46 protein-coding genes, 12 tRNA genes and 1 rRNA gene (1 of these 59 running past the window's edge) are annotated in these 57,671 nt (G+C 44.0%); 11 read left to right on the top strand and 48 right to left on the bottom strand.

Going from position 1 to position 57,671, the window contains the following annotated elements; genetic code table 11:
- The 6 genes from JFU01_RS06425 to ytpR all read right to left on the bottom strand — a co-directional run.
- Nucleotides 1-1,086: the 5' portion of a bifunctional folylpolyglutamate synthase/dihydrofolate synthase gene (locus tag JFU01_RS06425; RefSeq protein ID WP_195856298.1), read on the bottom strand. The gene continues 216 nt to the left of window position 1, outside the view; only the first 1,086 of its 1,302 coding nucleotides appear in the window; its start codon is at nt 1,084-1,086; the stop codon falls past the left edge of the window.
- A 405-nt stretch (nt 1,087-1,491) separates the two neighbouring features.
- Nucleotides 1,492-2,493 (bottom strand): nucleoid-associated protein, encoded by a 1,002-nt coding sequence (locus JFU01_RS06420; protein WP_195856297.1) that lies wholly within the window; start codon nt 2,491-2,493, stop codon nt 1,492-1,494.
- A 60-nt stretch (nt 2,494-2,553) separates the two neighbouring features.
- Entirely contained in the window at nt 2,554-3,441 is an 888-nt protein-coding gene (locus JFU01_RS06415; protein ID WP_269775743.1) for a UTP--glucose-1-phosphate uridylyltransferase, read from the bottom strand.
- Nucleotides 3,431-4,789: a UDP-N-acetylmuramate--L-alanine ligase gene (murC, locus tag JFU01_RS06410; protein ID WP_195856295.1), complete on the bottom strand. Its 1,359-nt coding sequence runs from the start codon at nt 4,787-4,789 to the stop codon at nt 3,431-3,433. Before murC ends, JFU01_RS06415 begins: the two co-directional genes overlap by 11 nt.
- A 3-nt stretch (nt 4,790-4,792) precedes the next feature.
- Nucleotides 4,793-5,509 carry a hypothetical protein gene (locus tag JFU01_RS06405; protein ID WP_195856294.1) on the bottom strand — a complete coding sequence of 239 codons (717 nt, stop codon included), beginning with the start codon at nt 5,507-5,509 and terminating at the stop codon, nt 4,793-4,795.
- A 54-nt stretch (nt 5,510-5,563) separates the two neighbouring features.
- Nucleotides 5,564-6,190, bottom strand: a complete 627-nt coding sequence (ytpR, locus tag JFU01_RS06400; RefSeq protein ID WP_041705916.1) for a YtpR family tRNA-binding protein — start codon at nt 6,188-6,190, stop codon at nt 5,564-5,566.
- Between the two features lie 227 nt (nt 6,191-6,417).
- Between ytpR and JFU01_RS06395 the strand changes: the two genes are divergently transcribed.
- The gene (locus JFU01_RS06395) at nt 6,418-6,804 is read left to right on the top strand and encodes a hypothetical protein (RefSeq protein ID WP_195854322.1); all 387 of its coding nucleotides are present in this window, start codon (nt 6,418-6,420) and stop codon (nt 6,802-6,804) included.
- Between the two features lie 91 nt (nt 6,805-6,895).
- On the opposite strand, the gene trmB is transcribed toward JFU01_RS06395, so the two are convergent.
- The 4 genes from trmB to JFU01_RS06375 form a co-directional block, all read right to left on the bottom strand.
- A complete protein-coding gene (gene trmB / locus JFU01_RS06390) occupies nt 6,896-7,543 on the bottom strand; it encodes a tRNA (guanosine(46)-N7)-methyltransferase TrmB (RefSeq protein WP_195856293.1) in 648 nt (215 codons plus the stop codon).
- A gap of 104 nt (nt 7,544-7,647) precedes the next feature.
- Nucleotides 7,648-8,481, bottom strand: coding sequence for a phosphotransferase family protein (locus JFU01_RS06385; RefSeq protein ID WP_060778583.1), 834 nt, complete (start codon nt 8,479-8,481; stop codon nt 7,648-7,650).
- Nucleotides 8,482-8,558: 77 nt separating this feature from the next.
- The gene (locus JFU01_RS06380; protein WP_195856292.1) at nt 8,559-9,794 is read right to left on the bottom strand and encodes an ABC transporter permease; all 1,236 of its coding nucleotides are present in this window, start codon (nt 9,792-9,794) and stop codon (nt 8,559-8,561) included.
- The gene (locus JFU01_RS06375; RefSeq protein ID WP_195856291.1) at nt 9,784-10,524 is read right to left on the bottom strand and encodes an ABC transporter ATP-binding protein; all 741 of its coding nucleotides are present in this window, start codon (nt 10,522-10,524) and stop codon (nt 9,784-9,786) included. Before JFU01_RS06375 ends, JFU01_RS06380 begins: the two co-directional genes overlap by 11 nt.
- 184 nt (nt 10,525-10,708) lie before the next feature.
- Between JFU01_RS06375 and JFU01_RS06370 the strand changes: the two genes are divergently transcribed.
- The 3 genes from JFU01_RS06370 (at nt 10,709) to JFU01_RS06360 (ending at nt 12,685) form a co-directional block, all read left to right on the top strand.
- Nucleotides 10,709-11,137, top strand: coding sequence for an HIT family protein (locus tag JFU01_RS06370; protein WP_111821982.1), 429 nt, complete (start codon nt 10,709-10,711; stop codon nt 11,135-11,137).
- Between the two features lie 3 nt (nt 11,138-11,140).
- Entirely contained in the window at nt 11,141-11,527 is a 387-nt protein-coding gene (locus JFU01_RS06365) for a YtxH domain-containing protein (RefSeq protein ID WP_198434209.1), read from the top strand.
- 135 nt (nt 11,528-11,662) lie between these two features.
- The gene (locus tag JFU01_RS06360) at nt 11,663-12,685 is read left to right on the top strand and encodes a peptidylprolyl isomerase (RefSeq protein ID WP_195856289.1); all 1,023 of its coding nucleotides are present in this window, start codon (nt 11,663-11,665) and stop codon (nt 12,683-12,685) included.
- A gap of 57 nt (nt 12,686-12,742) precedes the next feature.
- On the opposite strand, the gene JFU01_RS06355 is transcribed toward JFU01_RS06360, so the two are convergent.
- From JFU01_RS06355 to trmL, 7 genes are all read right to left on the bottom strand, one after another.
- Nucleotides 12,743-13,567: a glycosyltransferase family 8 protein gene (locus JFU01_RS06355; protein WP_195856288.1), complete on the bottom strand. Its 825-nt coding sequence runs from the start codon at nt 13,565-13,567 to the stop codon at nt 12,743-12,745.
- A gap of 670 nt (nt 13,568-14,237) precedes the next feature.
- Complete coding sequence (locus JFU01_RS06350; RefSeq protein ID WP_195856287.1) at nt 14,238-15,203, bottom strand: 3'-5' exoribonuclease YhaM family protein; 966 nt, start codon at nt 15,201-15,203, stop codon at nt 14,238-14,240.
- Between the two features lie 20 nt (nt 15,204-15,223).
- Nucleotides 15,224-17,989: an ATP-binding protein gene (locus JFU01_RS06345; protein WP_195856286.1), complete on the bottom strand. Its 2,766-nt coding sequence runs from the start codon at nt 17,987-17,989 to the stop codon at nt 15,224-15,226.
- Nucleotides 17,990-18,013: 24 nt separating this feature from the next.
- Nucleotides 18,014-19,258 carry a metallophosphoesterase family protein gene (locus JFU01_RS06340; RefSeq protein WP_195856285.1) on the bottom strand — a complete coding sequence of 415 codons (1,245 nt, stop codon included), beginning with the start codon at nt 19,256-19,258 and terminating at the stop codon, nt 18,014-18,016.
- A gap of 174 nt (nt 19,259-19,432) precedes the next feature.
- Entirely contained in the window at nt 19,433-19,819 is a 387-nt protein-coding gene (locus JFU01_RS06335; protein ID WP_013669338.1) for a YlbF family regulator, read from the bottom strand.
- Nucleotides 19,820-19,918: 99 nt separating this feature from the next.
- Entirely contained in the window at nt 19,919-22,000 is a 2,082-nt protein-coding gene (locus JFU01_RS06330; protein ID WP_195856284.1) for a transglycosylase domain-containing protein, read from the bottom strand.
- A gap of 95 nt (nt 22,001-22,095) precedes the next feature.
- Nucleotides 22,096-22,629: a tRNA (uridine(34)/cytosine(34)/5-carboxymethylaminomethyluridine(34)-2'-O)-methyltransferase TrmL gene (gene trmL, locus JFU01_RS06325; RefSeq protein ID WP_195856283.1), complete on the bottom strand. Its 534-nt coding sequence runs from the start codon at nt 22,627-22,629 to the stop codon at nt 22,096-22,098.
- A 189-nt stretch (nt 22,630-22,818) separates the two neighbouring features.
- Between trmL and JFU01_RS06320 the strand changes: the two genes are divergently transcribed.
- Nucleotides 22,819-23,400, top strand: coding sequence for a xanthine phosphoribosyltransferase (locus tag JFU01_RS06320; RefSeq protein WP_111821991.1), 582 nt, complete (start codon nt 22,819-22,821; stop codon nt 23,398-23,400).
- A gap of 82 nt (nt 23,401-23,482) precedes the next feature.
- Here the strand turns inward: JFU01_RS06320 and JFU01_RS06315 are convergent, their stop codons facing one another.
- The 3 genes from JFU01_RS06315 to JFU01_RS06305 all read right to left on the bottom strand — a co-directional run bounded on the left by JFU01_RS06315 (nt 23,483) and on the right by JFU01_RS06305 (nt 27,497).
- Nucleotides 23,483-24,442 carry a 2-hydroxyacid dehydrogenase gene (locus JFU01_RS06315; protein WP_195856282.1) on the bottom strand — a complete coding sequence of 320 codons (960 nt, stop codon included), beginning with the start codon at nt 24,440-24,442 and terminating at the stop codon, nt 23,483-23,485.
- 35 nt (nt 24,443-24,477) lie between these two features.
- A complete protein-coding gene (locus tag JFU01_RS06310) occupies nt 24,478-25,221 on the bottom strand; it encodes a hypothetical protein (RefSeq protein WP_060778597.1) in 744 nt (247 codons plus the stop codon).
- A 317-nt stretch (nt 25,222-25,538) separates the two neighbouring features.
- The gene (locus JFU01_RS06305; RefSeq protein WP_195856281.1) at nt 25,539-27,497 is read right to left on the bottom strand and encodes a sucrose-specific PTS transporter subunit IIBC; all 1,959 of its coding nucleotides are present in this window, start codon (nt 27,495-27,497) and stop codon (nt 25,539-25,541) included.
- Between the two features lie 222 nt (nt 27,498-27,719).
- On the opposite strand from JFU01_RS06305, the gene JFU01_RS06300 reads away from it, so the two are divergent.
- Entirely contained in the window at nt 27,720-29,213 is a 1,494-nt protein-coding gene (locus tag JFU01_RS06300) for a sucrose-6-phosphate hydrolase (protein ID WP_195856280.1), read from the top strand.
- Between the two features lie 13 nt (nt 29,214-29,226).
- Complete coding sequence (locus JFU01_RS06295; RefSeq protein WP_195856279.1) at nt 29,227-30,207, top strand: LacI family DNA-binding transcriptional regulator; 981 nt, start codon at nt 29,227-29,229, stop codon at nt 30,205-30,207.
- Nucleotides 30,208-30,259: 52 nt separating this feature from the next.
- On the opposite strand, the gene JFU01_RS06290 is transcribed toward JFU01_RS06295, so the two are convergent.
- A complete protein-coding gene (locus JFU01_RS06290; RefSeq protein ID WP_195856278.1) occupies nt 30,260-31,027 on the bottom strand; it encodes a DUF4931 domain-containing protein in 768 nt (255 codons plus the stop codon).
- Nucleotides 31,028-31,249: 222 nt separating this feature from the next.
- On the opposite strand from JFU01_RS06290, the gene JFU01_RS06285 reads away from it, so the two are divergent.
- On the top strand, nt 31,250-31,723 hold the full coding sequence (locus tag JFU01_RS06285; protein WP_195856277.1) for a nuclear transport factor 2 family protein: 474 nt from the start codon (nt 31,250-31,252) through the stop codon (nt 31,721-31,723).
- Nucleotides 31,724-31,910: 187 nt separating this feature from the next.
- Here JFU01_RS06285 and JFU01_RS08950 read toward each other — a convergent pair whose 3' ends face one another.
- The 13 genes from JFU01_RS08950 to JFU01_RS06220 all read right to left on the bottom strand — a co-directional run bounded on the left by JFU01_RS08950 (nt 31,911) and on the right by JFU01_RS06220 (nt 51,591).
- On the bottom strand, nt 31,911-38,435 hold the full coding sequence (locus JFU01_RS08950; protein ID WP_198434208.1) for a collagen-flanked surface repeat-containing protein: 6,525 nt from the start codon (nt 38,433-38,435) through the stop codon (nt 31,911-31,913).
- A gap of 51 nt (nt 38,436-38,486) precedes the next feature.
- Complete coding sequence (locus JFU01_RS06275) at nt 38,487-39,677, bottom strand: YSIRK-type signal peptide-containing protein (protein WP_195856275.1); 1,191 nt, start codon at nt 39,675-39,677, stop codon at nt 38,487-38,489.
- A 497-nt stretch (nt 39,678-40,174) separates the two neighbouring features.
- Complete coding sequence (locus tag JFU01_RS06270) at nt 40,175-41,137, bottom strand: nucleoside hydrolase (RefSeq protein WP_195856274.1); 963 nt, start codon at nt 41,135-41,137, stop codon at nt 40,175-40,177.
- A complete protein-coding gene (locus JFU01_RS06265) occupies nt 41,118-41,798 on the bottom strand; it encodes a DUF1868 domain-containing protein (protein ID WP_195856273.1) in 681 nt (226 codons plus the stop codon). Before JFU01_RS06265 ends, JFU01_RS06270 begins: the two co-directional genes overlap by 20 nt.
- A gap of 13 nt (nt 41,799-41,811) precedes the next feature.
- Nucleotides 41,812-42,618 (bottom strand): hypothetical protein, encoded by an 807-nt coding sequence (locus JFU01_RS06260; RefSeq protein WP_195856272.1) that lies wholly within the window; start codon nt 42,616-42,618, stop codon nt 41,812-41,814.
- Between the two features lie 70 nt (nt 42,619-42,688).
- Nucleotides 42,689-43,996: an ABC transporter substrate-binding protein gene (locus JFU01_RS06255; protein ID WP_195856271.1), complete on the bottom strand. Its 1,308-nt coding sequence runs from the start codon at nt 43,994-43,996 to the stop codon at nt 42,689-42,691.
- 31 nt (nt 43,997-44,027) lie between these two features.
- Nucleotides 44,028-45,203, bottom strand: a complete 1,176-nt coding sequence (locus tag JFU01_RS06250; protein WP_198434207.1) for an ABC transporter ATP-binding protein — start codon at nt 45,201-45,203, stop codon at nt 44,028-44,030.
- Nucleotides 45,204-45,235: 32 nt separating this feature from the next.
- The gene (locus tag JFU01_RS06245; protein WP_195856269.1) at nt 45,236-46,069 is read right to left on the bottom strand and encodes a carbohydrate ABC transporter permease; all 834 of its coding nucleotides are present in this window, start codon (nt 46,067-46,069) and stop codon (nt 45,236-45,238) included.
- On the bottom strand, nt 46,059-46,934 hold the full coding sequence (locus tag JFU01_RS06240) for a carbohydrate ABC transporter permease (RefSeq protein ID WP_064292961.1): 876 nt from the start codon (nt 46,932-46,934) through the stop codon (nt 46,059-46,061). Before JFU01_RS06240 ends, JFU01_RS06245 begins: the two co-directional genes overlap by 11 nt.
- Before the next feature lie 30 nt (nt 46,935-46,964).
- Nucleotides 46,965-48,257 (bottom strand): ABC transporter substrate-binding protein, encoded by a 1,293-nt coding sequence (locus JFU01_RS06235; protein WP_195856268.1) that lies wholly within the window; start codon nt 48,255-48,257, stop codon nt 46,965-46,967.
- A 77-nt stretch (nt 48,258-48,334) separates the two neighbouring features.
- Nucleotides 48,335-49,627 carry an ABC transporter substrate-binding protein gene (locus JFU01_RS06230; protein ID WP_195856267.1) on the bottom strand — a complete coding sequence of 431 codons (1,293 nt, stop codon included), beginning with the start codon at nt 49,625-49,627 and terminating at the stop codon, nt 48,335-48,337.
- Between the two features lie 38 nt (nt 49,628-49,665).
- The gene (locus tag JFU01_RS06225) at nt 49,666-50,448 is read right to left on the bottom strand and encodes a metallophosphoesterase family protein (protein ID WP_181566125.1); all 783 of its coding nucleotides are present in this window, start codon (nt 50,446-50,448) and stop codon (nt 49,666-49,668) included.
- Between the two features lie 570 nt (nt 50,449-51,018).
- Nucleotides 51,019-51,591: a YdcF family protein gene (locus tag JFU01_RS06220; protein WP_195856266.1), complete on the bottom strand. Its 573-nt coding sequence runs from the start codon at nt 51,589-51,591 to the stop codon at nt 51,019-51,021.
- Between the two features lie 319 nt (nt 51,592-51,910).
- Between JFU01_RS06220 and JFU01_RS06215 the strand changes: the two genes are divergently transcribed.
- Nucleotides 51,911-53,536, top strand: a complete 1,626-nt coding sequence (locus tag JFU01_RS06215; protein ID WP_195856265.1) for an aryl-sulfate sulfotransferase — start codon at nt 51,911-51,913, stop codon at nt 53,534-53,536.
- A 77-nt stretch (nt 53,537-53,613) separates the two neighbouring features.
- Here JFU01_RS06215 and JFU01_RS06210 read toward each other — a convergent pair whose 3' ends face one another.
- On the bottom strand, nt 53,614-54,942 hold the full coding sequence (locus tag JFU01_RS06210; protein WP_195856264.1) for an FMN-binding protein: 1,329 nt from the start codon (nt 54,940-54,942) through the stop codon (nt 53,614-53,616).
- A gap of 156 nt (nt 54,943-55,098) precedes the next feature.
- Here JFU01_RS06210 and JFU01_RS06205 point away from each other — a divergent pair, with 156 nt between their 5' ends.
- Together JFU01_RS06205 and JFU01_RS06200 are read left to right on the top strand one after the other, a co-directional pair.
- A complete protein-coding gene (locus JFU01_RS06205; protein ID WP_082888666.1) occupies nt 55,099-55,686 on the top strand; it encodes a chromate transporter in 588 nt (195 codons plus the stop codon).
- A gap of 2 nt (nt 55,687-55,688) precedes the next feature.
- On the top strand, nt 55,689-56,255 hold the full coding sequence (locus tag JFU01_RS06200) for a chromate transporter (RefSeq protein ID WP_195856263.1): 567 nt from the start codon (nt 55,689-55,691) through the stop codon (nt 56,253-56,255).
- A 172-nt stretch (nt 56,256-56,427) separates the two neighbouring features.
- Here the strand turns inward: JFU01_RS06200 and JFU01_RS06195 are convergent.
- The 13 genes from JFU01_RS06195 to rrf form a co-directional block, all read right to left on the bottom strand.
- Nucleotides 56,428-56,511: transfer RNA gene (locus JFU01_RS06195), tRNA-Leu, on the bottom strand.
- Between the two features lie 11 nt (nt 56,512-56,522).
- A tRNA-Cys gene (locus tag JFU01_RS06190) sits at nt 56,523-56,593 on the bottom strand.
- A 74-nt stretch (nt 56,594-56,667) separates the two neighbouring features.
- A tRNA-Gln gene (locus JFU01_RS06185) sits at nt 56,668-56,739 on the bottom strand.
- Nucleotides 56,740-56,746: 7 nt separating this feature from the next.
- A tRNA-His gene (locus JFU01_RS06180) sits at nt 56,747-56,819 on the bottom strand.
- 27 nt (nt 56,820-56,846) lie between these two features.
- Nucleotides 56,847-56,917: transfer RNA gene (locus tag JFU01_RS06175), tRNA-Trp, on the bottom strand.
- A gap of 29 nt (nt 56,918-56,946) precedes the next feature.
- Nucleotides 56,947-57,027, bottom strand: a tRNA-Tyr gene (locus JFU01_RS06170).
- Nucleotides 57,028-57,034: 7 nt separating this feature from the next.
- Nucleotides 57,035-57,107, bottom strand: a tRNA-Phe gene (locus tag JFU01_RS06165).
- Nucleotides 57,108-57,119: 12 nt separating this feature from the next.
- A tRNA-Asp gene (locus JFU01_RS06160) sits at nt 57,120-57,192 on the bottom strand.
- A 13-nt stretch (nt 57,193-57,205) separates the two neighbouring features.
- Nucleotides 57,206-57,278, bottom strand: a tRNA-Val gene (locus tag JFU01_RS06155).
- 21 nt (nt 57,279-57,299) lie between these two features.
- Nucleotides 57,300-57,371, bottom strand: a tRNA-Glu gene (locus JFU01_RS06150).
- Nucleotides 57,372-57,389: 18 nt separating this feature from the next.
- Nucleotides 57,390-57,476, bottom strand: a tRNA-Ser gene (locus tag JFU01_RS06145).
- Nucleotides 57,477-57,510: 34 nt separating this feature from the next.
- Nucleotides 57,511-57,584 (bottom strand) — tRNA-Asn (locus JFU01_RS06140).
- Between the two features lie 13 nt (nt 57,585-57,597).
- Nucleotides 57,598-57,671: ribosomal RNA gene (rrf, locus tag JFU01_RS09015) — 5S ribosomal RNA — on the bottom strand; the annotation flags it as partial.

Raw genomic sequence — 57,671 nt, 5'->3', positions numbered from 1 at the left:
GGCCCGGTCTGAATCAGGGGTAATGGTGACAATCTCATCAAATAAGTGAACAACCTCTCCTAACATCCGGTAAACATCCTTGTCCCTGAGCATGCCGGTAATGCCTAGTCGGGGAATATTAGGGAAATAATCCTCAACGGCATGACGCATGGCCCGGACCCCATCTAAATTATGGCTGCCATCAATAATAATTTCTGGATCTTGGTGGACCCATTCAAAACGTCCTGGCCAAGAAACTGTCTGTAAAGCTTCTTTTATCTGCTTGAGCTCTACATTAAAACCAGCTCGTTTAATTTCAGCTAAAGCTTCAATCGCCAAGCAGGCATTCAACACTTGGTGTTTACCCAATAAGTTAAGGTGATAATTTTCTCCCTTATAAGTAAAAACTTGTTGGCGGTTTTCCGGGTGAATATCCTCAATACTTTCTGTATCAATCGTCTTCAAAGGAGCCCCTTGACGTTCAGCAGTCGCACTTAAAACTTCAATCGCCTCTTTCGGATAGGGATAAACCACCACCGGAGTGTAGTACTTAATAATCCCCGCTTTTTCCTTGGCAATTTCTGAAATGGTATGGCCCAGAATATTTTCATGGTCTAAGGCAATCTTAGTAATCACACTGACTAAGGGACTCTTTACCAGGTTGGTGGCATCCAAGCGACCGCCTAAGCCCACTTCTAGAACAATAATATCGCAACCTTCATGGAAAAAGATCAACCAAGCCATGGCGGTAAATAACTCAAACTCGCTGCATTGAATCTTAGTGCCGGCAAGTTTTTCCTTCATGTAGTCTTTCATGGCTCGCAGCTTTTCATCAGCGATATTCTCCCCGTTAATCCGGATACGCTCATTAAAACTCACTAAGGATGGTGAGGTATACAAACCTACCTTATAACCAGCTAATTGGAGGGTTCTAGCTATCATTGAGGCGGTTGAGCCCTTGCCATTGGTGCCTGCGATATGGACAGTAGGCAATTTGTCTTGGGGATTATCAAAGACCGCCATGAGGTCACGAATATGGTCTAATCCCAGGGTCCACTTGCCTCGCTCTAAGACCGGTAAATCTTTTTCAAATTCTTCATAATCCATCTAATTTGGGTCATCCTTTCACATATCCAGGTCAATGATTAAACTGCCCACTCTATCTGAGTTATAGGAGCAGTCAAAAGTCTGCTTTCTCTTATAGTATACTAAGTTTTTTCGCGCTGGGATAGCCTTAGCTTTATTTTGTCAGCGCGCACTCTCCTCCAAATGTGTTCTGGGGTGCAAGGCATGCATCCACTTCACTAAAGGACATCGATTTCTCTTTGAGAATTCGCTTGTCCTTTAGCTCCAGTGATCTTGCCTTTTGATGCACCCGTCACACTCTATTCAAACGTGCTCCGGCTGCAGATCGACCTCCACTTCACTAAAGTGCAAGAAATTCTTTTCAAGAATTTTTGCTCTTTAGCTCCAGTGTTATCGATCTTTAGTGCAGCCGTCGCACTCTATTCCTTAAAACATGTTTTTTATGGATTCGATGTTTTTGATGGTGACACTGATTGTTCCGTCGGGGTTATTGCTTAATTCAATGACGTCGGGATCGTAGAACAAGTCGAGCGGAATGGTGATTTCAATGCCATTATCCAGTTTCAATTTTTGCCTTTGGAGTTTTGTAGGAATGCTTTCGACTTCTTGCATCATTTCACTGTCAAAGGGGAAAGTTTGGGTTTCTTCCAGATAGGATTGCTTCTTGGCCAGGTTATCTTCGTAGAGATAGTCAGCAATCCGCTCATTGGAGAAGCCTTCCTCCCCACTCATTTCATGGTAGAGGATATCTTTAGCCTTGGCGAGGGATTGGTATACCGGTTCATCATAAGTGTGAGCCGTCTTTTCAACGGCTTTCTTGATAGCTTGGATACTTTCCTTGGCACTGGGCTTGGTCGGCACCTTGAGGTACAATTCACTAAAATAATTGACCTTTTCCCCTAGACTTTCAATTTCATGCTTCTTTTCCACCAGGTCATACTGGCCACTGGCTAAATTAACCACGATGCCTTCATCAATGGCCTGTTTGGCTGATGGCAGGATATTTTTATGAATAATGAGATCATTTTGAACATTGTCTTCATTATAGACCAAGTTATGGGTATAGGATTCATTGTGATTAAGTTTAAAAGCTGCCAGGTAATCTTCGCCTTGGTCATCAGAAAAACGCAGCCAGAGTAAGTCAGCCGCAGGAATATCAGGGTTTAATTGGATAAATTGAAACCATTGACTGGCCAATGCTTGGCTATTGGGAATAAAGTCTGCTGCAGCCGCTTGAAATTGCTGGTATTTTTCATTGTCAGCCGGAAAAGTTCCCCGCTTCTTCTTATCGGTAACCCAGACCTTGTCAATTAAGGCATTCATGTATTTAAATAAATGATTGCTATCAACGGCTAAGGGAAGTTCAGACATGACTCCCTGATTAATGTTTTGATCATAGATATGTAAGATCGCTTCTTTGATAATCAAAAATCTGCTCTCCTCCAATGAAAAAGTCTCCCTCAGCTAGTTGAAGGAGACTAGATGACTTTATTTTTCCGCTTTTAAGCGGGGGATGATTTCTTGCTTTAAATAATCATTGAGGCCTTGACTGGTTTCAACATGGTGTAGGGCATACTGGATGCTTGCCTCGATAAGTCCTAAGGGTTCTCCCACTTCATACCATTGGCCATGGAAGTGGGTGGATAAAACGGGATGGTCCTTAGCCAGTAAATTTAAAGCATCGGTGAGTTCAATTTCACCAGATTGCGGGTTAACGCCAACCGCTTCAATCGCTGAAAAAATATCAGGGGTTAAGACATAACGGCCACAGATGGCCATAGCGGGGTCATAATCAGGTTCTGTGGGTTTCTCCACTAGACCGCTTATATCATAGACATCTCCCGACCGCGCACTGGCTTCATCAACAATCCCATAATGCTTAGCTTCCTGGTTGGAGACTGCTTGGGTTAAGATTGCTGTTGCTTGGTAACGGTCAGCAATTTCCATGACCTGCTTAGAAGCGGGCTTATCAGAAACCATAATATTGTCCCCCAGGGTTAACAGAAAAGGTTCGTCTCCCACAAAGGACTTGGCTTGTAGGATGGCGTCGCCAAGCCCTTTTGGATAGTGTTGACGTTTGAACTGGATATTATGTAAGGTGCTGGATTGGACCATTTCCAATAAGTCTTCCTTACCCTTTTCAGTAAGGTTTTGTTCTAATTCGTAATTAGAGTCGAAATGGTCTTCGATAGAGCGCTTGTTACGCCCAGTAACAATGAGAATTTCCTCAATTCCACTGGCCAGCACTTCTTCAACAATAAATTGGATGACTGGCTTATCCATCAAAGGAAGCATTTCTTTAGCAGTCGCTTTGGTAATGGGAAGAAAACGTGTCCCCAAACCCGCTGCCGGGATTACTGCCTTCTTAATGGTCATCATCTGACAACTCCTTATCTGTGTGCCCATTCTCTAACAAGGCGGCTTCATAGGCCTTGGCATATTTAGGAACATCACCAGCCCCCATAAAGAGAATAACCGCATCTTTATAGGCGAGTAATGAGGTCATATCGCCCAGATCAAGAGCCGCATGCGGAACCGTTAAACGATCCAGAACATCTTGGCTGGATACTTGGTGGTGGTCGGTTTCCCGTGCTGAAGCAAAAATATCACAAACAAAGGCCGCATCGGACTTATCTAAAGCCTCAGCAAATTGGTCCAGTAGAGCCAGGGTCCGCGAATAGGTATGCGGTTGGAAGACACTAATCACGGCTTTATCTGGATATTGTTGACGGGCAGCATCAATGGTCGCTTTGATTTCTGAAGGATGGTGGGCATAGTCATCAACAATCACCATATCTTCAACAAAACGTTCATTAAAGCGACGTTTCACGCCCTTAAAGCTGGTCAAGGCTTCTTGAACATCCTCTGGAGCAAAACCTTCTAAATAACAGAAACCAATCACTGCCAGGCTATTCAAGATGCTGTGTTGGCCAAAGGTATGGATAGAAAAGTTGCCATAATGCTTGCCTTGGACCCAGACATCAAAGTGTGAGCCCTTGGTGTTACGAACGATATCCTTGGCTACAATATCAAAATCATCATTGTCAATGCCGTAATACCAAACGTCAACCTCATCCTTCAATTTTTGTAAGTAAGGATCGTCTCCATAGGCAATCACTTTATTCTTAACTTGGTGGGCAAATTTTCGGTTAGCAGCAAAGACTTCTTCAATATTATGGTAAAAATCGGGATGGTCGAAGTCGATATTCGTAAAGATGGCATAATCAGGTTCATAAGCTAAGAAATGTTCCCGGTATTCGTCGGCTTCTAAGACAAAGTATTCGCCGTCTTCCACCCCTTTACCGGTTCCGTCTCCAATCAGATAGGAGGTGGTCTTTAAACTGCCCAGGACATGGGCCATGAGACCGGTGGTTGAAGTTTTTCCGTGGGAACCGGTGATAGCAACACTAGTATATTTCTTAATGAGTTCACCTAGGAAATAATGGTAGCGGGTAACGGTCAGGCCTAATTCCTTGGCCCGGACAACTTCAGGGTGGTCATCCTTAAAGGCGTTCCCACAAATCACCGTCATCCCTTCATGGATATTGTCAGGATCAAAAGGTAAAACGGTAATGCCCGCTTCCTTCAACCCTTCCTCAGTAAAGAAATGATCAGTGACATCAGAACCCTGGACCTGGTAGCCAGATCCTTTAAGAACGCGTGCGAGAGCACTCATGCCTGTGCCTTTGATTCCGGTAAAATGATAGGTCAATTCTTTATCCATGTCTTATTTGTCTCCGTTTCCATCTTGATGCTTTTTGAAAGGGGGTTGGTCCTTAGCTAGGCCATCATCTTGTCCTAGAAAAGAATTCCCTTTGAGGGGCCTTTCCTCAGCCATAATTGACTGTAAACCCCGGTTTAAATGCTTCTTAGGTCTTGCTTTGCTTTTGTTCGAGTTAGGCTGATTTGTAGAAGCCGAATCGCGTTTTTGGCTAGTCCTTGGCGACGCCGTTTTCTTACTTGAGTTTTGAGAAGGCAGTTCTGCTTTTGTCCCTTTGTCTTGAGCAGGGTTGCTGGACTGGCTATTCAACCAGGTTGAGGGCAACTCAGTCGGTTTAAAGGGCTTTTTACTCTGGTACATTTGAAATTCTTTAATTTCACGCCGTAAGCGAGCCTGCTTTTCTCTTTTATCCTCACGAATGGAGTTTTGCTTGTAATGGTAGGGACTGTTTTGCCGCTGGTCATTAATTTCTTTGCGACGTCGCATAGCCTCTGAACGATCAGGACGAACAGAGGCTCGGTTAGCTTGATAAGGTGAGCTATTAATTACCATCTGATCATCGTCAATATGGAAGCTGACCGGGGCTTCTTTGCCTAAGCGCTGGTCATTATTTTCCTGGTAATTGCTATAGTCACGGCTTAGATAGTTAGGGAAATCAAGGACAGAGTGCTTAGGCTTAATCCGCTGCGTATTCTCTTTACGATAAAAAGGGACAAAGGCCATATCCTCTCATTCCTTTCTTGATAAAATATTTCAGTGAACCTGTCAATGACTCCTTTAATTCAATTGCTCTTTGATTGACTCAAAAGGAGTCCCTGGGGTCAATTCATCGTCAAGCACTAAGATGCCTTGACGTTCATGGTCAGGATCTAGGCCTAATTCATAGGCGGAACAAATCATGCCATTACTTTTCACTCCGCGCAATTCTCCCGGCCAGATAATCTGTCCATTGGGCATGACTGCCCCACTCAGGGCAACGACTACGGTCTGGCCTTGGTCAATATTACTTGCCCCACAAACAATTTGTTGAACGCCTGCCGGACCCACTTGGGTTTGGGTAACATGCAGGTGGTCAGAATTTTCATGATCGACACACTCCAGTACCTTTCCTACCACAATCCGGGGTTCGTTTGAAATTTTGATGGTTTCAAAACCTTGTTCATAGAATAATTGGTTAATTTGCTCAATTTGAGCGTCTTCTAAGAGAACGTGTCCTGTCCCCTTTATTTCCATATAAGTCGAAATATTATTGATATTATAACCAATGGTTTCTTTATTTTCCTTGTTATAAATACGTGTCACATCGGACAACGTTTCAGTTTCTATTAGTTCACGAGGAAGATCTGCTGACGTCAACATCAACACATCGCCTACTCCTCGAGGATTGTAGAAACTAAGCCACATAATTAACTTCTCCTTTATATTGCTTGCCCGATTTATATCATTGAGCAAGTCATTAAATCTTTACAAAGTATCGTGTAAATTATAAACTGAAACCGTTAAAAAGGCAATTCAAGCCTAATTCCAAAATATATCCCTCTCCCTAGACTCCTGCAAGAAAAGCTTAAGCGTGTTATAATTAAAAGAAATATTGTGCTTTATCCAATAAACAAAGGAGTTTGACATTCACTATGGTAAAAAAAGCCCTAATTAATCAGTTGAAACATAGCGTTTTTCCCAATGATCAAAAGCAAAACTATGCCCTGGCCGGCAGCCTCTTTGCCTGCGGTTTAGTCATTGGTGGCGTTGCTGCGGCTTTGATTTATGACCAAGTCCAAGCCCATAAGGCTAAAGATGGCATGGAAGTTTTAGAAGCCGTTAAGGACCACTTTAAAAAAGACGGCGACATCGAAGGCTCTTGGATTGAACTCCAACCGGTCCATGTTAACCGTTTTGGCCAAGAACAAAAGCTCTACTACGGCGGTATCTCCCGCTTAGAAAATAATAAGGTCGTTCAATATGAATTCTATGCCGACGCAATTACAGGGAATATTGTTGATATTTTTGCTATTGACTAATTCAACATGCTTAAGAAAAACCAAGCCGGAAGTGCTCAAAGTGAAGAGACTACCCGCTTGGTTTTTCTTTTTATCAATAGGATTTGTTCCTCTATCCCTCAACTCTAAAATGAGCAATTAAGCGGTAAATACGCTGCCCTTTTTGAGAGAACTTGGCCTCATACTCGGTCATGATATTATCGGTTACCCCACTATTGTGGAGGTCCAAAGAGACATCATCTAAGACCATTCCGTAATGGGAGAGCGAAGTTAAGGAGTACTCAAAAAGTCCTTGGTTATCCGTCTTGAAAATCAAGCGGCCGTCTGGCTTTAAGATATGCTGGTATTGCTTGAGAAAGTTCTCATGGGTCAAGCGGCGTTTAGCATGGCGTTTTTTGGGCCAAGGATCGGAAAAGTTTAAGTAAATTTCACTAACTTCATCTTGGACAAACATGTCGCTAACATGGTTACCATCTCCGCGGATAAAACGCAGGTTGCTTAATTCAGTCTCCATGGCTTTCTGTAGAGCCATGACTAAGACATCAGAAATCATTTCAATGCCGATAAAATTAATCTCAGGATAGTTCTTAGCCATTTCAATCAGAAATTGGCCCTTTCCGGTACCCACTTCCACATGGATAGGATGGTCATTGGCAAATATTTCATGCCAGTGGCCTTTTTTGTCGTAAGGGTCAGTAATCACCCATTCAGGGTGTTGGGCGATCAGGTCTTTTGCCCAGGGTTTGTGACGTACACGCATAGTCTTCCTCCTTAGTGGTGTTTCCTAACTTAGAAAAAGGTTGTGACCCTTGCCACAACCTTTTTTAATTGACAAATGTTTTTAAACCAATGCTGATCATTTTCCTAGTCAATAGACCAGGAAGTGATGGTTTTTTCTTGGTTACTGCTTTTAAAATAGCGGTTTTCATAGATGTGTCTGAGCAATAAAATACTTTCATTAATGTGATAGATGCGTTTTTTCTGATAGTCTGCCTTAATTAAAAAGAGTAAGTTCATTAATGAATACCATTCAATTCGTAAATAGGTTTCTTCACTCACATGCAAGTTATACAAATCAAACCAGTGGTCCCAATCTTCCAAGGGAATATATTGGACTAAGAGCTGGGTAATGTCAAAAATGGGGTCAGCAATGCAGACCTTCTCCCAGTCTACTAAGTATAAGCGATGGTCTTCTGACAAAATAAAATTACGGCGGTTGAGGTCGCTATGGCAGACAGTACGCCGAGCGTTTTGCACAAAAGACAAGGTGTCATAGAGGTAATCCTTAACACTATTAATATAGGTTAGGGAGTCCAGATCCTCACTAAGATTGTTTTCAAATTCGTGTAAGAAATCTTCTGGTTTATAGGTTTTTCCACCAATCTTCACCAACATATTATAGAGATTGTCAGAGTGGTGGTAGCGTGACATTAACTTAGTCACGATGCCTTGCTGGATTTCTTGGGCTGACAGGGTGTGTCCATAAAGCCATTCTTGGGCGGAGTAGACGTCACCGCTAGCAGTTCTTTTGGTCCAGATCAAGCGGGGGGTAATCCCCTCCATGGACAAGGCAGCTAAAAAAGGAGAAGAATTTCGCTTCAGAAATATCCGCTCTTGATTATGTGTTCCCATAAAAGCTTGGCCAGTATCGCCACCTATTGGGTGCAAGGTCCATTCTTTATCGAATTGGAACTCCATAACTTCTCCTCCCTTTCTCCCGATTATATTTAAACAGTATCTCTTATTTTAGTCAGAAATTAGAGGATCGTCAATAATTATCTATGTAATTTTTCCAAGAGACGATTTTTTCCTCGTAAGCGACGGGGTAAATAGACCCGGGTGAAAAGGATAGTCATTAATCCCGCTAAAACCAAGAAAATCACACTGTCCTGCCAGGATTTGCTCATTAGGAAAGTCATCGTAAGCAAAGCCGTCTGCAAGCCTATCGGCAGGTATAAAAAGCGACGAAAAGCTGGCAAAGCTTGCCCCTGGTCTAAGGGGTAGATTTTCATTAAGGGATGCTTATAATAGCGACGATAGAGCGGTAAAATTTGAAAATGACTGGCATAAAGCATTAAAAGCCCTAAACAGTAGGTCAGCGGGTGACTAGGTAAGAAATAAACCAAGAGAGTCGCTAAGACAGTGAGCCTGAACCATAAATTGAAATAATCTTGACTCCGACAAAAGGCCCTTTGGTAGAGGAAATAATAGGGATTGTTCTTGCTAGTCTTAAGCAGTGGATCTAAATATTTCCGCCGTTTAACTGCCCTTTGACCCGTAGGTACATCCACAAACAGGCTCAAAACCTGGTTAACCCTTTCTTGGCGTTGGCTTTCCTCACTTGCAATCTTTAACCAATCCCATTGCTTTTCACCCTGCCAGTTTTTACTGGTCAGATAATAGATGACGATCATCACAAAAACAAAAGCCAGGGCCAAAAAGCTCTTTCCACGTACAGCAAAATACAACTGACAAAAGCTATAAGCTGCAGTCAAAATCATCAAGAGCCTGCGTTTGCTGGAACTGTAAAAATGAAAATTTTCTAAGACTGACCGTAACTGGAGAGCCTTCAAGCCGACCATTACCACAAAGATAGCAAGGACCTGGTCCCCTGACAAGCCTTGGTGAATCAGTAAGAAGGGATAAGATACCCCCACAAATAAGGCATAGATCCCCGTCGGCAGGAGTAAGCTATAGGCTATGGCCTGGCTAAAGTAAGCTTTAAAGTCCCTTTCCCGAGCCAGTAAAAAGACCGTATCCGCCTTTTGAATGAAGCTAGCTATCTGTCCTATCCCCATCACTAAGGCCGTGGCGATGACTAGCCAGATCCATTGGTAAGGCGGGTTGAAAGTCGTTAAAGTCTTTAGCCACTGGCTATATTGAAAGGCCAAGGCCGCTAAAATAAAGGCCAAAGCCAGAATAAAGTGGTCATTAAAAATATATTTAAAATAACGGAAAATTCGTTTTTGCTGACTTTGACGGCGTTTGGGATAGAGCTCTTTAAAGGTCATGGCTCTGCCCTCTTACTAAGTCAACATAGAGTTCATCCAAGCTAGCATCTGCCTTATTGAAGCGCTGACGGATCTCCAGCAAAGTCCCTTGGGCTTTAATTTCTCCCTCATGGAGAAAGATAAAGCGGTCACAGTAGTGCTCAGCGCTGGAAAGGATATGGGTTGACATTAAAATTGCTGCCCCGGCTTGGCGTTTCTTTAATAACAATTGGGTAAAGTCATCGATCCCCAGTGGGTCTAAGCCGACAAAGGGTTCATCAATAATGTATAGCATGGTATCCACTAACATGGCACAAACAATCATGACCTTTTGCTTCATGCCCTTAGAAAAATGGATGGGTAACCAGTCCAAACGTTCGGTTAAACGAAAACGTTCTAAGAGTGGCTCGGCATTAGCCATGGCTTGGTCAGGGTCAATATGGTAGGCCAAGGCAATCAGTTGGATATGCTCGCGCAGGGTGAGCTCTGGATAGAGGATCGGTTGTTCGGGTATATAGCTAAGGGCTTGGCGGTAGGCCTGGTTATCCTCAGCCAGTGAATGGCCATTCACCAATAACTCCCCCGCGCTCGGCTTGAGCAGACCTAAAATATGCTTAATAGTGGTTGATTTACCAGCCCCATTCAAGCCAATCAAACCGACAATTTCACCAGCTTGAACGGAAAAATTTAAATCGTGGAGGACCGTAAAATTACTATAACCCCCACTTAAATGTTCTACAGATAGTGTCATCTTTCAATTCCTTTGCTATTGATAATCTAATCTTAAGACCTCATTTTACACCTAGTTTAGCAAATATCCAGAATTTTTTCGATCAGGGGCGGCCGAAAAAATCCCCGTAGAAAAATTGTGACTTACCTAGGCTTGTGATAAACTTAAGCTAAATGAATAAGTCAATTAGAGAGGACGATATATCATGGAAGATTGCATTTTCTGTAAAATCGCAAACCGGGAAATCCCCACTAATCTAGTCTATGAAGACGAAGTAGTCACTGCTTTCTTAGATAATTCTCAAGTTACCAAGGGGCACACCCTACTCGTTCCTAAAAAACATCTGAAAGATATCTTTGACTACGATGTCAAGGATGCTGGAGCGATTTTTAGACGGATTCCTATTATTGTCGAAGCCATTAAGAAAGCCTTCCCAGACGTACAAGGAATTAACATCTTAAATAACAACGGTGAAATTGCCTATCAATCGGTCTTCCATTCTCACATTCACATCATTCCTCGCTACCAAAAAGAGGAAGGTTTTGCTGTCAAATTTACCAATAACGGTGACAATTATAGTGATGAAGACTTAGCCAAAATTGCTAAAACCATTAACGAAAATATTGAGGTGTAGTCGATGTTGAAAGCATTTTTAAAAGGTTTGGGCTTGGGCGCCCTCCTTGCGGGTTCTTATGCCCTCTTGAAAACGCCCCATTCTGGCGAAACCAACCGCCGCATTCTAAAAGACTATAGTAAACGTTTATCAGGCGCAGCTACCGATCTTACGGGGTCCTTAGCTGAAACCCAAGTAGCCATTAGCGATTTGGCTAATCAAGGCATGCAGACCCTTGGCTCAGCCCGGGACGACATTCAACTAGCAATCCGTGACTTCCAACGCACCGCCGTCCCCCAAATGAATCGTATCCAAGAACAAGTCGCCCAATTACAGGCCGATGTGGATAATTCTGCTCTCTTAAATGGGGAAACAGATAGTGATGAAACGGCCGATAAAGAAGACGAATAATCCGAAGATAGTAAGAGAAAAGAAGTTTAAGAATCTTTGAAGGTTCTTAGACTTCTTTTCATTAGCATTGAGTTAGAATAAGAGCTGTGCTATATTTTTAGAGTATATTGAATGAAATGATTAGGAGTTTGATTTATGAAATTTAAGAAAAAATTCACCCTGGGCCTAGTTTCTAGTCTATGCGCCTTCACACTGGCAGCTTGCCAAAGCCAAAGCAATGACAGCGCTGTGGCGACCGGTGATGATATTAAAATTACCCAAGGTCAATTGAATGACCAAATGAAGAAAGTTGCCGGCGATCAGACCCTTCGCCAACTCATCCTTTCTGAAATCTCTAAACAAGAAGTGGGTAAGGACCGTTATAAGGAAATTGAACAAGAAACTGACCAACAAATTGCGGCCACCAAGGCCCAAGTTGGCGATAATGACAAATTCCAAAATGTCCTCAAAAGTTCCGGCGTACCTTCTGAAGAAGCCTACAAAGAATCACTAATCCAATACACCCTCACCCAAGAGGCCCTCAAGAAAAATATTCCTGTTTCAGACGAAGAATTAAAGAAAGCCTACGAAGACTATGAACCTGCTGCGGAAATTTCACATATCTTAGTAGAAGATGAAAACGAAGCCAAGGATATTATCAAACAATTAGACCAAGGTGGCGACTTTAGTGCATTAGCTAAAGAACACAGTAAAGACCCAGGCAGCAAAGAAAAAGGAGGGTCTTTAGGTCAAGTGGAAAAAGGCCAAATGGTCAAAGAATTTGAGGACGCTGCTTTCAAACTAAACGAAGGGGAATACACCAAGGAACCGGTCAAATCCCAGTACGGTTACCACATCATTAAATTAGATAAAAAGGGTCAAAAAGGTAGCTTTGAAGATGAAAAAGATAAGCTGGCTGAACAAGTGAAGAATAAGAAAATGCAAGATCCTTCTACCCTCCTCCAAGTCACCAGTGATCTCTTGAAGAAATACAATATTGACATTAAGGACTCCGACCTAAAATCTGCTCTCGACCAATTCAAACCAAAAGAAGAGGACAAAAAAGCAGATAAAGATTCTAAAGAAAAATCAAAAGATCAAGACAAAAAAGCAGACAATAAAGACGAGCAAAAAGGACAAGAAAACAGCCAAAGCCAAGCAGAATCTGATAAAAAATAGTCTATCAGTAAAAGAGCATGCTCCAAGGAATCTCCTCGGGGGCATGCTCTTTTCATTTTATTTGACATTGGTAAATAATTTCCGCTTATGGTCATAGTGGGCATAAAGCAGACCAAAGTTATCCAAGTGCTGCCTTTGCCAAGGCTTTTTCCTCCCACAAAAATGCAAGAGAACGCAATGATCAACCACCCAATTAGGAGTCCACTCCCCTTCACTAATCAACTCATAAAGTTTACTATAGCGGACATCATAGTTGTAAATTTGATCTGGCAAATCATAGATATACTGGCTGTACAAGGCATTGAGGACATCCTGGTCAGGCAGAATTAATTGATGGCGATTTTCCTGGATAAAGTCAAAAATATCATCGGCTGTCACCTTTTGTCGGATCGCCTTAAGATTCATCAGTAAAACTCCAGAATTATAATAGTGGTCAGCCTGGCTATTCCCTAAGCGCAACTTATTGATCTGGTCAGTAATCTTAGTCAGCTTAGCGTGACTGGCTGCTCCGTATAAATCATCTCCTAAGTCAGTTTCATATAGGGGCACGAGGTCATTAATACAAAGGATATCAGCATCCAAGTAAAGGATCTTCTCTAGCTGATCGGGCAAGAAATAGTGGGCTAGCAAGCGGTAGTAGATAGTCTCTGGATAGCGTTTAGAAACCGGTGCTTCTTTAAAAATATCTTGATCAATAAGCACCGGGTGGTAGGTCATCCCCATGGCTTGTAAAAAGCGATCAATTTTGTCGCGGGCCGCCAGGGGCTGTTTTTGCAAGATATAGACTTGGAAGTCACGCTTGGCTGTGTTTTTATAGATGGAGTAAAGCGTGGTTAGCATGGGCTCCACATAGTGGTCATCAACGGCAAATAATAAATTCATTCCATAGCTCCTTGACTGAAAAATAGCTTAAACTTACTTTACCATGCCCAAATGAATTAAAGCTTAATAAGTCAAAGCTTAATAAATTCTCAACAAAAGAGTGCGACGGGTGCGCCAAAGGTCGATAGAGCTTCGTATACTATATCTGTACGTTGCTTCGCTTCCTACAGCTATAGCAACTGGAACTAAAGAGCAAAAATTCTTGAAAAGAATTTATTGCACTTTAGTGAAGTGGAGATCGATCTGCACACGGAGCAGATTTGGAACAGAGTGTGAGCTGACGACAAAAAGTGAAACGCTGGAAGAAATATGCGGAAATCCTTGAAAAGGATTGCCAAATATTTCTGAAGCGGAGTTCACTTTTGTCAGCGAGCAGGTTTGGAACAGAGTGTGACAATCACACCAAAGGACGAAATCGCTGGAAGAAACTGAGCGTTACCAGTTTTAGTTGGATTCGACTTGGCAGACTGGGAGTGATTTCACAAGTTAGAAACAAGCGAATGTTTCGCTTTTATTCTAACTTGCTCCAATCATCCAAGTCTAGGCGCCAAGTCTCACACCCTGCGTGAAGCGGACGTTTGTCCTGTGACTGGAGCTCGTTTTGATTAGACAATCCATATATTAAAAAGGAGGTCGGAACAATAGTCTCGATCTCCTTTTTCAGTTCTCATTAAATATTTTGATAATAGTCATCACTCGGATGGTAGAAAGAACGTCCTTCTAAGCCCATAATTTTTGGAGTAAATTCACCAGGCTCAACATCCTTTAAGTGACTGGTCATCATATTAATCTTTGCATCTAGGTCATCCACCCGGTGAAGGATTTCAGCTTCCAATAGGCGCGGAGTTACCGGACTACCGAATTCATTCTTCCCGTGGTGAGCAAGAATCATATGTTTGAGTAAAACTACTGCTTCATCATCTTGGCGGTAGCCTAGCTGTTCTGCGGTGAGGGAAATTTTTTGTCCCATCAAAGAGATATGGCCAATAAGGTTCCCCTCAATCGAATAGTCCCCACTTAAAGGATCCACAAATTCAATCACCTTAGCGGCATCATGGAGGATAACCCCAGCATAAAGCAAGCTTTTATCCACATTAGGGTAAAGTTTAGCAATCGCTTGAGCCAGGCGTAACATGGAAACGGTATGGAAGGCTAATCCTCCAACAAAGGCATGGTGGTGGCGTTTGGCAGCTGGATATTGGTAGAAAATATCATCGTATTCGGTCATGATGCTGCCCACAATTTTCTTGAGCACCGGATGCATAATGCTTTTAATACCCGCTTCAATTTCAGCCTTCATATCTTCTACCTTCATCGGTCCGTCAGCAATAAACAAGGTCGGATCATTGGGTTCACCATCATGGGCTAGACGCAAGCCCGAAATCTTGACTTGGGGTTGGCCATTATATAATTCCCGGTGCCCCTTTAAGCGGACCACCCGACCACTTTGAAAGGCCTCCACTTCATCCTCCATGGCACTCCAATACATACCATCAATAGTCCCTGACTTATCTTGGAAAGTAAAGGCAATGAAGTCGCGCCCATTGCGGTCAGTACGCACATTGGCATTTTTTATCAAAATATAGAGATCAAATTTTTCATTTTGAGGAATTTCATAAATTAAGCGCTTATCCATAAATTAAGTTGGCTTCCTTTCTATGCTTCTAAGTGATGAACTTGGTCGGAATGTAAGCCTTGGGTAATTTCTTGGTCAAAGGTAAAGACAATAATTTGACGGGATAGACTCTTTTCTTTCAAGAAGCGATAAATATTTTGCCGGTATTCTTGGTCTAAATGCGCAAAACCTTCGTCAATCAGAATTGGCAAGTCTTGGTGGCCAAGTTGGGCGTCTAAGAAGGCAAAACGCATAGCTACAAACAAGAGAGCCTTCTCCCCACGGGATAATTGGTTAACACTGGTCCATTGGTCTCGCATCGGTTGATAGACTTCGACACTGTCATCAGTGTAGCGCATCTTTTCGAATTTCGTATTGGTTAAATCGAAGAGATAGCGATTGGCTTGGGCAAGAACTCGTTGGACCGTATCTTGGCCTTGCCCCAGAGTCGCTTCCTCCATCGTCTTAGCTGCCAAGGTATCGCTAGCCCAAGCGACTGCGGTATCATAGGATTGATCAACTTGTTCTTGCTTGTCTTGTTCCATGACTTGTAAAGCTTGGCTGTTTTTCATTTGCTTCAATTGATTTTCAATCCGCGCGATATCAGCAAGTAAGACTTGTCTTTGGCCTTCGTAGCTATTGATTTGGTCTTTGGTGGCCTTAATTTGTTCGCTAACTTCCGCTTCATCTTCATTTAAAGCTGAAGCCTTTTTATCCAGATATTGGTTTAAGAGTTGGTAGCGAGCTTCTTTGTCCTTAAATTGACCATAGGCATTCAAGGCTTTTTCTAGGTCTGCACGGTCAGTTAAGTTGTATTGTTTTAAGAAGTTCTCCTCAGTTTTTTCAAGTTGGTCAATGTGGTCAGCTAACTGGCTGAGACGGGCTTGCTTGGCTTTTTGTTCTTGGTCTTCATAATCAAGATTAGCCGCATAAAGTCGGTAATTGTGGTAGTCATCTTCAAACTGTTGGAATAAGGAATCCAGTGACAGGGCCTGATTATGACTTGCTTGGCGGTAATCTGACCATTCTGCTTGATGGGCTTGCCCAAAAGCGCCTGCCCCACTTTGATGGATCAGTTGGTTAATTTCCCCTTCCAAGTCTTCAATTTGTTTCACATAGTCGGTTTGTAGCCAAACTAGGGGCATGATGTAAGAGGACCCACCCTTAGCTTGTAAGAAGGCCTCTAAATCCTTGGTAAATTGCTTGGATTCTTCCTCTAGTTCTGCAATTTGTTGGTTTTGATTATCGATTTGGCGTTGGATTTCAGCCGTTTCACTGTCAATATCGCGTAAGTCTAATTGGTAGGCCTTCTCTTCTTCATTAACATAGTGTTTGCCTTTGCGTTCTTGGAACCAGGCAATTAAGACAAAGATTAAACCGAGTATTAAAGCGGGCATCCCCGCTCCCCGCCAGAAAGGACTGGTGTGGAAGAGTGAAATCGCATAACATATTATACCAACAGCTAATAAGGTCATACCAATCGGACGAATCCAGGACTGGGTATATTTATAAACAGTGGCCTTGAAGTCATCATAGTTGCTGGAAATCTCTTGACGTTCTTGGCCAAGACTTTCCCGGTCTTCCATCAAGTTTTCTAGGCCGGCTTTGGTATTTTTGTAGAAGACCCGGCGGCTATCAATAGCTTTTTGGCGTTTTTGCCATTCTTCGCGCTCTTCGTTGGTGAAATCACGCGGCAATTCATCAATGGTTTCAGCTCCTAAGGCTGAAAGTAAGCGGCTTTCTTGGTAACGTTTCTCGACAATTTGATCATGGAGATTCTCATTTTGCCGGATTTGTTCCCTGTAAGCCCGGGCTTCAGCCAACATTTGATCAGAAATGCCGAGATGGTCACTGATCCATTGTCCTCCGGCATTCAGTTCTTCTTCTGGTTCCGCTTCTACAGAATCCATAATCACAAAGCCCTCAGGGTTGAGCTCCTGATACTCCTCAACCAAGCGGTCCTTGGTGTTCACAATGTTTTGCCATTGGTCAACATCCTTGTCTGAAAAACGTGGTCCATCATATTGGGCGAGTTCAAAGCCCAGTGCCACCCGCTCTTCATCAGAGGCGCTCTGTTGGTCAGCCTTTTCTAAGTCCATTAAGCTTTGTCGAGCATTTTGTTCAGCACTTTGAACTTCTGCCAAGGCCGCCTTTTTATCTGACAATTCTTGGTCCAAGTCAAAATAGGCGTCTTCCTCTTGACGGGCAGCTGCCAAGTCTTGGTTTTGTCTTTCTAGTTCAACCATTTCTTGGTTAAGCTTAGGATTTTGTCCTTGGGGCCGGTAGAGGCTGTCGGCATCCGCTTGTAATTGGTCTACTTCCTGGCTAAGAGAGAGCTTACCGGTCACACCTAAGTTGACTAAACTACGGGCAAAATCTTCTTCCGATTCCCAGATAAATTGCATTAAATCAGGTTCAGTAAAGCCAAAATAGGCTAAATAGGTATCCCGGGTCAAATCTCCAAAAAGTTGTTTAAAATGATCAACTTCCTTGGCTTCTTGACCGGCAATAGCCATTTTTAAGACTTGCTTACCATTGGCCCGGGTGCGTTCAATGGCACAATCGCCCCATTGGGTACCCTTAAAATATAGACGCCCCCCGAAGCGAACTTGGTCATTGGTATCAAAATCACGGCTCCCCTTTCGGCGTTGGTTGGGAAAACCGAACATGATACTTAGAACGAAGCTCATCAAAGTCGATTTTCCCGACCCGTTTGGACCTAGGAAAACATTAAAGTCATCCGTCAATTGAAATTGGCGGTGGACAAATTTCCCATAGCCAAAGATGTCGATTGCTTGTAATTTCATTTGTTATGATTCCTCCGTGCTTGCTTATTTTTGATAGAGAGAGAGTAAAATTTTATTTCTAGTTGCGGCTAGAACGTCTTCTTGGAACTGGCTTAGTGAGATGGCTGGCTGCAAGTGGCGCTGCCAAAGTGGGTGGTCTAATAGTTCATTTAACGCCTGGTCAAAGGCTCCTGGATCCTGATAGTGGTCGAGGCTTTCCATCAAGGCCTGCTCGTATAAACTGGCCTGGTCCAACCTTTTGCTTCCTTTGACTTCAAAACGCAAGTCAGCCAGAAAAACGTCATTCTGGTCTTGGTACTGCCACTGCAATTGGTCGAATAAATCCTTGGCATAGTCCTCCCAGAAAGCCAAGCTATCGCTGTCTGAGCCGTCCACGCGATAGTGGAGGCGCAAGACATAATGTAAGCCCTCTGCTCTTGCCTGGTCCACCTCAGCTTGATATGCTTTTTGGAAAAGTGCTTGCAAATCACTGACCCCGTGAATTGGAGGCGCAATCGCTTGGTGGACTTTAAATTGCCAATCAGTAGTTTCGATGCTTTCAATGATTGGATCCTTTCCTTGTTCAAGCGAGACGAGGACACCACCTTTAGGACCAGTTTCTTTGAAATGGGTCCCTTGGATATTGCCGGGATAGACGATAGGTGTTTGCCCGGATAATTGTTGGGCTGCATGAATATGCCCCAAGGCCCAGTAGTCATAGGCTAATTGTTGTAAATGACTTTTTTGAAAAGGGGCATAGTGGTCTTGTTGACTGTTTCCCTGACTTTCCTGGCCGTGAAACATGCCAATGTGGTAGTCAACATGATTATAACGCTTAGGAAAATATTGGCTATAATCTTCCGTTAACCAGCGCTTGGGATAGGAAAAGCCGGTAATAGCCACCTGGTCACCCCTAGCGGTAGTAAACTCTAGGGTAGTTACCTGCCGTGGAAAGACCCGGGTAGAGGCTGGCAAGGCCAGGTGTTTTTCTTTTTGGCTCTTATAGTCATGGTTACCAAACAAAATAAAAGAGGCGATGCCTGCCTGGTCCAAGCGCTCCAAGCCCTTAACGAGGGCAAACTGTTCTGCCAAGGTCCCCTCAGGACTGTCATAGAGGTCTCCTGCTAGTAAGACACAGTCAACCTCCTCATTGATGGCAATATCGACCAAACGATTGTAGGAGTCAATGGTCGCTTGCCTTAAGGCTTGGTACACTTTATGGTTTTGTTTTTTTATTTTTTTCATTGTTTGACCGAGATGCAGGTCAGCCGCATGAACAAAGCGTAACAAGTCATCGCACCCTTTCCTTATTGATACTTCCCTAGTTTATCATATTTTAACGGGCTTTGTCGCAAGATTTATCGGCGAATTCAAGGCGATAGGGCCTCAACAATTGCTCACTAGAAAATATTTTCAAAATAAAAAAATAGCCACCTCAAAGATTTGAGGTGACTAGAGGCTTAATTATTCGCCATCTTTATCTTCTGAACTGAGTTTAGTTGCTTGGTTAGCGCGGTCATAGATCTCACGAATAGGACGACCAACCGCTTGGTTAACATCTTCAACGTATTGGTTGAGTTGTTGTTCTTTTTGCATTAACTCACTTAATACCGCATTGTTAGCCAAGGTTTTTTGCATGTCTTCAGCTTTCTTAACATCCTCTTCGCTTAACTCTTGACCTAATTGCATCTTCGTTTGGACGCTAGTTTGATAGTTTCTAAAATTAATATAGAGTTCACGTGCTTCGTCATCATTAAGCAGCTTATCCATCGCCTCACTTAAGGCGTCATAAGCGTCTAATTCGCGAATGTCACGTTCTAATTGGTTAATGGTATCGTAAATATTTGCCAAATTGATCTCTCCCTTATATGTTTTTTTCAATATACCATGGATAGGATTGTTTTTAAAGTATTTTACTATCCCAGTCAATTCAGTGACTGAATGATAAGCCTACAGTAAACCTCTGAAATAATCAAAGAGATTTCGCCCACCATCAATAATTCGGTTGATTACGTCTTCATTGTCTGAGCTAGAATGAGGTGATTGACTAGCCTCTTCTCCGTTATTATATTCAAAGCGATTACCGTATTGCTTAGCCGCTGATTCCACCTGGAATGGAGTTCCCGGACTGTTAGCCAGGATTCCTTGGAGGATGGTATTGAAACTAGAGTGGGAATTAACTCCAGAGTAGGCAGAAATATAGTTTTCCGAAGAGGTTTGGTCAAAACCAAACCAGGAAGTCACTACCACATCAGGGGTATAGGCGACAAACCATTCATCATTATAGCCCGCTGCATGAGGATCATCCAAAGTCAATTCAACTGTCCCCGTTTTACCAGCTACTTGGTAACCCGCTGGTTCAGCTTGAGAACCGGTATAGTTGCCGTCATAAACCGCTAGCATCATGCTGGTCATTTCCTTAGCAACGCCTTGAGACATCACCGTGTTTTGCTTAGGACTTTGTTCCTTAACCACTTCCTCACCATTAGGACCGACAATTTTTCGGATAAAGTAGGCCTCGGAACGTTTCCCATTATTAGGAAAGGCTGTATAAGCACTGGCTAGCTGGATAGGTGAAACCCCTTCCGTCAACCCACCCAAGGCACTGGCTAAGGAGAGGTCCTTATCCGTATAAGGAATACCGAAAGCATCAAGTTTCTTCATGGCTGTATTGACCCCCACTTGGTCCATCAACCAAACTGCTGAGGTGTTTTTACTTAGGGCCAAGGCTTCCCAGAGCGGTAAGTCGCCATTCGATTGGTGGTTCCAGTTTTCAGGCCGGTAGTTGTCAGTCCCGTAAGAGCGGACTTCATCAGGCACTTGATCATTCTTAGAAAAACCATGTTCTAGGGCTGGAACATAAACATTTAAAGGTTTGAGTGTTGAACCTGGTTGCCGTTTCATTTGAGTAGACCGGTTAAAGCCACGGAAGTGATAGTCGCCCACCCCTCCAACACTGGCTAAGACACCGCCATTATAGGGGTCTAGGGCCACGGTCGCACTTTGCGAAGCCTGGCCACTATTATTAGTTGGGAAGAGTTGCTTATTCTCATAGGCAGCCTCTAACTGACTTTGGTAGGTCGGGTTAAGATTGGTATAAATCTTATAACCCCCATTCATAACCTCTTCTTCGGTCAAACCAAACTTATTAATCGCTTCTTCTAAGACGCTGTCGAAATAATAAGGGTACTTGGATTGATCACTAGCCACCGGATTATTCATCTGGGGCATCACTGTGCCTTGAGCATTTTGGGCCTCAGTTTCACTGATAAAATCATTATTACTCATCAGGGAAAGCACCAAATTTCGGCGACCTTGAGCTTCTTCATAATTATCAATCGGATTATAGAGGCTAGGCCCCTTCAAGGCTCCGGCTAGGACTGCCGCATTAGGTAAATTAAGGTCAGCAGCATGGGTGCCAAAGTATTTTAAGGACGCATCTTCTACCCCATAAACCCCATTACCAAAATAGGTATGATTGAGATACATTTCTAAGATTTGATCCTTAGAATATTTCTTCTCCACTTCTAGGGCGATAAAGAGTTCTTTAAACTTTCTCAGCAGGCTCTGTTCATTAGTTAAGAAGGAATTTTTTACTAATTGCTGGGTCAGAGTGGATCCCCCTCCAACCACATTTCCGCGGTGAACCACATAACCCACCATGGCCCGGCCGATCCCGATAATATCAAAGCCAGGATGTTGGTAAAAGCGCTTATCTTCAGTCGATATGACAGCATTTTGAATATTAGGTGAAATCTGATTTAAGGACACATAGGTTCCGCGTCCGTCAGCCATTTCCCCAACGGCTTGGTCAGATTGGTCATAAATCTCAGTAGTCATTTGGAGCCGGGCTTGTAAGTCATCGACATTAGTCATCTTTGCCCCAACCACTAAATAAGATTCGAAAATAAAGATGATCAAGAGGACAAGAAAGATTAGCCACTTCGTCAGACGAAATTTCTTCCAGTAGTGACCTAAAAAGGCTTTGACCTTGTCAAACCAGGAACTTTCTTGCTGTTCTCCCTCATTCATATCGCTGCCCCCTTTCAAGTATTCAATTCATCTTACTACAGTTTCTTCATTAATATTTATCCTGGAAGCGATATTTAAATTTTCTTATTTATCATTTAATCTTTTTTTAAATTTGCTAATTTGTCATGGTCATAGCTATGGGTAAGCTCTAAATCATTGAAGGCTTGTTGACGGAGGACTTCATAGATACAAATTGCTGCACAATTGGACAAATTAAGGCAGCGGACATGGGTATCATCCATAGGCAGACGCAGGCACTGGTCTTCATGTTCATGCATAAAGGCTTCCGGTAGACCCGTGGTTTCCTTACCAAACATGAGGAAGATATCTTCTCCCCGCTTTTTATGGGCCATGTAATCAATATCGGTATAATTTTTGGTAGCGAATTTACTGATTAAATACAATGGCCGACCATCCAAATAATTCATAAAGGCCTGCAAATCGTCATGATAGGTAATGTCTAAGGCATCCCAATAATCGAGTCCAGCCCGTTTCAAATGTTTATCATCTGTTTGAAAACCCAGGGGTTCGATTAAGTGCAGGTGGGTGTCAGTCGCTGCACAGGTACGAGCAATGTTTCCGGTATTGGCTGGAATTTCTGGTTCAAATAATACAATATGGTTTGTCATTAAAATCTCCTCTTCAAAATATTCTCATCTTATCTATTATACCCCTAGCCGGATGATTACGAAACCAAGACTTAGACACAGGAAAAAATCGCTTAATGTTCAAAAAATGTTCGCATTTTATCCCGATAAAGGGTAGAATAGGGATAACTTATTCTAATTATTGCTCAAAATACCAAAGGAGGAAAAAGAGTGGCAAACTTAAAGCAACGGATTCTTGAAGATGGTAAGGTATTTCCGAACAACGTTTTGAAGGTTGATTCATTCCTCAACCACCAAATTGACCCTAGTGTCATCAGTGATATTGCTGATAAAATCATTGCTCACTACCAAGGTCGCGAAATTACCAAAATTGTTACCGTCGAAGCTTCCGGGATCGCACCATCGATTATCATCGCCGAAAAATTAGGGGTTCCTATGGTTTTCGCTAAGAAGCAACAACCCTCTACCCTTAAGGACCAAGCTGTTTACGGGAGTAAGGTGCATAGTTACACCAAGGATACCGATAGTTTTGTGATTATCAGTAAACAATACTTAAGTCCAGACGATAAGGTTTTGATTATCGATGATTTCTTAGCCAATGGTGAAGCTGCTATGGGACTCATTGATATTGTTAGCCAAGCCCAAGCTGAAGTGGTAGGTGTGGGTATCTGTATTGAAAAATCCTTCCAAGATGGCCGCCAACGCATCCTCGATGCCGGCGTTGACCTCTATTCAGAAGTGCGGATCGCCTCTCTAGCCAACAGTAAAGTCGAATTTGCCGAAGGGCACTAGTTGTTAAATAAAATGAAAAGAGACAGGAGAAAAGTTCCTGTCTCTTTTTTGTATTCACTTTTCAAAGCCACTATTCGTCACTCTATTCGGTCACGATATTTTGCGGATCATCCTTGAGGTAATGATAAATATTATCAAAGGCAATTTTGGCTAATTTTACCATGGCTTCATCGGTTAAATAGCCCACATGGGGAGTGAGTTGAATATTTTTAGCATGGAGAAGTGGGTAATCATCTGCCAATGGTGGTTCACTATCAAAGACATCAATGCCTGCTCCAGCAATCTTCTCTTCGTTAAGGGCTTGGGCTAGAGCTTCATTATCCACAATTGGTCCCCGGGCCACGTTAATTAAAACTGCTGATGACTTCATTTTTCCGATCATTTCCTTGGAAATCATACCTTTAGTTTGAGCGTTATTCGGTAGGTGGATGGAAACAATATCACTTTCAGCCATCACTTCTTCTAAACTATGGTATTCAATTCCTAAAGCCTTGGCTTCTTCTTTTTCGCTGCGGCTGTAGGCAATCAAATTCGCCCCAAAGGCCTTAAAGAGAGCAGCGGTGGCTAAACCAATCGATCCAGTTCCGATAATCCCAACCGTTTTACCAGCAATTTCCCTACCTTGATAAACTTGGCTTAATTGGCTGCCCTTGCGTGTTTCTTGGTCATTGGCTTGGAGATGGCGGTAGAGTGCTAAGGTGAGACCAAGCGATAATTCAGCCACGGCCTGGTTGGCGTAACCGGAAGCATTGTTAACCATAATGCCCTTGTCTTTAAGAACGTCCATGGCTACATGGTCAACTCCGGTAAAGGCCACATCCACTAATTGAGTATCCTCTAAGCTGGAGGCCACTTCCTCTGGGAAAGGGGTAGAATCAATAATCAGGATTTCAGCCCCCTCTGAGCGCTTAGCCATTTCTTTAGGATCTGTGGTCTTATCTTCATAATACACAAAGTCATGCCCGGCCTCAATTAAGGGCTGGGCCAATTCATCAATCAATTCTTTTGCTACATTTAAAGGTTGGACACTAACGATTTTCATCAAAAGACTCCTCTCTTCGTTCGGCAAATACTTTCTTATAAATTGTACTTATCCTCATAAGCGTCTAGGGTGAGGCCGTCATGGTTGGACATAAAGCGCTCTTCCGATTTATCCCGGTAATTATCCATCACTTCTTGGAAGAGTTCAGCATTTGTTGGTGGGGTCCAAGAAATCGCATCGGCCCCAGCTTCAATGACCCTTTTTATATTTTCTTCGGATTTTCCGCCGGTAGCAATAATAGGGATATCAGGGAATTGATCACGAACCCGCTTGACTAATTCCACGGTGTGCCGGCCATTGGCAACATTGAGAATATCTACCCCGCTATTCAACTTGGAAAGCAAGTCATATTCTGAAATCACGGTAGAAATAATTGGGGAATCGATCCGATCCTCTATGGCTTGGATGGTTTCGATTGGCATAGGGGCATTACATACCACGCCTAAAGCCCCTTCTGCTTCTGAAAGCAAGGCGATTTCAACGCTCCGCATGCCCTGAGTCTTGCCCCCACCTACGCCAGCAAAAACGGGTTGGGAAGCGACTTGTAAGATCGCGGAAATAATGCTGGGATGAGGCGTAAAAGGATAGACCGCTAGGATAGCGTCCGCATTAGAGTAAGTAATAGTCGCCACATCAGTAGAAAATAGTAGGGATTTAATGGTACGACCAAAGATCTGAATACCGGGCGCCTCTTCAATCACTTCTGGCACCATAATAATATCTTTTCTTAAAGCGGAACTGACTTTTTTGATAACTTTCTTTTTGCCTTGTTCTTTCATGGCTACCTCTCATTTCATCTTTTTCTTTTACAGCCATATTTTAACGATTACTCAAGCTTTCGTCAAAATAATTTCCTTGTCCATTCTGTTGTCAGATGATTCTAACTTCAGACCTACTTCGGGTGCATCCGAAGCACTTTCTCAAACGTGCTCCAAGTGCAGAGCAAGCGTCCGCTTCAGAAAATGACGACAAATTCTCTCCGAGAATTCTTACGTCTTTTTCTTCCAGCGGTCTTGCTCTTTGACGCACTTGTCGCACTCTCCACAAAAAAAGAGGCGGCTAGTGTTAGCCAACCTCATGGGGAGACAAAATATAATTAAGAGGGGTTAGTGATTGCTAGAAGGTCTTCATTAGCTAAAGTCGCTCCACTTTCTCTCACAGCGGTGACGGATTGATAATCTCCAGTATTGGTAATAATTTCCATCACTGTAGGGTCATAGCCTGCTGACTTAATGCCTTCAATATCAAAAGTTCCTAGGAGGTCGCCGCGTTTAACCGCTTGACCTTGGCTGACTTGGGAAGTGAAATATTGGCCCTGTAAGTTGACGGTATCAATACCAATATGAATCAAGACTTCCACTCCATTATCCCCAGTTAAACCGTAAGCATGCTTGGTGTCATAGGCCACAGTCAGGGTTCCATCGAGGGGTGAATAGATCTTGCCATCACTTGGAAGAATGGCAATTCCCTTGCCCATCATTTCTTGAGAAAAGACAGGGTCATCCACTTCTTTTAAGGCTTTGACTTGGCCACTAGCGACTGCAGGTAAGACTATGTCAGCTTCAAGTCCTGAGCGATTCTCCTGGCTAGGCTTACTTTCTGCGGCTTCTTCGGCTTGGAGGGCTGCTGCTTCTGATTTTTCGGCTTCTTTATTGGAGTGTTTTCCATAGAAGAAGGTTAACAAGAAAGCAGAGATAAAACTAATAGCAACTCCGACTAAGAAAGGAATCCAAGAATTCGAATCAATAGAAATAATGCCAAGGAAACCGGCTGAGCCTAAGGAGACAGCCAGTACATGGAAGAAACCTAACCAAGCTGAGGCAATTCCTGAAGCAATCATGGCACAGTAGAAAGGATAACGTAATTTGAGGTTAATCCCAAAAATCGCTGGTTCAGTAATTCCGAGTAAGGCGGACACTGAAGCTGAAGAAGCGACCCCTTTTTGTTTTTCATTACGGGTAATCACCATCACCGCTAAACAGGCAGCCCCTTGAGCAATATTCGCCATCGATGCCACTGGGAAGATAAAGGAGCCTCCTGTTGTGGCTTGGTTAGCAATTAAGGTAGTTTCCACGGCGGGGAAACTTTGATGGAGCCCTGTAATCACGATTGGTGAATAGAAGAGTCCTAATATTCCCATACCTAAGGCGCCAGTCGCTTCATACAACCAGGTCAAGCCATAGGTTAAGGCATCGGAAACATTCCGCATCACTGGTCCCACAATGGCAAAGGTTAGAAAACCAGTGATAATGATGGCTAGCATTGGAGTAAAGGTAAAATCAAAGGCGGGATGGATATGGTCGTGAAAGAAGTTTTCTAATCGGGCCAATATCCAAGCGACTGCTAAGACAGGCAGGACTTGCCCTTGGTAACCGGCCTGAGCAATTTTAAAACCAAAAATGTCCCAATAAGGCATTTCTCCAGCCGCGGTTACTGTGGCAACCTCATAACCACTCACTAAGGACGGCATCACCATAGCCATACCAATGGCTGCTCCTAGGTAAGGATTGCCGCCAAAACGCTTGGTCGCTGAGAAACCGAGAAGAACCGGTAAGAAAGTGAAGGGCGCGCCCGCAATAACCCCTAGCATAGCAGAAAGATCAGCAATAACAGCTGATCGTTCGACCAGTGCCACACCTCCAAAAGGTGAAGTTAAAAGGTTATTTAAGGCGAGAAGTAAGCCCCCTGCGACTAAGGCCGGCAAGATTGGCACAAAGATATCCGATAAGAGTTTGGTCAACTGCATGAAGGGATTACTTTTTTCTTGGGATTGAGCCACGGCTTTAATGTCTTCGGTTGAAGCTTCTTGGACGCCAGTGATGGCAGTGAGTTCCTTATAAACCTTATCTACATCGCCAGTTCCAATGATGATTTGGTACTGACCGTTCACTTCAAAGGTCCCTTTGACCCCTTCGTTATTATCAATTGCTTCTTGGTCAACAGCTTGACTATCTTTTAAAACTAAGCGTAAGCGGGTTGCACAGTGAGCAGCAGCAAGGAGGTTATCCTTACCAAGTGCGTCAGCAATATCTTGAGCAACTTGTTTGTGATTCATGATTGGTCTCCTTTCAGGTGAAAACGCTTTTACACTTAATATCTTAGCAGTATTTTTATTTATGTCAATCGTTTGACAGAATAAATTTAAAAAATATTTTATTCATAGTTATCACTGTGCTTATCATTATGAAAGCGTTTGACATACCTATCACTTTTTCTTATACTTACTGTAAATTAAGCATTTGATTTTTGACCAATGATAAAGAAAGGAAGCCTATCCATGACACAAGATCTCAAATGGACCCGGCAATTGCGCTACCAAGCCTATAAAGACTGGCCAAATGACTATCTGGTTCAGCTAAAAGAAAAAGTTACCCACAGTCCCTGGCGTCAACACTACCACATCCAGCCAGAAAGTGGTTTACTCAATGACCCCAATGGTTTTTCCTATTACAATGGCCGCTGGCAGCTTTTCTACCAATACTATCCCATGGGACCAGTTCACGGACTCAAGTCCTGGTACCACCTCTCCTCCAAAGACCTGGTCCACTGGGAATCCCATGGCATTGCCCTAGCACCCGATTCTCCCTACGATAGCCACGGGGTCTATTCAGGATCTGCCCTCCCCGTGGATGATCAGCTCTTTCTCTTCTACACCGGGAATGCTCGCGATAGGGACTGGCAACGCCATCCCTACCAGGTCGGCGCCTGGATGGATAAGGACTATCAATTCAATAAAATCGATCCACCTCTCATTAGAGCAGTTGAAGAGGGCTATACCGATCATTTTCGTGACCCGCAGATCTTCCCCTACCAAGACAGCTATCTGATGATACTAGGTGCCCAAACTGAAGCGCTTAAAGGCCAGACCCTAGTCTACCAAAGCGACAACCTTAAGGACTGGAACTTTCTCGGTCCCTTAAAGTTAACTAGCGGAGAAAGTGCCTATATGATGGAATGTCCCAATTATGTGAAAGTGGATGGAAAGGACCTGCTGATCTTTTGCCCGCAAGGTTTGGACCAGGATGAACTCAAATATCAAAACATCTATCCCAATACTTATTTAGTCTCCGAGGCCATTGATTGGGAGAACTTGACTCTGAATGAACCGAGTCCTTTAAAGAATCTTGACGATGGCTTCGATGTTTATGCCACTCAGGCCTTTAACGCGCCTGACGGTCGGGCTTTAGCCGTGTCTTGGCTGGGTTTACCAGATCTGACTTATCCCGACGCGGACTGGGGTTGGACCTCGGTTTTAAGCCTGGTCAAGGAACTCCATTTTGACCAGGGGCACCTCCACCAACGACCAGTCAAAGAAATGGAGAGCCTGCGCCAAACCCCTATCGCCATCAAGGAGACACTAGAATCAGGTCAAGCGTGGACCTATGATCCCGAAGACAATGCTTACGAAATAAATTGTTCATTGACCGCTGACTCCAAGCTTAACTTTCTTATCATGAGTGATGATCAAGAAGCTGCCGCCCTTCACATTGACGTGGACGTCCCAGCGGGCAGACTCAAGGTGACACGGACCAACCAGGGCAAACTCGTCAATCCTGAATACGGTCAAGTCCGGGAAAGTCACTTTAAGGGTGGAGAAGACCTCCAGCTACAAATCTTTATCGATGCCTCTTCCTTTGAAATTTTTGTCCAAGACGGCTATAAAGTCCTTAGCGGAAGAATTTTCCCCAAAAAAGGACAAAGTCAGCTTATAATAAAGGGAAGTGGTCGTTTAGGGGGCAGGATCTATCCCCTAGAAAATATTAACAAGTAAAGGAGTGCTGGTCATGGCGATTACCCTAGCCGATGTGGCTAAAAAAGCCGAGGTGTCAGCAACGACTGTTTCCCGGGTGATTAATAATTATGGCTATCTCAGTGAGAAGACCATTAAAAAAGTCCGCCAAGCCATGGAGGAATTAAATTATCAGCCCAATGCCTTAGCGCGGTCATTACAAGGTAAAGGGACACAATTAATTGGTCTGATCTTTCCTAGTGTGGCCCACCCCTTCTATGGGGAATTAGTGGAAGCCTTGGAAAGCTGTTTTTTTGAAGAGGGGTATTACACCATCCTCTGTAATTCAGCTAATAATAAGGAAAAAGAGCGCCATTATTTGCGCATGTTGGCTGCTAACCAGGTGGACGGTATTGTGGCTGGGGCTCATAATATGGGAATAGAAGAATATCACCACTATCAAAAACAAGTCGTCTCCTTTGACCGCTATCTTTCCGAAGAAATTCCCATTGTTGGTAGCGATAACTTCCAAGGGGGACAAATGGCGACAGAAATGCTGGCCCTCCGCGGAGCCAAAAGGATCGGAATCTTTACCGGTAGTCAAAAATCTGCCTCACCGACCAACCAGCGTTTAGAAGGCTACCTCTCCGTCATCGAAGCCCAAAAGCTGAATCCCTATGTTTACCAGCTCCAGGAGCAGCGGTCGTCTAAAATAGCCGCCCAACACATTCAGAGTATCCTGAAAAAGGACCAGCTGGATGGCATTTTCTGTACCGATGACCTGACTGCCCTACTGACCCTCGATGCGGCCAAAGACTTAGGACTCCAGGTCCCCCACGACTTAAAAATTATTGGCTATGATGGTAGCCGTTTTATCCAAAACTACCATCCCGAACTTTCTACCATTGTTCAACCCATCCAAGATTACGCCAATCTGATCGCTGACCTATTAATTAAGAAAATTAAGCAGCCAGATAGCGACCTTAACCGCAATTACCAGCTACCTGTGTCCTTCCTACAAGGCAAAACGTGCTAGCAAATAAAAAATGAGCTTCCCCCGATCTCGGGAAAGCTCATTTTTAGTTTATCTAAAAAGGGAGGTAGTCTTGGAGTTCGGCAACCACCTTTTCCAGGTGTCCCTGATAGGAAACCTGACCAATCTTAAAGCCGATAAAATAAGGACTAGCGATGAAGCGCGGGAAAACCTTACAATAATAGCGTCCGCCTAAGGGATAGAAAAAGAGATTGTAAGACCCACTCCGTGAACTAAAGTCATCCGTCAAAATATAGGTCACAATGCTTTGGACCGCATCCGCAAAGTCATCCAGCTGGTTGAGATCAGCGATCGAAACATTAAATTCTGTCATCCCCATAATCGGTTGGGTGGACAGAGTAACGGTGACATCCCCCTTCTTGCCAACTTCTAACCCCTTAAAGTCATCCAGGCTAATTTCTTCATAGCCATCCTTATCCTTCAGTCCCACAATCTGTGAGTGAGGGTGGCGCAAAGACCCTCCAGAAAGGGGACCATAATTTTTAAATAAGAGGACACTCTCAAATTGATCGTCTTCTAACATGTCTAGCCAACAATCAAAGGTGAAACGAAAAATTTGGCGATTTTCTTCCTTACTATAGGTAGGGGTATCGGCCCAATGTTCTTGGGACTCAATCACCAGGGTTTGTACCGTATCATCCAGAGTGCGGTATTTATTCATAAGCCAAATCTTATCATCTTCTTCACGGAAGATATTGGTTAGCGCCTCGCGATCACAGAAGGGACAATAAGCCCCCTCGTTGCGATAATTTTCCGGCTTTTGCGCCGCAATTTCCTTATGAAAAATCAATGGCTTTCCCATAATGACAACCGCCTCCTTTATAATATCCATTGTCATTATCGCATATTTTTGAGGGATTGCCTAAGAAAAGCTTAAGTCGTGGTGGAAAATTACTCTAGAAAGCCAATCATTCTCTTAGTTACTATACTTTTATCGAAATAAAATTAAGCTATTGTTAAAGCTAAAGAGCGGGTGTAGACTTATTTCTAAATAACTAAAAAATCATGGATACGGAGGTTCACTATGGAAACAATCGACCAATTAGCTGCTATCGAAGAGATTAAACAATGTAAGGCCCGGTATTGGCGGGCAATTGATAGTAAGGATTTCGACCTACTTCGGACAGTATTTGCTGACGATGTCACTTTTGATACGTCACTGGTAGCCCATGACCCCATCAAGGGCCAACATCCACTCATCCCCCAAAAAACCACCCCTTCGACCTCATGTGAAGAAATTATTCGAAATGCTAAGCGCTTGATGGGTGAGCACGTACAAAGCGCCCACATGGGACACATTCCTGAAATTGAAATCACTTCAGACAATACGGCCCACGCCTACTTTCCCTTTGAAGACCGAGTAGTCAACCTAGGAGTATCAGCATTTATCGGTTATGGCTACTATGATGATTATTTCGAAAAAATCGACGGGCAATGGAAGGTTAAAAACAGTAAAGTCTACCGTTACCGAGTTGTCTTTGATGATTTATTGGATTAAAAAATGTGACAAGCGCGTAAAAGATCAGAAGCAATGAAAAAGCGTAAGAATTTTGAACCAAGCTCAGTCTAAATTTTATCTATAGCTATGCAAAAAAGCAGAACAAGAACTGATTATTTTCAGTCTTGTTCTGCTTCTTTTTTGTCTAATGCCCTTTAAATCAAGTGAGTATCATCCTATTTAGCGATTAATCTTCCTTATTGTTTCTGACTAATAAGGCACCACTACTTAGTAGTAATGAAGCAATAATCACTGTCATCGCTGATGTCACTTCTGCACCTGTGGCTGGTAAGCTCGCTTGTTTGTTTTGACCATTTTGTTCTTTATTTGTCACCGATTCATTGTCCTTGGTCTTGAATGAATTGTCTGGATCAGCTTGCCCAGGAACTTGTGAGGCTGGATCACTTGGTTGATTTGGAACTTCTGGTCTTGGTTCAGCAGGTACGTTTGGTACTTCTGGTGTTGGATTGCCTGGTTTTTCAGGATCACCCGGTACACTTGGTACTTCTGGGTCTGGCTGACCTGGTTCTTCAGGTTCACCCGGTTCAGGGACTTCCGGTTGGTCTGGTTGGCCTGGTTCTTCAGGTTGACCTGGGACAGGGACTTCCGGTTGGTCTGGGCGACCTGGTTCTTCGGGTTCACCCGGTTCAGGGACTTCCGGCTGGTCTGGGCGACCTGGTTCTTCGGGTTCACCCGGTTCAGGGACTTCCGGCTGGTCTGGGCGACCTGGTCCTTCAGGATTACCAGGTTGTGGCGTTTCAGGGCATGGTTTGCAGCATGGGATTTCAATCTCTTCCGTGGTGTGGTCTGAGAAGATGATGATCAGTTTACCTTGGCGGTTGTAGATCTTCTGTACGCTGCGGCCATCCTTACCGTCCTTGCCGTCTTTACCATCGCGGACGAAGTGACGACTGGATTCCTTACCTTCTCCGTCTTTAACGATTACCCAAAGGCCGGATTCACCTTTTTCATTCTTACCTGGAACGGTTTCGAGGCTTGATGAAGCGCCGTCTTTACCGTCACGGACGAATTCACGGGAAACTTCATTGCCGTCGCCGTCGAAGACAATAATCCATTGGCCAGATTCACCGCGGCTGTTCTTGCCTTCTTCCACCTTAACAGATGGGGTCTTGCCGTCGCGGATAAATTCACGGCTTAATTCATTGCCCTTGTCATCGGTAATGATGACCCAAACGCCTTCGTTGCCTTGGCTATCCTTACCTTTTTCGGTCCGGATGCGTTGGGATTGACCATCTTTACCGTCCTTACCATCGCGACCATCTTTACCGTCTTTGACAGTCGTAGTTGTGGTCGTGCCATCTGGATTCTTGATGGTGATGGTATGGCTGCCGTCACCGTTGTCTTTGACGCTCACTTCTGGGGACTTACCGTCCTTGCCGTCTTTGACAGTGGTGTTGGTGGTGGTGCCGTCTGGGTTCTTGATGGTAATGGTGTGGCTGCCGTCGTTATTGTTTCGGATAGAAACTTGAGGTGACTTGCCATCCTTACCGTCTTTACCATCGCGGCCATCCTTAACGGAACCTTCCGCTACAGCAGGTTGACTGGTATCTGGCTGGCCAGTCTTAGGATCTACTGGGTAGAACTTAATCGTGGTGGTGCCGTCTTGACCTTTCTCAACAAGAGGGGCAAAAGTCTTACCGTCGATACCGTCGCGACCATCCTTACCGTCTTTGACAGTTGTAGTTGTGGTCGTGCCATCTGGGTTCTTAATGGTGATGGTGTGGGTCCCGTCGCCGTTATCCGTAGTGGTCACTTCTGGGAACTTGCCGTCCTGACCATTCTTCACAGTGGTGGTTGAAGTGGTGCCATCTGGGTTCTTAACAGTGATGGTATGGGTTCCGTCGCCATTGTCCCTCAAGGAAACTTCTGGAGACTTGCCATCTTTCCCATCTTTGACGGAGCCTTCTGCGACAGGTGCTTGGGTCGTGTCTGGTTGGCAGGTCTTAAGATCTACTGGGTAGAACTTAATCGTGGTGGTGCCATCTTGACCCTTCTCAACCACTGGGGCAAAGCTCTTGCCATCGATACCGTCGCGGCCGTCTTTACCATTTTGACCATTCTTACCGTCTCTGACAGTGGTGGTTGTGGTCGTCCCATCTGGATTCTTGATGGTGATGGTATGGCTACCGTCGCCGTTGTCTTTCACGCCGACTTCTGGTGTCTTGCCATCCTTACCGTCTTTAACCGTGGTCGTGGTGGTCGTGCCGTCTGGGTTCTTGATGGTGATGGTGTGGGTGCCGTCGCCGTTATCCTTAGTGGTGACTTCTGGCGACTTGCCGTCCTTACCATCTTTGACAGAGCCTTCTGCAACAGGTGCTTGGGTCGTGTCTGGTTTACCCGTCTTAGGATCTACTGGGTAGAACTTAATGGTGGTGGTGCCATCTTGATCCTTCTCAACCACTGGGGCAAAGCTCTTGCCATCGATACCGTCGCGGCCATCTTTACCATTCTTACCGTCTTTGACAGTAGTTGTGGTTACTGTACCACTTGGATCCTTGATGGTGATGGTGTGGGTGCCGTCACCGTTGTCCTTGCTGGTGATTTCTGGAGACTTGCCGTCTTGACCGTCTTTCACATAGCTTTCATGAACAACAGCGCCGGTTTCTGGATCTTTGACAATAATCTTAGTGCCGGCTTGGTTGCCAGGGGTGTTTGGATCGAGGTCGTCGACGCGGGTCGCTTCAACGACTGGCGACTTGCCATCCTTACCGTCCTTCACAGAACCTTCTGCAACGGCTGGTTGAGTGGTATCTGGCTTACCAGTCTTAGGATCTACTGGGTAGAACTTAATGGTGGTCGTGCCATCTTGGCCCTTCTCAACGACTGGCGCAAAGCTCTTGCCGTCGATACCGTTCTTACCGTCTTTACCATCCTTACCGTTGACGCCATCTTTGACGAAAGTTTCGCTGATGACCTTACCGGTTTCTGGATCTTTAACCGTAATCTTGGTACCTGGTTGATTGTCTGGAGTATTTGGATCGGCATCTTCAACCCGAGTGCTTTCAACCACTGGCGACTTACCATCTTTACCATTCTTAACGGTAGTAGTGGAGTTCACGCTGCCGTCTGGATTCTTGGTTGTGATGGTGTGAGTACCGTCACCGTTATCCTTCACTTCGACTGTTGGGGACTTGCCATCTTGGCCATCCTTACCAGCAGCTCCGGTTTCACCCTTGTCACCCTTAGCGCCTTTTTCGCCATCTTTGACGAAAGTTTCGCTGATGACCTTGCCGGTTTCTGGATCTTTAACCGTAATCTTGGTACCTGGTTGATTGTCGGGGGTATTTGGATCGGCATCTTCAACCCGAGTGCTTTCAACCACTGGGGACTTACCATCTTTACCATTCTTAACGGTGGTAGTGGAGTTCACGCTGCCGTCTGGGTTTTTGGTTGTGATGGTGTGAGTACCGTCACCATTGTCCTTCACTTCGACTGTTGGGGATTGACCATCCTTACCATCGCGAACGAATTGGGCAGATACGACTTCATCGTCGGTGAACTTGCCGTCGTTGTTCTTATCGAAGTAGTTGATGATCCAGCGACCTGGCTCGCCGGCTGCATTTGGTCCTTCAACGACGGTGGTGTAGGCAGACTTGCCGTTTGCTCCGTCTTTGACTGTACCTTCTGCAACAGCTGGTTGGGTCGTGTCCGCTTTACCGGTCTTAGGATCTACTGGGTAGAACTTGATGGTCGTTGTGCCATCTTGACCTTTTTCAACAACAGGTGTAAAGGTCTTGCCGTCTTGGCCTGGATCGCCTTTTTCACCCTTGTCACCTTTAGCGCCGTCTTTGACTTGGCCTTCAGCGATAGGATCTTTAGACTTATCTGGTTGACCACTAGCATCTGCTGGGTAGAACTTGATGTGGGTCACACCATCTTGTCCCTTTTCAACGACTGGGACGAAGGTCTTGCCGTCATTACCCTTGTCCCCTTTTTCACCTATTTCGCCATCTTTAACGAAGCTTTCGCTTAAGACTTTCTTACCTTCAGGATCTTTAACCGTTACTTTGGTGCCTGGTTGGTCGCCGGCTGTGTTTGGATCAGCGTCGGCTACACGAGCGGTTTCAACGATTGGGCTCTTGCCATCTTTACCAGGATCACCCTTGGCGCCGTCTTTGACTTCGCTGGTCACAGGGTCACCATTAACCACTTCACCTTGTTCATTGTATGAACGTGGGGTCAGGGTAATGATCACGCCATCGTTGGCTGGGTTCCGTTTAACGTCCACTAATGGGGTTAAACCATCGCGGCCATTTTTGCCTGAGTCACCTTTCTCACCCTTGTCGCCCTTCACGCCATCTTTAACGAAGCTTTCGCTTAGGACTTCTTTGGTGACTGGATCTTTAATGGTGACTTTGGTGCCTGGTTGGTTACCAGTTTCCTTAGGATCAGCGTCGTCCACACGGGTTGTTTCGATGAGTGGGGCCTTGCCATCCTTACCGTCGTTAACCTCACCCGTTGCGACAGGTTTTTGGCTCTTATCGGCAGAACCATCTTTGGCAGCTGGGTAGAACTTGATGGTAGTGACACCATTTTCGCCCTTCTCTACAACTGGAACAAAAGTCTTGCCGTCAGCACCGTCTTGGCCTTTTTCGCCTTGAGCACCTGTTGCGCCGGTAGCGCCAGTTTCACCTTTTTCACCCTTTTGGCCATCTTTTACGACGCCTTCAGCGACAGGATTTTGAGCCTTATCTGCTGTGCCGTCTGCCTTAGCTGGGTAGAATTTAATGGTGGTTTGTTTGTTAGCTTCATCGCGCTCAACAACAGGAACATAGGACTTGCCATCCGCACCCTTTTCACCTTGAGCGCCAGTTGCACCGGTATCACCCTTTTGGCCATCTTTTACGATACCTTCAGCGACAGGATTTTGGGCCTTGTCAGCTGTACCGTCTGCCTTGGCTGGGTAGAATTTGATGGTCGTTTGTTTGCCGGCCTCATCGCGTTCAACAACTGGAACATAGGTCTTGCCGTCTGCACCATCTTTACCCTTCTCACCTTGGGCACCAGTAGCACCCGTTTCACCCTTTTCGCCGCGTTCCCCTTGAGGGCCTTGGATACCTGGATCGCCTTTTTCACCGTCTTTAACTTGACCGGTTGCAATCGGTTGTTGGTCTTTATCAGGCGTGCCATCTTTTTTGGCTGGGTAGAACTTGATGTGAGTAATACCATCGGTCCCTTTTTCAACAACAGGAACATAGGTCTTGCCGTCAGTACCAGGAGCACCATCTTTGACTTCGCTAGTGGTTGGCGTCCCGTTTTCAGGTTGACCTTGGTCATTGTAGTGGCGTGGCGTTACGGTGATAATAACCCCATCGTTAGCATCATTACGACGAACGTCAACCAGTGGGCTTAAGCCGTCGCGGCCGTCCTTACCTGGGGTACCTTGAGCACCTTGTTCGCCCTTTTCACCTTGAGGACCGCGTTCTCCTTGGTCACCCTTAGGCCCTTGAGCGCCTGTATCACCTTTTGGCCCCTGAGGCCCTTGTGGACCTGCTTCGCCTTGAGGACCTTGTGGACCAGTTTCGCCATCTTTTACCACACCTTCAGCAACAGCTTTCTTAGTGGTATCAGCAGAACCGTCAGCCTTGGCTGGGTAGAACTTGATGGTCGTTTCTTTCTTAGTTTCATCACGGCTTACAACCGGAACGAAAGATTTACCGTCGTCGCCCTTGGCACCTTGGGCACCTGTTGCGCCGGTAGCACCCGTTTCACCCTTAGCGCCATCTTTACCGTCTTTAACGACACCTTGAGCTACTGGTTTCTTAGTCGTGTCAGCAGAACCATCTGGATTTGCTGGATAGAACTTAATGGTGGTTTCTTTCTTAGCTTCATCGCGGTCAACGACTGGAACGAAAGATTTACCATCGTCCCCTTTTTCACCTTTGGCCCCTTGTTCGCCTTGTGGCCCACGTTCACCGGTTTCTCCCTTGTCTCCTTTAGCACCCTGATCACCCTTTAGACCATCATATACAAAGGTTTCGTTTAGGACTTTACCGGTGACAGGATCAGTTACAGTCACCTTAGTTCCTGTGCGACCATCTTTAACACCACGTTCAGTATTAATTTGAGGCGTACGCCCATCACGAGGAACAATAGTTTTACCTGGACGACTGGTTTGATCCCCATCATGAACGACTGCAGATATCGTATCGCCTTCGTTTAGGGCCGAGACATTAGAAATTTCAAAAATCCCATCAGAATTAGTACGTGTTTGGTAAGCTTTGTCTCCAACTGTTACCGTAATAGCCTTGTTTGGCTCAGCTTGACCACTAATTGTAGTATCACCTGATAAGCGAGGATTCACTACTGGTGGTTGAATTGGATCTTGTTGAGTTGCGCTAGGTGTGCCAACTCCTAAGAGAACTTCTCCATCTACAACTGGTTTGATTTGTTCACGACGCGTTCCAATTTCACCAATGTCTAGCCCCTTATAAGTACGAACAGTCTTAGTTAACCGGTCAAGACCATCCTCACCACGTTTAACCACTTTGGTTTCACCAACAGGCAATTCAGTGGTGGTCTTATATTTAACTATATGTCTTACAGGTACTTCTTCTACTTTTTCATGGGTGCCGAAGTTAGCTTCTGGGTTTAGGTCACCTTGTTGGATGCGACTATTAACAAAATAATTTTCTCTAGATTCTGGATTTCGTAAACTACTATTTGTTGTGCCAAATGCATTATTAAACATACCAATAGTAGCTTTATAGTCTAATTTCCTGTCCCAATTTTTTACTGGAACTTAAAATTTATAGATTAACGGACGACCTTCTTTAGCATCATAGTTAGGAAGTGAAATTTGGGTTTGTGGCGATAATCCCTGATAACCTACTTGCACATTATTAAGTAATTTAACTTCTCTAGGTTTGTTTAAACTTTGGCTCCCTGGAACTTCTGCTGTTGCTTGAATACCACCTGCTGGAACATTAAATCCTTCACCTAATTGAATGCCGAAACGAGGCTCATGAAATGTAGACCGAAGCCCAGCTAACTGCGCAGGATCTAATTTATAAGTCAGTTTAAAATCAACCTTATTTTCTGTCCGATTAGGTACAGCTTCAAATATATAATTAGCTGGGCTGCCCGGTCCATAAACTACTCCGTCACCCTTATGAGTGATCGGCGTATTCGCATCACCTAGAGCAACAGGTGCTCCACCAACCCGTACTTCACTTGGTGTTTCAGGTGCGGCATAGAAGGCAAAGCCTGTGCGGCGTTTGTCACCTGCGTATTGAACGCCGGCCTTGGAGACTTCTTCCATCAACTGGCGGCCGTTGCTGACTTTAGATAAATCAACGTTCTTAACGATGCCGTCGATCTCTTCGTCGGTGTAGATATCCTTGAGTTCGGTTCTAAGCACTTCTAGAGGCTTGGCTGCCCCTAAGATTCTCTTAGCCAAACGGTCGAGGCCTGCTTCACGAGCAGCTTCTGCAGAAGTACCCGGAATTTCTGCTCCTTCAGCTGCCGCATAATTTGTGGCTTGACTGTTGGCTGTTTCTTTTTTGTCTTCCTCTGACAATTCACCCACTTCTGGGGACGCAGTGTCAGCTGCTTTTTCTTCTTTGTTTTCTTTGGTCTGGTCAGCTTCGACTGGGCTTTGAGCCTTGTCTTCAGCTGCTGGCGCTTCTGTTGCTTCTTCCACCTTAGCTGACGCTTCCTCAACAGATGTTTCTTCTGCTGCTGGATCGACTTCAGCCGCAGGGGCCGGTTCTGTTTCAACCTTATCACTAACAGAATCTGCTGGAAGTGAGCTTTCTTCTGTATGAGCTTCATCAGCAGCGGCAGCGCGAACTACCGAAGCGTCTCCCATAAAGAGTAAACCCACAGCAACAGCGACTGAGGCCACTCCTATATTCAAACGTTTGATGCTGTAGCGGTAATAGCGATTGCTATTTTTCTCCCGTAACAGCTTAAAATTATTTTTTCCAACCATTTTTTCAACTACTTTCTTTATGGTGAATGAATATTCATCGATTCATGATTTTTCAGGTGACACTAAAAGTATTACCTAGTCAGTAAATCAAAAAAATTTTAAGATTACTAGGACGATTAGAACATTTTTATTAAAAAAATTAAATTGTTCAATATTGTTGTTTTTCAATAAATTAAAAAAGCCCTAGATATTGGGGTTTGTCACGGTTTAGATAAATTTTATTTAATAATCGTAAATATCTAATGTACAATTTCTTGTATTTTTCCAACCGGATTGGATGTCCTTTAATATACAAAACATGTAATAATTTGTGTCATTTATTATAAAACACTAATAAATCACCTACATATTGAGGTATTTTATACATATTTGTACTTATTAAAATACAATAAAAGTGTACAAAAATAATATTTATAAAACACAGAAGAGAAAAAGCCCTCTGGACTTTCTTATAAAAAAGAGAGTCTAGAGAGCTCAATAGATTACTTATACAGTATTTATGAAGGGAGTTTTGCTTCCAAATGGCTAAATGCCTCCATAAGCTGATTAAAATAACGGTCAGGATTAGTTTTCATCACTACTCGCGCATTAATCACCTGGCCAAAGCGGCCTTCCAAGTCAGCCACACAGAGTCCCTGGACTAGGTCACTATCCGTCACAATGGTCATGGCAGTTAAGGGCGCCTCCTCTACAAAGTCAGCGGCATAATAGACCATAAAGGCCATGACATCATGGATAACACAGCCGGGTAAGTTCTCCCGCTCTTGGTAGGTTTTAATCTGACTGTCAAATAAGGCGTGAAAGAGACGGGCTAATTTAGGAAAGTTTTGCTCAATTTTTCCAATAATTTCAGGGGTAAAGACCGCCTGATAGCTGGCATCCAAACCACACATGGTAATTGGATTTTGAGGGCCAATTTGTTGATAGACATTCTGGGCTGACTGAGCATCATAGCCATAGTTAAATTCCGTCACCGGCGTCAACTTACCTTTGTGGATGCCACCGCCCATAGAATAGACCTGCCCCAAGCCATTAACTAAGTCGGGTTCTTTTTCCAGACAGCGCCCTAAATTCGTTAACGGCCCTAGGGTTAAAATATCTACCTTTTTTGGATTAGCCTTAACCGCTCGGATAATAAAATCAAACGCACTTTTCTCAGCGAGTAAGTCCTTATTAGTCGGAAGGTCTAAACTGCCCATCCCCCTGCCCCCGTGATAGGCCTGGCGTTGGCTCGCTTTAATGACCGGATTCAAACTGGCATAGGCTGACCCTGAATATATAGGAATATCTAGACCTAGATAGTTTATCAAGCTAGTGGCATTGGCATTTATCTGATCTAAGGACTGGTTTCCCTGAACCGTTGTGAGGCCAAGGACTTCGATATCAGGCTGAGTAAGGGCGAGTAAGATAGCCAGGCTGTCATCCGTACCGGGATCGGTATCAATAATCACTTGTCGCATACTTGCCTCCTGGGTAAGTACCACTATTGAGCAAAGGGTGAAAGGCTAGCATATCTTCATAGAAGGCCAGGTCTGGCTGGGGCAAGAGAAAGGGTTCTAATTTTAAGAGTCTTCCTTCAAGTTGCTGGCAGATGTCAGCGATAGCCGGACTTTCCTCTCCTAAAAGATAGGATAAGCTCATATGAAACTGATAATCCTCTTCCAAGGGCAATTGAAAGGCGTCCGCCAGTTGCCGACGGTAATTGTCTAAGCGATGGTAACTATCCACATCACTAGGCTCTAGGAGAATAGCTTGAGGAATCAATCCCGTTACCTGCATTTTTATATTTTGCGGTTTAGCCACCTGGTTAAACCGTTGCAAGAGAGCCTGTTTGATCTTTTGCCGGGAGTAAGTTTTCGGTAGGAAAGCGGGCCATTTGTCTGTTCCCTGGTCACGTTCCTTAAAGAGGCCAAGGACAGTGATATGAAAACTGGACGGAGGTAAGAGGGCCAGTTTGTCCTGGTCACCCTGTGGTAAAGTAGAAAACGCTGCTTGTACCTGCTTTCCATAAGCGACGAGGTCGTCCATCGCCTCATTAGCAAAGGAAATCACCGTATAGCCCGGATTGGAGATGACTTGACCAGTCTTAGTAAATTTATCTTGCGGGTTGTTAATTTCCATAAGTATTTCCTTCCTAAGTCACAATGAATTCGACATAACAACGGTCGTCAAAACTATTATAGCGGGGATTGAGCCCCTTAGTAGAGAGAAAGTCTCGACACATTTGTGGATCTTTAGTCAGTATCGCTTCTAGGTAGGACTCAGTAGCAGTAAAATCTTCCTTTATCTCTGGGTAACCATCACTCGTTAGGATAACCTGGTCCCCCGCTTGAACAGGAATAACCTGAATTAAGGAAGCAGGAATCACTTCCCCATTGATAACTGCGTAGCCATATGGCGTGTCATCTTGGTTAGCAAAGCATGTGGCTTGGATAATCCAAGGCAGGATCACTTCCCGGCCTAGATCTTTAGTCTGGTCAGCTCCCTGGTCTGCTTCAATGGCTAGTACCAATGAGCGCATCTGACTTAAGACCTCATCGGATAACTTGGGTTGGTAATAATTCTTACCATTGACCCGGGCTTGGCAGTCCCCCACCAGAAAAATTTTACCCAAATAACGGCTGTATAGGGCCATAACCGCCTGGAGACCATATTCTCCCCGGTCTAAATCGAAAGTGACGTCTTGGTAGAACTTGTTAATGGCGGCGTTGATAACCGCTAAAATATCTTCCAATTGGGCTTCTTTTGGCAATTGCCCAAGAGCCTCTTTAATGACTTGGCTGGCTAATTGACCTGTGGTTTTTCCCTGGTAGTGAAAGTTCGATTTGGAACTCACCCCATCGATCACAGCCACGTAGTCTTCGCTAATAAAATAAGTGTCTTCACAGAGCCCTTGGTCGGGGTGCTTGCCCTGGATAAATTTCTTAATGACCTTAACCATATTGTCCCCCTTGCATAAATTGGCGAAAAAAGCTGGAGCATCCACTTGCCCCAGCTTTCACTTAATCAGACTAGTTTAATAATTCATTGATTTCATCTTCTGCTTTAGGCAGTTCTTCAGAAGCAGACACACCAGTAAAGATCCGGTCACGTGCGTCTCTGAATTTTTCAGATGCTTGTAAGCCATTGGTCCCTGGGAAGGAAGAGAATGGTACTAAGTCTTCCATTTGACCATATGAGGTTTGATACATTTGATCTTCTTCAATCAATTTCTTCAAGGTATCATTTTCAGTCGCATCGGTCGTTGGTGGGAGGTAACCGGTGCCTTCGTCCCAAATAGCGATGTTGTCTGGTTCAAAGAGGAACTTAATAAACTTCCAAGACGCTTCTTGTTCAGCTTCATCTTGAGCAGTTACGGCTAAGAATGAACCCCCAGCAGGGATCGCGCGTTCCTTGTCCCCAAAGCTTGGTAGTGGGATAGTTTTGGCATTAAAGCTGGCATTACGGGTAATGTTACCACGTTGCGCAATAGTAGAGTTAGTCATAGCCACGTCACCAGTAATGAATGATTGTTGGCCGTCAGCAGTTTGTCCATTAAAGACATAACCTTCTTCAATACCTTCTGCCCATAGGCCCATAGCTTCAACGGATTCATCGGAACCGATGGCAGTTTTACCATCATCAGTAACCACTTTACCCCCGTTGGATTCAATTAATTGTTGGGAAGTCCAGTTGTCGTTGGATTGGTCAATGTTTAGACCATATTTCCCGGTTTTATCTTTAACCGTTTTAGCCGCTTCAAATAAGTCTTCATAGGTCTTGATTTCATCTGGGTTGACGCCAGCTTCTGCAAGGAGGTCTTCATTGACGAAGATAACTGCAGTGGAAGCAGAGTAAGGAAATCCGAGGACTTCCCCTTCTAAGTTCTTAGCGAGGTTGGTGAATTCATCATGGAACTTGGTGTCCATATAGTCTTTATCTTCTTCAGCCGCATACTTGTCAATCAACTCAGCGGGCTTCATGGATTCAAAGTTCTCATCGAAGTATTCCCGGTAAGCCCAACCAATTTGAACCACAGCTGGATATTTCTTGGCTGCTGCTTGGGTTTGGAGGTTCTTCATCAAACCAACGTATAAACCTTCATTATACACAGGGGTCACGTGAACTTCATCTTGGGATTCATTGAATTTATCCACTAGTTCTTTAACCTGTTGGCCCCCTTGAGTATCAGCATTACCATGCCAGTATTCAATTTCAATCGGGCCGTCGCCCCCACCATTGTTACTTGCGGATTCTGAACCCCCATTGCCACAGGCTGCAAGGGAGAGTCCAGCCAAGAGTGCCATGGCTCCCTTGAAGATTCTATTTTTTAATGACATCCTTCTTTAACCCTCTTTCTATATTATATTATTATTTTTTATTAGCTTTTGGGACTTTGTGATCTTCTGCTCCGATTGGTAGTGGTTTTTGACCAGCAGATAAGCGCTTGGCATTAAGAATATTTTCTGGGTAGCCAATAGAATTCGTGGTATCGACATCAAAGAAATGTAAGTCATATTTTTCAAATTCCATATAAATTGGGTCCCCAGGATCAGCCAGGCGGATTTGGGTTAAGACCACCATGGTTTCGCCAGCGATATCCACATAGTTAGCGTAGTTAGCTCCTTGGTTTTCAACATGGCTGACTACCCCAGTAAAGGTGGTCTCTGTAGGATTCACAGTCACCTTGATCGCCTCAGGACGAATACCCACTTTGAGGTTGCGGTAGTTCCCTGCTTCAATATATTCTACCCATTCAGGGGCTAGGGGTGCTGATTGTTCATGGATAAAGAGCCGGCCATCCTTGTAGGAACTGTTATCAAAGATATTCATTGGCGGGTTTCCAATAAAGCGGGCGGTAAAAATATTAGCCGGGGTATGGTAAATATTTTCCGGTGAATCGATTTGCTGTAATTCCCCAAAGTTCAACAGAGCAATCCGGTCTGCGAAGGTCATGGCCTCGATTTGGTCGTGAGTCACGTAAATCATGGTTTGTTGATAACGTCTATGAATATCCACCAAAGACTCACGGGCAGAGACCCGTAACTTAGCATCTAAGTTAGATAGGGGTTCATCTAAAAGGAAGACATCACTATCTTTCACTGTGGCGCGGGCTAGAGCTACCCGTTGCCGTTGCCCACCAGATAATTCGGCGGGTTTACGTTGTAAGTATTTTTCTAAGTCTAAGGCATCCACTACTTCATTGACCCGGTTATCGATCCGGTCTTTGGGGACCTTGTTGACCTTAAGGCCGTAAGTGATGTTGTCATAAACATTCATATGGGGATAAAGGGCATAGTTTTGGAAAACCATGGCTACATTACGGTCTCCAGGGGCCACTTCATTCACCTTTTGTTCGTCAAACATCAAATTACCATCCGTAATTTCTTCAAAGCCGGCAATCATCCGTAAGATAGTAGACTTCCCGCATCCAGATGGGCCGAGTAAAACTAAACGTTCCCCCTCCTCAACTGAGAAGCTCATGTCTTCCATGATGACGGTGTCGCCGTAAGCTTTTTTGATGTTATCTAATAAGATTCTAGTCATTACTTTTTTACACTCCTTACTTTGTCGCTAATCTATTTAATACCGGCTGAGGTGAAGGTACCGATAATGTATTTTTGGAATACCAGGTAGAGTAATAGCGGGATACTCATGGTAATCACGGATATTGCCATGGCAACGGTAAAGTCAGTACCACCTTCTGCCGACATAAAGAGTTGTAAGGCCAGTGGTAGGGTAAAGTTTTCTTCGGTTTTTAAGAAGAGGGATGGCCAAACAAATTCGTTCCAGGAATTGATAAAGAACCAAATCCCCGTCGAAGTCAATTGCGGACGAATCAAGGGCACAATGATATCCTTCATAATCCGCCAGTCAGAGATATTATCTAACTTGGCCACTTCAATCAGTGAATACGGGATATTTCGCATGGCTTGGTTCATCAATAAGATCCCGGTCGCATCAGCAACTAAGGGGAAGACTACCCCAAAAATATTGTCTCCCAGTCCCATTCGGTTAATCATGAGGTAGTTAGGAATCATGGTTACCGTAAAAGGAATAAAGATGGAAGAAATAAAGAGAAAATAGGACGATTTCTTCGCTCTAAAGTCAAAGTAGACAAAGGCATAGGCAGCTAAGAAGGAAATCACTAACTTAGCCACCGTTACAGTCGTGGCGATGGTAAAGGTATTCATCACGATCCTAAGTAATGGCAAGCGGTCCATCAACTTGATGTAGTTATCAAAGACCGGTTGCAAAGGGATAAAGGCTAGGACATTGTCATAAACATCCGGGAGTCGTCTCAATGAGGTTCCTAATGCAAATAAGATTGGCATTAACCAAATGATCACGATCAGGATGAAGATTATGGTCCAAATGACATTACTTGCGCTCCATTTTCCCCTAGTTTGCATAGTAGACACCCCTTTCGCTGAACTTGAAGTTCAAGAACAGTAAGATAGAAAAGAGTAGTAAGGTCACTATGGACATGGCTGCCGAATAGCCGGTTTGGAAAAGAACAAAGGCATTCTTATAGGACTCATAAATCAAGTTGGATGAGGCGTTGTCCGGTCCCCCGGAAGTAATCACTGAAATTGGGGTATAGACGTATTGGAGACCAGTTACAATGGTCATAATGAATACGTATAGACCAGTTGAGGAGGACATAGGAACAACAATGTCCTTGAAGACGCGCCAGGAAGGAATTTTATCCAAACGCGCGCTTTCAATGACTTCATTATCAATCCCTGAAATCGCTGCATAGAGAGTAATAAAGTTATAACCAAAAACTTTCCAAGCCGTAATGTAACAAATGACCACAATCACCAGGCTTTGGGAGGTTGACCAATTAGGGAGGTTAATCCCAACAAAGCCTAATAATTTAGCCACTGGTCCTGAGGTTGGGTTCAGGATCCAGTTGTAAACGATTGATCCAACCACCATTGAAATAAATGAAGGTAGGAAAAATGCAGATTTAAAGAAGTCTTTGAATTTTGGAATTAAGAAATGAAGCACAAAGGCAATCACATAAGGAACAGCAAAGTTAACAACTAACAAGATAAGAATATAGACCACGGTATTCCATAGGATCTTATAAGTTAGGGGGTCAGTAAACAAAGTGATGTAATTGTCAAAGCCTACAAAAGTCTTCTTAGGACTGACCATATTCCATTCAAAGAAACTCAAATATAAAGTATAGAGTGTAGGCCAAGCTACAAATATACCAAAAATGAGAATGGCTGGTAGTAGATACCATAGCGGTTTATAACGCTCTTTCATATTTCCTCACCTTCTAAATATCAAGCATTGTTATTTAATCAATTGGTTAATTTCATCCTGGGTCTTTTGTACTTCAGTATCCACGTCAGCCCCACCTAAGACACGGTCTTTAAGATCAATGAGCATTTGTTCAGCTTGCATACCAGAGTTACCAGGGAATGGTGCCCAAGGAACCAGATTTTCTAAGTTGGCATAGGCTGCTGGGAAGATTTTATCTTCTTTAATTAAAGCTTGTAATTCTTCGTTATCAGAAGCATCTTTCGTTGGTGGCACATAGCCGGTCCCCTTAGTCCAGGCAGCAATGTTGTCTGGTTCATAGAGGAACTTCATAAATTTCCAAGCAGCTAATTGTTGGTCATCATCTTGGGCAGTCACCACTAACATGGAACCCCCAGCTGGTTTATTAATTTCTTCGCCTTCAAAGGCAGGAGAAGGAATCGCTACAGCTTCAAAATTGGCATTATTCATGACATTGGTCCGTTGGGCGATGGTTTGGTGCCACATGCCGATGTTTCCTGAGATGAAGGCTTGTTGACCATCTTCTCCTGAAGCGTGAATAGCACTGCCTTCTTCAACCATGTCTTGGTAGAATTGGTAGGTTTCTTTCCCTTTATCGTCAGCAAAAGCGGCTTTACCGTCTTTGAGCATTTGAGAGCCGTTAGATTCCACCATGGATTGGATATTCCAGTTATCTTCCGCTTCTTGGATATATAGGCCGGTGTGGTCAGTATTTTCACTGATGGTTTGAGCCGCTTCTCGGATATCTTCCCAGGTCTTAAGGTCGTCTTTATTAACCCCAGCTTCATTTAAGATATCCATATTCAAGTAAATTACCGGTACCGATAAGGAATAAGGTAAACCAACTTGGGAATCATCATTGGCTGTCGCTAGGCTATAGATATTTTCTTCGAACTTATCAGTGATAAAACTACTGTCTTCGGTGGATAAGTTGTCAATAATTTCTTGGGGTTGGCTATATTCAAAGTTATTGGCAAAGTATTCGCGGTAGGACCAGCCAATTTGTACTAAGGCCGGTACTTGACCAGCGGCAGCATTGGTTTGGAGATTTTGCATTAAGCCTTGGTACATCCCTGATTGGAAAACACCGGTCACATGGACTTCATCTTGGGACTCGTTAAACTCATTAATCAGTTCAGTAACCGTTTGTCCCCCTTGGGTGTCGGCGTTAGGATACCAATATTCAATTTCTACGGGGCCGTCAGAAGCAGCGCTATCGCCCTCTCCTGAGCTATTGCCACATGCGGCTAGTGATAAACCTGTTAATAAGGTTAAACCACTTAATAACCATTTTTTAAGCTTCATTTCTCTACTCCTTTTCTTAAATTAAACTGAGAATCTTAAATGAACAGACATACTTAACTTCCAAATATCAAGCATTCTTATTTAATCAATTGGTTAATTTCATCCTGGGTCTTAGTGACTTCAGTCTCTACGTCAGCGCCACTTAAGACACGGTCTTTGAGGTCAATAAGCATTTTTTCTGCTTGCATCCCGGAGTCTCCAGGGAATGGGGCCCAGGGGACCATGTTTTCTAAGTTCGCATAAGCAGCCGGGAAGATTGCATCGTCCTTAATCAAGGCTTGTAAATCTTCATTTTCAGAGGCATCTTTCGTTGGCGGCACATAACCTGTTCCAGCAGTCCAGGCAGCAATGTTATCGGGTTCATATAAGAACTTCATAAATTTCCAAGCAGCTAATTGTTGGTCTTCGTCTTGCCCAGTAACCACTAGCATGGATCCGCCGGCTGGTTTGTTATTCTCTTCACCTTCAAAGGCAGGCGAAGGAATCGCTACCGCTTCAAAATTAGCGTTCTTCATCACATTGGTCCGGTGAGCAACTGATTGGTGCCACATACCGATGTTTCCTGAGATAAAGGCTTGTTGCCCCTCCTCACCAGTAGCATGGAGGGCGCTCCCTTCTTCAACCATATCTTGGTAAAACTGGTAAGTTTCCTTACCCTTGTCATCAGCAAAAGCAGCTTTGCCATCTTTTAGCACCTGTGATCCATTCGACTCTACCATAGCCTGGATATTCCAATTATCTTGGGCTTCTTGGATATAGAGACCAATGTGATCAGTATTTTCACTAATAGTTTGGGCTGCTTGACGGATATCTTCCCATGTCTTCAGGTCGTCTTTATTAACCCCTGCTTCGTTTAAAATATCCATATTTAAATAAATAACAGCTACCGATAAGGAATAAGGTAGGCCGACTTGGGAACCATCATTAGCAGTGGCTAAGTTATAGATGTTTTCTTCAAACTTATCAGAGATAAAGCTACTATCCTCTTTTGATAAGTTGTCAATAATGTCTTGAGGTTGACTATATTCAAAGTTATTAGCAAAGTATTCACGGTAAGACCAACCGACTTGAACCAGAGCTGGCGTCTTTCCCGCTGCAGCATTGGTTTGTAGGTTTTGCATTAAGCCTTGGAAGGTCCCTGATTGAAAGACACCCGTCACATGGACTTCGTCTTGAGACTCGTTAAACTCATTAATTAATTCAGTGACGGTTGGCCCTCCTTTGGTATCACCATTAGGATGCCAATATTCAATTTCAATTGGCCCGTCTGAAGCAGCACTTTCATTGCCACCTGAGCTATTGCCGCAAGCGGCCAGCGATAAACCTGTAAGTAAGGTTAAACCACCCAACAACCATTTCTTTAGTTTCATTTGCCTACTCCTTTAAGCGATAACTAGCGACCAATAACTTATAATCTTTGTTGCTTGTAGCGTTCCGTTATGGGATTTGTTGTCTTAGTAAAGACATCAATCGTCTCATCATTCACTTCAACCACGGAATAACCCAATTGATCAGTAAAGAAAGCCACATCTCCAACTTGTTCTAAACCAAAAGCCAATGAAGCCGCCGTGTGTTGCGGAATATTTCTAACCATGGCATGGCGATTTTCATGGAGATGTCCAGTGAAAATCCCCCGTACATCGGACTCTTCTAATAGGTCCAAATAGCTGTCACTAATCTCCGTTTCAATAACTCCTGGTTCCCAGCCGATGAGAAGCGGATGGTGGTGGAAAAGTAAGGTTCCCTTTTCACTAGGCTTGGCTAATTGATCAGCTAACCAAGCTTCTAATTCTTTTGAAATGATGCCGTGGTGACGACTTTGTTCGGCAGTATCTAAGATAATTAAACGATAGCCTTGAAAATCAACCACATAGTTCAACCCCTCATCAGCTTCCTTGCCGTACAAGGCTTGGTAAAAAGCTGCCTTATTGTCGTGGTTGCCCAATACATAATAAAGTGGCATATCTTTAGGCATGTAAGACCGCAATATCCGGTCAAGAGCCTGATAATCCTCTACGCCACCATCATGAATTAAATCCCCTGTATTCACCACAAAATCCACGCTATTAAAATCGAAAGTCTCTAAAGCGTGAAAAAGTTTTTCATGGGGTTCATAGTCGATCCCAAACACTTCAAACTCGCCTTGGTAATTATCCAAGTAATGGGTATCCGAAAGATGCAAAAACTTCATGTGATTTCTCCTTTCCATTAAAGTACATTGTCCATTTTAGCCAAGCAATGTAAATTCTAGGGCCGCTTTTGGGTAAAGTTTGTAAATAATAGGTATTTTTTCGGTAAATAAAAATAAGCCTTTTTACAAATATTAACTAATAAGTGAATTTATAAGGAATGATTAAGAAATCTCTAGGAAATGTTAATTAAATGTAAAAAGACCCGGAATTTGCTTTACATTAAATTTACAATACGCTAGAATAGTTTACGTAAAATTTACATAAGGCCAATAATTGGCCATGCTAAAAGGTAAAAATCAAAATTGAGAAAGGATGAAAACCATTATGTTAAGATTTTTCGAACAACGCCGTCCTTACAAGAGCTTAGAACAAGTGCAACGTGAAGAAAGCAAACGTCAAGCTAAAGAAAAAGCCCAAGTATTAGCTCACGCTAAATAAGCTATATCATGGTATAAAAAGAGGTTAGGAGCATTCACCTAACCTCTTTTATTTAATGGACTTTTGCTATTCCGTCCTGTATTCACTTAGCAACTTGAAGACAATTTAACTGTTCTTGTCTTTACTTATCTTTACAAATCAATCCAATGATATAAGTGCAAGCAATAACCAATATACTTATACAACTCTTGCAAGGCCATGTTTTGGGTATAGGGGTGATTTTGATAGCTTTCCCCTTGAAAATAGGCGCTCACAAAATTAAGTTGGAAGCCGTAGTTGCGGTTAGCTCGCTCAAAAGCCAGCCGCGTCCGTCTCATGTGATAGTCACTAGTCACGACAATAGCAGAATGATAACCCAGATCATCCATGAGAGCTAGTGAAGTTGTCGCATTGGTCCAGGTAGAAGTGGCCTGCTTTTCTTCGATTAAGTTCTCCCGCTTGGCCCCCAAGTGCTGGTAACCTGCAAATAAATCTTCCCCCACATCAGTATAGCGGGGAGAAACTATCATTTTATCAGCCCGACTATAGCCTGCCTGCAGTAACTGCACTGCCTTTTCAGCCCGTTCGACTGCCGGCCCCTCGGCCACGATAATTAAGTCACTGATTTGCGGTGCCTGGCCTTGGTCCAAGTGCTTGTAGAGGGACCGCAATCCTAGACCAAGAAGCGCTCCTAGTGTGAGAATAGGTAACCATCTTCTTTTCATTATTTGACCTCCTTTCACGAGTATGCTTTGCTCTTTAAAGCTATTATTCCTGCAAAACGTCTTACCTTATTATAGCAATTTCCCTGTTCAAAAACGGTTTTATCCCTATAATAAATAAAACTTTTATGATAAAATGTACCTTCATGTTTAAAATTTGTATTTAAAGGGGAGTTTTATCATTAAATATCTTATTATACTGGCCTTGTGCTTATTAGCTGGCTGTCAGCTGCCTAATCACACTAGCCAGTCCCTCAGTGATTATAAGGAAATCTACCAACCGGTCAGCGACAGGATCGAATCAGGCGAGAAGCTTTTAAGCTTGACTGACCAAGTTCAGGCTCTCGACCTGTCCTATTATGATGAAGAAGTCCAAGCAAGCATTTCCGACCAGATCAAAAACTTGCAAGCCAAGCACAAGTCCTATGAGGATGGGCTTTTCATTATGAACCCCTTTGGGACACTTACCCAATCCATCTATACTTACTTGCCTGATCCTGATCAAGACATTAGCAAAGTGACCTATAGTATCGAGTCTGAAACCAGCGATGTCCTCACCTTCGAACCGGTCAATTACAGTCAGGATCCCAGTGCTTATGAATTTACTATGATCGGTCTGGTGCCTAATGAAGCTAACCAGCTAACGGTTAATCTCTACGATGCTGATGATAACATGTTAACAGACTATCAATTTCAGATTAGTGCACCCGATATCCAAGCTACTGACTACGAGACCAAAATGGAAGTCCTCTACGACTCTGGCAGGGAAGAACTAACAGATGGGTTTTATGCTAGCATGGGGAGCGATCAAGATAACGCTAAGTTTTCCTATTTATATGATAATAATGGACTGATTCGCTCTGAATTAGTCTCTGACGGCGCCCGCTTAGAGAATTATCAATTTCTGGATAAACAACACCTGCTGGTTCGGGTAAGCAACGGCAAATTAGCGGTTCTGAATGGCTTAGGTCAACCAGTTCGTATCTATGAACTGCCCAATCATTCTGTCCACCATGACTTTATCGTCAATGAGAAAAAAGATGCGGCCTTCCTACTAACCACTAACGATCAGACGGATACCATTGAAGACACCATCACCTATCTCGATTTACGGAGTGGTGAAAGTCAGGAACTGATCGACTTAAAGGCGATTTTCCCTAATTATTTCCAACCCGTGATGGCCACCCATAAAAACCGAGCTCAAAATGAGATTGCTAGTTATTTAGCCGCACACCCTGACCAAAACTATTCAGATATTGATTACACGGCGGATAGCTTTAACGTCCTGGACGAAGAAGGCAATTTAACCAATTTAGATTGGATTCATATCAATGCCATCGATGTGATCAATGGTGACGAGTTAATTCTTTCTTCTCGGGAAACCTCGTCCCTGATCAAATTATCCAATGTCTTTGACCAAGTGACAGTTGACTATATTATCGGACCTGAAGCGGTTTGGGCGGGGACTGGCTATGAGTATTACCTACTCACCCCTGACAGCGACTTTAAGCCCACTGGCGGCCAACATAGTGTCCGTTTCCAATCCAATGCGATTAATGATGGCTTTTACAATTTGACCCTCTTCGATAATAACTACTGGCGTCTGGGTACCCGAGATGACCTGGTTATTGACCTGCCTCAGGAAATGAGCGAAGAATTTGATCCAGAAGTGCTTGACACTTACTCTTACTTTTATAATTTACAGGTGGATGAAGCGAGCGGCACTTATGACCTGGTCCAGGCCTTTCCAGTGCCCTATTCCTCCATCGTTTCCTCAGCCCAAGTCTATAAAGGCAACTATATTACCACTAGCGGAATGACTAATATCCTTGGGGAATATAACCCCCAAGGAGAACTTATCCGGCAATTTCAATTCTATGTCCCCCGCTGGACCTACCGCTTGGTTAAGTTAGACCTGCAAGACTTCTTCTATGAAAATATTCTTTAAACAAAAAAACCTCAAGCCCAGGCAAATGCTAGCCTGGCTTGAGGATTTTTAATGGGATTATTTACATCGACAGGGCTTTAATGAGGCGCGGTTGGCCCAGAAACGCTATCCCGGCCTCTTTCAATTTCTTCTTTAGGCATTGGATTCGGCATCTTATGTTCGTGTTGTGAAGCACCCGAAACCACATCACTACTTTGGCTTTCTTCTTTATCCTTAGCCTTTGTAGTAGCCTTTGTCACGCTATCCGGTCTAGCCCCGCCTTCACTGGCTTCAATATAGGGTTTCTCAATAGCGTGTTGGAGTTCGTCATCAAGTCCCGCTTCGTAGCGTTCTTGATACCATTGGTTAACGTCTTCAGCCGTTTCACCAATGAATGGATTAGGGACATGCGGATCATGTAAGGTCCGGTCCCAAGAAGATTCAGCGGTATCAATAAATGGTTTCCCATTTTGAACGGTTTCTAAGACCCCGAGATAGCGGCCTTTTTGGTCATAGATGGGACGGTAGTGTAAGTAGACCTTATTCCCATTGCCCTTGGTGTACCACATGCTCTCACTGCGACGACGACCATGATGGAGGTCATCCATAATACCTTCGACTTTGGTCCGAATTTGAGGTGGGTGGCAGTCAGAAACATTGCCCCCTAAAGTCACGGGAGACCGTGGAGTACCAGCATCTTCTTGGTGGCGGCGTTTATTATAGTAGAGGAAACGGTTTTGCTTATCAACAAAAGAAATTTCCACTTCTAAGTTGTCAAGGATGGCTTGGACTTCATCCAAGGTTAACCAACCTGTTCCAAAATCTACCCGGGTATCGGTTTGGAAGGAGTAAGGTTCAGCGTCAGGATCTTCATCCCCTCTAGCATAGGCTAAGGCCCGGTCTAGGGCGTATTGCATCCCCATCGTGGTATAGGTTGCCCCAGAGACCACGTCAAATTCACGCTTGCTGCCATCCTCTTTGATTTGTTGGATTAATTTTTCTGAGGCTTGGCCACCGAGCTCTGGCGTTTCAATGCCCCGATACTTGATATCGGTAATTTCATTCCCATCAACAGTCACTGCTAAGGTCACTTTCCCCTTGTAACCGTCCCCTTCACCGTAATAGGTTCCAGGAGTGAATTCATCAGGTTCAGGTTGTCCAGCCGCGATTCTTAAGGCTTCTTTGACCGCCTGAATGAGTCCTTCAGAGGAATGCGTGGCCCCTGATAGCACATCCACATCAGCACTTTGTTGGTCTAAGATTTGATTCACCAAGTGCTTGATGGCTAGGCTACCAACGTTTTCTGAATCCGCTTCAGAAACTTGAATATCTTCAATCTTATCTTCACTTACTTTAACATCAACTTCTACCATATTCAGAAAGCCCTGAGCTGCTTCATGGTAGGTGCCTGGTTTAAATTTTGCCATTTTTCCCAGCCTTTCTAAATTTTTATTGTATATTAAATATTATATAATAATGAATTCTTAAAAGCTAACAATAGCCAGAACCCTTTGCTTATTTCTTTGCTTAATCAACCATATAAAAGTAAACTAAAGATAACTATTAAAGAAGGAGTCTGTTTAATGTACGAAAAAATGCTTAAAGACTCAAAAAGTAAGCGCCAGATGCTGGTCAAACTCTTTTGGTCGACTTTCTACCTCTCTGCCTTTACCTTTGGCGGGGGCTATGTCATCATTACCCTCATGAAAAAGACCTTTGTGGATGATTATGGCTGGATTGAAGAAGATGAAATGCTAGACCTGGTGGCGATTGCTCAATCTTCTCCCGGAGCAATCGCAGTGAATGGCGCGATCGTTATCGGTTACAAATTAGCTGGCTTTATCGGTATCTTAGTTTCTGTTTTAGGGACTATCTTACCACCCATGCTGATTATTTCAGTGATTGCCCTCTTTTACCAACAGTTTATCCAAAATTTCTGGGTTAAGACTCTCTTGGAAGGCATGCAGGCTGGCGTGGCAGCCGTTATCGCCGGCGTTGTCTTAGATATGGTCGCTGATGTCTGGCGGCGCAAGCAACCCATCTTGGTCATTATTATGCTAGCTGCCTTTATTGCCAATTACTTCTTTGCCGTTAATATCATCTATATTATTTTAAGTTGCATTGGACTAGGAGTAATATACAGCTGGTTACAAAGTAGGAAAGGACGCTAATCATGATTTATTTACAATTACTCATCTCCTTTTTAAAAGTCGGAGCCTTTAGCTTCGGCGGTGGTTATGCTGCCCTCCCACTCATCCAAGAAGAAATCGTTGAAAATCATGCTTGGCTATCCATGCAGGAATTTACCGACCTGATCACTATTTCGCAAATGACCCCTGGTCCGATCGCTATCAATTCCGCAACCTTTGTAGGAACTAAGCTAGCTGGACCCCTGGGCGCTATGGTTGCCACTCTGGGTTCAATCTTACCTTCCATTATTATCGTAAGTATCATCGCCCGTCTCTACTTCAAATACCGTAACCTTAGCCTCTTACAAAACGTTCTAGTCGCCCTACGTCCTGCGGTGGTAGCTATGATTGCTGCAGCCGGCTTACTCATATTAATCTCCGCCTTTTGGGGGGAAGCTCCCATTGCCTTAGCCAATATCAACTGGGTAGCCGTGATTATCTTTGGTATTGCCCTAGCCATTCTCATCCGCTACAAAGTCAATCCAATTGTAGTGATTGTCATGGCAGGAGTCGTTAATGTTATATACCAAGCGGTTTTGATGGTGGTATAAACGAAATTATTAGCCAATATATAGAAAAAAGACACAATTGAACGAGCTGGAAAACTGATTACAATAAGAAATTTCAAATTGACGTTACCTTTTCGAAACACTTTTTGTCATAACAAAAAAACGTTGTTATATCACTTTGTTAAAAAGCTTGATATAACAACGTTTTCTTTAGTGCCGGCGGTGGGGGTCGAACCCACACGTCCGTGAGGACACGGGATTTTGAGTCCCGCGCGTCTGCCAATTCCGCCACGCCGGCTTATATATAAAAGGCGGTAGCCGGATTTGAACCGGCGATAAAGGTTTTGCAGACCCGTGCCTTACCCCTTGGCTATACCGCCATATTTAATTAAAAACTAACCTCTTCTTAAAAGAAGAGGTCTAAACAATTACCACTAGCATGATAATCATCAAACTGGGGTAGCTGGATTCGAACCAACGCATGACAGAGTCAAAGTCTGTTGCCTTACCGCTTGGCGATACCCCAATGTAAGGGCGAACGAGGGGAATCGAACCCCCGAGTGTCGGAGCCACAATCCGATGCGTTAACCACTTCGCCACGTTCGCCATATATATGATATATAACAGGTTTAACAGGGACACTAGGAATCGAACCCAGATCGACGGTTTTGGAGACCGTAGTTTTACCGTTAAACTATGTCCCTATTCTCAAATGAGAATAGTTATCATTTTATGGAGGGAAGAGGATTTGAACCTCTGAACCCGAAGGAACGGATTTACAGTCCGCTGCGTTTGGCCGCTTCGCTATCCCTCCTAATGGATGGTCCGAGACAGAATCGAACTGCCGACACCTTGAGCTTCAATCAAGTGCTCTACCAACTGAGCTATCGGACCCCATTATAAGAACGGTCCGGACGGGATTTGAACCCGCGATCTCCTCCGTGACAGGGAGGCATGTTAACCCCTACACCACCGGACCAATATATGAATAATGGAGAATGAGGGGCTCGAACCCCCGACATTCTGCTTGTAAGGCAGACGCTCTCCCAGCTGAGCTAATTCTCCTGATTACTCTTAAAGAAGTAATGACCCGTACGGGAATCGAACCCGTGTTACCGCCGTGAAAGGGCGGTGTCTTAACCGCTTGACCAACGGGCCAACAAAATAAATATAAAACGGAGAGTAAGGGATTCGAACCCTTGAAACGGTCTCCCGTTTACACGATTTCCAATCGTGCTCCTTCGGCCTCTCGGACAACTCTCCAATAGCTTAAAGCCTGAGGACTCACTCGCCATAACTCCGCAAGTAGGACTCGAACCTACGACATCTTGATTAACAGTCAAGCGCTACTACCAACTGAGCTATTGCGGAATAAAATAAGATTGCACGGCAACGTCCTAGTCTCACAGGGGGCAACCCCCAACTACATTCGGCGCTAAGAAGCTTAACTGCTGTGTT

It is taken from the genome of Aerococcus sp. Group 2 (assembly GCF_905125285.1).
GTDB classification, from domain to species: domain Bacteria; phylum Bacillota; class Bacilli; order Lactobacillales; family Aerococcaceae; genus Aerococcus; species Aerococcus urinae_E.
This window is presented reverse-complemented; position numbering and strand designations above follow the sequence as displayed.

Bases quoted from the DNA above. Each gene is read 5' to 3' on its own strand.
- JFU01_RS06415 (WP_269775743.1), bottom strand. From the start codon at position 3,441: ATGACCATTAAGAAGGCAGTAATCCCGGCAGCGGGTTTGGGGACACGT.
- murC (WP_195856295.1), bottom strand. From the start codon at position 4,789: ATGGATAAAGAATTGACCTATCATTTTACCGGAATCAAAGGCACAGGC.
- JFU01_RS06405 (WP_195856294.1), bottom strand. From the start codon at position 5,509: ATGGCCTTTGTCCCTTTTTATCGTAAAGAGAATACGCAGCGGATTAAG.
- ytpR (WP_041705916.1), bottom strand. From the start codon at position 6,190: ATGTGGCTTAGTTTCTACAATCCTCGAGGAGTAGGCGATGTGTTGATG.
- JFU01_RS06395 (WP_195854322.1), top strand. From the start codon at position 6,418: ATGGTAAAAAAAGCCCTAATTAATCAGTTGAAACATAGCGTTTTTCCC.
- trmB (WP_195856293.1), bottom strand. From the start codon at position 7,543: ATGCGTGTACGTCACAAACCCTGGGCAAAAGACCTGATCGCCCAACAC.
- JFU01_RS06385 (WP_060778583.1), bottom strand. From the start codon at position 8,481: ATGGAGTTCCAATTCGATAAAGAATGGACCTTGCACCCAATAGGTGGC.
- JFU01_RS06380 (WP_195856292.1), bottom strand. From the start codon at position 9,794: ATGACCTTTAAAGAGCTCTATCCCAAACGCCGTCAAAGTCAGCAAAAA.
- JFU01_RS06375 (WP_195856291.1), bottom strand. From the start codon at position 10,524: ATGACACTATCTGTAGAACATTTAAGTGGGGGTTATAGTAATTTTACG.
- JFU01_RS06370 (WP_111821982.1), top strand. From the start codon at position 10,709: ATGGAAGATTGCATTTTCTGTAAAATCGCAAACCGGGAAATCCCCACT.
- JFU01_RS06365 (WP_198434209.1), top strand. From the start codon at position 11,141: ATGTTGAAAGCATTTTTAAAAGGTTTGGGCTTGGGCGCCCTCCTTGCG.
- JFU01_RS06360 (WP_195856289.1), top strand. From the start codon at position 11,663: ATGAAATTTAAGAAAAAATTCACCCTGGGCCTAGTTTCTAGTCTATGC.
- JFU01_RS06355 (WP_195856288.1), bottom strand. From the start codon at position 13,567: ATGAATTTATTATTTGCCGTTGATGACCACTATGTGGAGCCCATGCTA.
- JFU01_RS06350 (WP_195856287.1), bottom strand. From the start codon at position 15,203: ATGGATAAGCGCTTAATTTATGAAATTCCTCAAAATGAAAAATTTGAT.
- JFU01_RS06345 (WP_195856286.1), bottom strand. From the start codon at position 17,989: ATGAAATTACAAGCAATCGACATCTTTGGCTATGGGAAATTTGTCCAC.
- JFU01_RS06330 (WP_195856284.1), bottom strand. From the start codon at position 22,000: ATGAATGAGGGAGAACAGCAAGAAAGTTCCTGGTTTGACAAGGTCAAA.
- trmL (WP_195856283.1), bottom strand. From the start codon at position 22,629: ATGACAAACCATATTGTATTATTTGAACCAGAAATTCCAGCCAATACC.
- JFU01_RS06315 (WP_195856282.1), bottom strand. From the start codon at position 24,442: ATGAAAATCGTTAGTGTCCAACCTTTAAATGTAGCAAAAGAATTGATT.
- JFU01_RS06310 (WP_060778597.1), bottom strand. From the start codon at position 25,221: ATGAAAGAACAAGGCAAAAAGAAAGTTATCAAAAAAGTCAGTTCCGCT.
- JFU01_RS06305 (WP_195856281.1), bottom strand. From the start codon at position 27,497: ATGAATCACAAACAAGTTGCTCAAGATATTGCTGACGCACTTGGTAAG.
- JFU01_RS06300 (WP_195856280.1), top strand. From the start codon at position 27,720: ATGACACAAGATCTCAAATGGACCCGGCAATTGCGCTACCAAGCCTAT.
- JFU01_RS06295 (WP_195856279.1), top strand. From the start codon at position 29,227: ATGGCGATTACCCTAGCCGATGTGGCTAAAAAAGCCGAGGTGTCAGCA.
- JFU01_RS06290 (WP_195856278.1), bottom strand. From the start codon at position 31,027: ATGGGAAAGCCATTGATTTTTCATAAGGAAATTGCGGCGCAAAAGCCG.
- JFU01_RS06285 (WP_195856277.1), top strand. From the start codon at position 31,250: ATGGAAACAATCGACCAATTAGCTGCTATCGAAGAGATTAAACAATGT.
- JFU01_RS08950 (WP_198434208.1), bottom strand. From the start codon at position 38,435: ATGTTTAATAATGCATTTGGCACAACAAATAGTAGTTTACGAAATCCA.
- JFU01_RS06275 (WP_195856275.1), bottom strand. From the start codon at position 39,677: ATGGTTGGAAAAAATAATTTTAAGCTGTTACGGGAGAAAAATAGCAAT.
- JFU01_RS06270 (WP_195856274.1), bottom strand. From the start codon at position 41,137: ATGCGACAAGTGATTATTGATACCGATCCCGGTACGGATGACAGCCTG.
- JFU01_RS06265 (WP_195856273.1), bottom strand. From the start codon at position 41,798: ATGGAAATTAACAACCCGCAAGATAAATTTACTAAGACTGGTCAAGTC.
- JFU01_RS06260 (WP_195856272.1), bottom strand. From the start codon at position 42,618: ATGGTTAAGGTCATTAAGAAATTTATCCAGGGCAAGCACCCCGACCAA.
- JFU01_RS06255 (WP_195856271.1), bottom strand. From the start codon at position 43,996: ATGTCATTAAAAAATAGAATCTTCAAGGGAGCCATGGCACTCTTGGCT.
- JFU01_RS06250 (WP_198434207.1), bottom strand. From the start codon at position 45,203: ATGACTAGAATCTTATTAGATAACATCAAAAAAGCTTACGGCGACACC.
- JFU01_RS06245 (WP_195856269.1), bottom strand. From the start codon at position 46,069: ATGCAAACTAGGGGAAAATGGAGCGCAAGTAATGTCATTTGGACCATA.
- JFU01_RS06240 (WP_064292961.1), bottom strand. From the start codon at position 46,934: ATGAAAGAGCGTTATAAACCGCTATGGTATCTACTACCAGCCATTCTC.
- JFU01_RS06235 (WP_195856268.1), bottom strand. From the start codon at position 48,257: ATGAAGCTTAAAAAATGGTTATTAAGTGGTTTAACCTTATTAACAGGT.
- JFU01_RS06230 (WP_195856267.1), bottom strand. From the start codon at position 49,627: ATGAAACTAAAGAAATGGTTGTTGGGTGGTTTAACCTTACTTACAGGT.
- JFU01_RS06225 (WP_181566125.1), bottom strand. From the start codon at position 50,448: ATGAAGTTTTTGCATCTTTCGGATACCCATTACTTGGATAATTACCAA.
- JFU01_RS06220 (WP_195856266.1), bottom strand. From the start codon at position 51,591: ATGAAAAGAAGATGGTTACCTATTCTCACACTAGGAGCGCTTCTTGGT.
- JFU01_RS06210 (WP_195856264.1), bottom strand. From the start codon at position 54,942: ATGGCAAAATTTAAACCAGGCACCTACCATGAAGCAGCTCAGGGCTTT.
- JFU01_RS06205 (WP_082888666.1), top strand. From the start codon at position 55,099: ATGTACGAAAAAATGCTTAAAGACTCAAAAAGTAAGCGCCAGATGCTG.
- JFU01_RS06200 (WP_195856263.1), top strand. From the start codon at position 55,689: ATGATTTATTTACAATTACTCATCTCCTTTTTAAAAGTCGGAGCCTTT.